Source organism: Enterobacter cloacae complex sp. P47BA, assembly GCF_014930485.1.
Classification (GTDB): Bacteria; Pseudomonadota; Gammaproteobacteria; order Enterobacterales; family Enterobacteriaceae; genus Enterobacter; species Enterobacter bugandensis.
In genome coordinates this window covers 115343-173013 of record NZ_JADBRF010000009.1, presented here as the reverse complement: position 1 = coordinate 173013, position 57671 = coordinate 115343, and the positions used below count along the sequence as shown (strand labels likewise).

Annotated in this window: 46 protein-coding genes and 1 pseudogene (2 of these 47 running past the window's edge); 27 read left to right on the top strand and 20 right to left on the bottom strand. The window is 56.5% G+C overall.

Features of this window, described 5'->3' with window-relative positions:
- From thrA to IM299_RS11485, 4 genes are all read left to right on the top strand, one after another.
- Positions 1-694, top strand: the end of a protein-coding gene (thrA, locus tag IM299_RS11500) for a bifunctional aspartate kinase/homoserine dehydrogenase I (RefSeq protein WP_193357506.1). It extends 1769 nt beyond the left edge of the window; 694 of the gene's 2463 nt are visible here — the last part of the coding sequence; its start codon lies off the left edge, out of view; its stop codon occupies positions 692-694.
- Between the two features lies 1 nt (position 695).
- Positions 696-1625: a homoserine kinase gene (gene thrB, locus IM299_RS11495; protein ID WP_041911275.1), complete on the top strand. Its 930-nt coding sequence runs from the start codon at positions 696-698 to the stop codon at positions 1623-1625.
- 3 nt (positions 1626-1628) lie between these two features.
- A complete protein-coding gene (gene thrC, locus IM299_RS11490; protein ID WP_193357505.1) occupies positions 1629-2915 on the top strand; it encodes a threonine synthase in 1287 nt (428 codons plus the stop codon).
- A gap of 247 nt (positions 2916-3162) precedes the next feature.
- On the top strand, positions 3163-3456 hold the full coding sequence (locus tag IM299_RS11485) for a DUF2502 domain-containing protein (protein WP_193357504.1): 294 nt from the start codon (positions 3163-3165) through the stop codon (positions 3454-3456).
- Between the two features lie 32 nt (positions 3457-3488).
- On the opposite strand, the gene yaaA is transcribed toward IM299_RS11485, so the two are convergent.
- Together yaaA and IM299_RS11475 are read right to left on the bottom strand one after the other, a co-directional pair.
- The gene (yaaA, locus tag IM299_RS11480; RefSeq protein WP_193357503.1) at positions 3489-4262 is read right to left on the bottom strand and encodes a peroxide stress protein YaaA; all 774 of its coding nucleotides are present in this window, start codon (positions 4260-4262) and stop codon (positions 3489-3491) included.
- Positions 4263-4328: 66 nt separating this feature from the next.
- Positions 4329-5759, bottom strand: a complete 1431-nt coding sequence (locus IM299_RS11475; protein ID WP_182035112.1) for a sodium:alanine symporter family protein — start codon at positions 5757-5759, stop codon at positions 4329-4331.
- Between the two features lie 262 nt (positions 5760-6021).
- On the opposite strand from IM299_RS11475, the gene tal reads away from it, so the two are divergent.
- The 3 genes from tal to IM299_RS11460 all read left to right on the top strand — a co-directional run bounded on the left by tal (position 6022) and on the right by IM299_RS11460 (position 9118).
- On the top strand, positions 6022-6975 hold the full coding sequence (tal, locus tag IM299_RS11470) for a transaldolase (RefSeq protein WP_003856481.1): 954 nt from the start codon (positions 6022-6024) through the stop codon (positions 6973-6975).
- Positions 6976-7085: 110 nt separating this feature from the next.
- Positions 7086-7673: a molybdopterin adenylyltransferase gene (mog, locus tag IM299_RS11465; RefSeq protein ID WP_028015462.1), complete on the top strand. Its 588-nt coding sequence runs from the start codon at positions 7086-7088 to the stop codon at positions 7671-7673.
- Positions 7674-7795: 122 nt separating this feature from the next.
- Positions 7796-9118 (top strand): MFS transporter, encoded by a 1323-nt coding sequence (locus IM299_RS11460; RefSeq protein ID WP_028015463.1) that lies wholly within the window; start codon positions 7796-7798, stop codon positions 9116-9118.
- On the opposite strand, the gene satP is transcribed toward IM299_RS11460, so the two are convergent.
- Positions 9095-9661: an acetate uptake transporter gene (gene satP / locus IM299_RS11455; RefSeq protein WP_041911269.1), complete on the bottom strand. Its 567-nt coding sequence runs from the start codon at positions 9659-9661 to the stop codon at positions 9095-9097. The genes IM299_RS11460 and satP overlap by 24 nt on opposite strands.
- A 297-nt stretch (positions 9662-9958) precedes the next feature.
- Between satP and dnaK the strand changes: the two genes are divergently transcribed.
- The 4 genes from dnaK (at position 9959) to nhaR (ending at position 15408) form a co-directional block, all read left to right on the top strand.
- Positions 9959-11872 (top strand): molecular chaperone DnaK, encoded by a 1914-nt coding sequence (gene dnaK / locus IM299_RS11450; protein ID WP_028015465.1) that lies wholly within the window; start codon positions 9959-9961, stop codon positions 11870-11872.
- An 87-nt stretch (positions 11873-11959) separates the two neighbouring features.
- Entirely contained in the window at positions 11960-13105 is a 1146-nt protein-coding gene (gene dnaJ, locus IM299_RS11445) for a molecular chaperone DnaJ (RefSeq protein WP_008502040.1), read from the top strand.
- Positions 13106-13274: 169 nt separating this feature from the next.
- Positions 13275-14450, top strand: a complete 1176-nt coding sequence (nhaA, locus tag IM299_RS11440; protein ID WP_041911268.1) for a Na+/H+ antiporter NhaA — start codon at positions 13275-13277, stop codon at positions 14448-14450.
- A gap of 58 nt (positions 14451-14508) precedes the next feature.
- Positions 14509-15408 carry a transcriptional activator NhaR gene (gene nhaR / locus IM299_RS11435; protein WP_028015467.1) on the top strand — a complete coding sequence of 300 codons (900 nt, stop codon included), beginning with the start codon at positions 14509-14511 and terminating at the stop codon, positions 15406-15408.
- 57 nt (positions 15409-15465) lie between these two features.
- Here nhaR and rpsT read toward each other — a convergent pair whose 3' ends face one another.
- Positions 15466-15729, bottom strand: a complete 264-nt coding sequence (gene rpsT / locus IM299_RS11430) for a 30S ribosomal protein S20 (RefSeq protein WP_003856458.1) — start codon at positions 15727-15729, stop codon at positions 15466-15468.
- A gap of 101 nt (positions 15730-15830) precedes the next feature.
- Here rpsT and IM299_RS22915 point away from each other — a divergent pair.
- The 10 genes and pseudogenes from IM299_RS22915 (at position 15831) to IM299_RS11385 (ending at position 28091) form a co-directional block, all read left to right on the top strand.
- A pseudogene (locus IM299_RS22915) lies at positions 15831-16049 on the top strand (DUF2575 domain-containing protein).
- Between the two features lie 7 nt (positions 16050-16056).
- A complete protein-coding gene (ribF, locus tag IM299_RS11425) occupies positions 16057-16983 on the top strand; it encodes a bifunctional riboflavin kinase/FAD synthetase (protein WP_028015468.1) in 927 nt (308 codons plus the stop codon).
- A gap of 45 nt (positions 16984-17028) precedes the next feature.
- Positions 17029-19845 (top strand): isoleucine--tRNA ligase, encoded by a 2817-nt coding sequence (gene ileS / locus IM299_RS11420; RefSeq protein ID WP_045631133.1) that lies wholly within the window; start codon positions 17029-17031, stop codon positions 19843-19845.
- Positions 19845-20345 (top strand): signal peptidase II, encoded by a 501-nt coding sequence (gene lspA, locus IM299_RS11415; protein WP_028015470.1) that lies wholly within the window; start codon positions 19845-19847, stop codon positions 20343-20345. Before ileS ends, lspA begins: the two co-directional genes overlap by 1 nt.
- Positions 20346-20402: 57 nt before the next feature.
- A complete protein-coding gene (gene fkpB / locus IM299_RS11410; RefSeq protein ID WP_003856450.1) occupies positions 20403-20852 on the top strand; it encodes an FKBP-type peptidyl-prolyl cis-trans isomerase in 450 nt (149 codons plus the stop codon).
- A 1-nt stretch (position 20853) separates the two neighbouring features.
- Positions 20854-21804 carry a 4-hydroxy-3-methylbut-2-enyl diphosphate reductase gene (ispH, locus tag IM299_RS11405; RefSeq protein ID WP_028015471.1) on the top strand — a complete coding sequence of 317 codons (951 nt, stop codon included), beginning with the start codon at positions 20854-20856 and terminating at the stop codon, positions 21802-21804.
- 205 nt (positions 21805-22009) lie between these two features.
- A complete protein-coding gene (dapB, locus tag IM299_RS11400) occupies positions 22010-22831 on the top strand; it encodes a 4-hydroxy-tetrahydrodipicolinate reductase (RefSeq protein WP_193357502.1) in 822 nt (273 codons plus the stop codon).
- 454 nt (positions 22832-23285) lie between these two features.
- Positions 23286-24434 (top strand): glutamine-hydrolyzing carbamoyl-phosphate synthase small subunit, encoded by a 1149-nt coding sequence (carA, locus tag IM299_RS11395; RefSeq protein ID WP_063154830.1) that lies wholly within the window; start codon positions 23286-23288, stop codon positions 24432-24434.
- An 18-nt stretch (positions 24435-24452) separates the two neighbouring features.
- Positions 24453-27677, top strand: coding sequence for a carbamoyl-phosphate synthase large subunit (carB, locus tag IM299_RS11390; RefSeq protein WP_193357501.1), 3225 nt, complete (start codon positions 24453-24455; stop codon positions 27675-27677).
- 180 nt (positions 27678-27857) lie between these two features.
- Entirely contained in the window at positions 27858-28091 is a 234-nt protein-coding gene (locus tag IM299_RS11385) for a YgdI/YgdR family lipoprotein (RefSeq protein WP_021240552.1), read from the top strand.
- Positions 28092-28138: 47 nt separating this feature from the next.
- On the opposite strand, the gene IM299_RS11380 is transcribed toward IM299_RS11385, so the two are convergent.
- Positions 28139-31054, bottom strand: a complete 2916-nt coding sequence (locus IM299_RS11380) for an autotransporter outer membrane beta-barrel domain-containing protein (protein ID WP_193357500.1) — start codon at positions 31052-31054, stop codon at positions 28139-28141.
- Positions 31055-31427: 373 nt separating this feature from the next.
- On the opposite strand from IM299_RS11380, the gene kefF reads away from it, so the two are divergent.
- The 3 genes from kefF (at position 31428) to folA (ending at position 34410) form a co-directional block, all read left to right on the top strand.
- On the top strand, positions 31428-31958 hold the full coding sequence (gene kefF, locus IM299_RS11375; RefSeq protein WP_045631138.1) for a glutathione-regulated potassium-efflux system oxidoreductase KefF: 531 nt from the start codon (positions 31428-31430) through the stop codon (positions 31956-31958).
- Positions 31951-33816, top strand: coding sequence for a glutathione-regulated potassium-efflux system protein KefC (kefC, locus tag IM299_RS11370; protein ID WP_048957864.1), 1866 nt, complete (start codon positions 31951-31953; stop codon positions 33814-33816). Before kefF ends, kefC begins: the two co-directional genes overlap by 8 nt.
- Before the next feature lie 114 nt (positions 33817-33930).
- Entirely contained in the window at positions 33931-34410 is a 480-nt protein-coding gene (folA, locus tag IM299_RS11365) for a type 3 dihydrofolate reductase (protein WP_006173915.1), read from the top strand.
- Between the two features lie 35 nt (positions 34411-34445).
- On the opposite strand, the gene apaH is transcribed toward folA, so the two are convergent.
- Genes apaH through lptD form a run of 6 tightly spaced genes read right to left on the bottom strand, consistent with a single transcriptional unit; the run spans position 34446 to position 41175 of the window.
- Positions 34446-35294: a bis(5'-nucleosyl)-tetraphosphatase (symmetrical) ApaH gene (apaH, locus tag IM299_RS11360; protein WP_028015478.1), complete on the bottom strand. Its 849-nt coding sequence runs from the start codon at positions 35292-35294 to the stop codon at positions 34446-34448.
- Between the two features lie 4 nt (positions 35295-35298).
- A complete protein-coding gene (apaG, locus tag IM299_RS11355) occupies positions 35299-35676 on the bottom strand; it encodes a Co2+/Mg2+ efflux protein ApaG (RefSeq protein ID WP_014882505.1) in 378 nt (125 codons plus the stop codon).
- A gap of 3 nt (positions 35677-35679) precedes the next feature.
- A complete protein-coding gene (gene rsmA, locus IM299_RS11350; RefSeq protein ID WP_028015479.1) occupies positions 35680-36501 on the bottom strand; it encodes a 16S rRNA (adenine(1518)-N(6)/adenine(1519)-N(6))-dimethyltransferase RsmA in 822 nt (273 codons plus the stop codon).
- Positions 36498-37484 carry a 4-hydroxythreonine-4-phosphate dehydrogenase PdxA gene (gene pdxA, locus IM299_RS11345; RefSeq protein ID WP_063154827.1) on the bottom strand — a complete coding sequence of 329 codons (987 nt, stop codon included), beginning with the start codon at positions 37482-37484 and terminating at the stop codon, positions 36498-36500. Before pdxA ends, rsmA begins: the two co-directional genes overlap by 4 nt.
- Positions 37484-38770, bottom strand: coding sequence for a peptidylprolyl isomerase SurA (gene surA / locus IM299_RS11340; RefSeq protein WP_028015481.1), 1287 nt, complete (start codon positions 38768-38770; stop codon positions 37484-37486). The genes pdxA and surA overlap by 1 nt, the downstream gene beginning before the upstream one ends.
- 53 nt (positions 38771-38823) lie before the next feature.
- Positions 38824-41175 carry an LPS assembly protein LptD gene (gene lptD, locus IM299_RS11335; protein WP_047363433.1) on the bottom strand — a complete coding sequence of 784 codons (2352 nt, stop codon included), beginning with the start codon at positions 41173-41175 and terminating at the stop codon, positions 38824-38826.
- A 239-nt stretch (positions 41176-41414) separates the two neighbouring features.
- Between lptD and djlA the strand changes: the two genes are divergently transcribed.
- Positions 41415-42230 (top strand): co-chaperone DjlA, encoded by an 816-nt coding sequence (djlA, locus tag IM299_RS11330; RefSeq protein WP_028015483.1) that lies wholly within the window; start codon positions 41415-41417, stop codon positions 42228-42230.
- A 30-nt stretch (positions 42231-42260) separates the two neighbouring features.
- Here the strand turns inward: djlA and rluA are convergent, their stop codons facing one another.
- The 6 genes from rluA to araB all read right to left on the bottom strand — a co-directional run bounded on the left by rluA (position 42261) and on the right by araB (position 52365).
- Complete coding sequence (gene rluA / locus IM299_RS11325) at positions 42261-42920, bottom strand: bifunctional tRNA pseudouridine(32) synthase/23S rRNA pseudouridine(746) synthase RluA (protein ID WP_028015484.1); 660 nt, start codon at positions 42918-42920, stop codon at positions 42261-42263.
- A 12-nt stretch (positions 42921-42932) separates the two neighbouring features.
- On the bottom strand, positions 42933-45839 hold the full coding sequence (gene rapA, locus IM299_RS11320; protein WP_193357499.1) for an RNA polymerase-associated protein RapA: 2907 nt from the start codon (positions 45837-45839) through the stop codon (positions 42933-42935).
- A 128-nt stretch (positions 45840-45967) separates the two neighbouring features.
- Positions 45968-48325: a DNA polymerase II gene (polB, locus tag IM299_RS11315; RefSeq protein ID WP_193357498.1), complete on the bottom strand. Its 2358-nt coding sequence runs from the start codon at positions 48323-48325 to the stop codon at positions 45968-45970.
- Between the two features lie 74 nt (positions 48326-48399).
- Positions 48400-49095, bottom strand: coding sequence for an L-ribulose-5-phosphate 4-epimerase (araD, locus tag IM299_RS11310; protein WP_028015487.1), 696 nt, complete (start codon positions 49093-49095; stop codon positions 48400-48402).
- Between the two features lie 47 nt (positions 49096-49142).
- Positions 49143-50645 (bottom strand): L-arabinose isomerase, encoded by a 1503-nt coding sequence (araA, locus tag IM299_RS11305; RefSeq protein WP_041911255.1) that lies wholly within the window; start codon positions 50643-50645, stop codon positions 49143-49145.
- Positions 50646-50655: 10 nt separating this feature from the next.
- Positions 50656-52365: a ribulokinase gene (gene araB, locus IM299_RS11300; RefSeq protein WP_193357497.1), complete on the bottom strand. Its 1710-nt coding sequence runs from the start codon at positions 52363-52365 to the stop codon at positions 50656-50658.
- Between the two features lie 335 nt (positions 52366-52700).
- Here araB and araC point away from each other — a divergent pair, with 335 nt between their 5' ends.
- Together araC and IM299_RS11290 are read left to right on the top strand one after the other, a co-directional pair.
- On the top strand, positions 52701-53546 hold the full coding sequence (gene araC, locus IM299_RS11295; protein WP_028015490.1) for an arabinose operon transcriptional regulator AraC: 846 nt from the start codon (positions 52701-52703) through the stop codon (positions 53544-53546).
- Positions 53547-53664: 118 nt separating this feature from the next.
- Positions 53665-54432, top strand: coding sequence for a DedA family protein (locus IM299_RS11290; protein WP_060573309.1), 768 nt, complete (start codon positions 53665-53667; stop codon positions 54430-54432).
- A 43-nt stretch (positions 54433-54475) separates the two neighbouring features.
- Here the strand turns inward: IM299_RS11290 and thiQ are convergent, their stop codons facing one another.
- The 3 genes in view from thiQ to thiB are tightly spaced (each overlapping or abutting the next) and all read right to left on the bottom strand, a layout consistent with a single transcriptional unit that may run on beyond the window.
- The gene (thiQ, locus tag IM299_RS11285; protein ID WP_048957872.1) at positions 54476-55177 is read right to left on the bottom strand and encodes a thiamine ABC transporter ATP-binding protein ThiQ; all 702 of its coding nucleotides are present in this window, start codon (positions 55175-55177) and stop codon (positions 54476-54478) included.
- Positions 55161-56771 carry a thiamine/thiamine pyrophosphate ABC transporter permease ThiP gene (gene thiP, locus IM299_RS11280; RefSeq protein WP_193357496.1) on the bottom strand — a complete coding sequence of 537 codons (1611 nt, stop codon included), beginning with the start codon at positions 56769-56771 and terminating at the stop codon, positions 55161-55163. The genes thiQ and thiP overlap by 17 nt, the downstream gene beginning before the upstream one ends.
- On the bottom strand, positions 56747-57671 hold the 3' portion of the coding sequence (thiB, locus tag IM299_RS11275) for a thiamine ABC transporter substrate binding subunit (protein ID WP_048960671.1). Its footprint extends 59 nt past the window's final position; only the last 925 of its 984 coding nucleotides appear in the window; its start codon lies beyond the right edge, outside the window; its stop codon occupies positions 56747-56749. Before thiB ends, thiP begins: the two co-directional genes overlap by 25 nt.

Genomic DNA, 57671 nt, shown 5'->3' with positions numbered 1-57671 from the left:
CCAGCTGCGACTGGCGGCGAGCAAGTCGCGCCGCAAGTTCCTGTACGACACCAACGTGGGGGCGGGCCTGCCGGTTATCGAGAACCTGCAGAACCTGCTTAACGCGGGCGACGAACTGCAGCGTTTCTCCGGCATTCTCTCCGGCTCTCTGTCGTTTATCTTCGGCAAGCTGGACGAAGGGATGAGCCTCTCGGAAGCCACCCGCGCCGCGCGCGAGCTGGGCTATACCGAGCCGGACCCGCGTGACGATCTCTCCGGTATGGACGTGGCGCGTAAGCTGCTGATCCTCGCGCGCGAAACGGGCCGTGAGCTTGAGCTTTCCGATATCGTGATTGAACCCGTGTTGCCAGCCGAGTTTGACAGCAGCGGTGACGTCAGCGCCTTTATGGCCAGGTTGCCGCAGCTTGACGACGCGTTTGCCGCCCGCGTGGCGAGAGCCCGTGATGAAGGTAAGGTATTGCGCTATGTTGGCAACATTGAAGAAGATGGCGTGTGCCGGGTGAAGATTGCCGAAGTGGATGGCAACGACCCGCTGTACAAAGTTAAAAACGGCGAAAACGCCCTCGCGTTTTACAGCCACTATTATCAGCCACTGCCGCTGGTGCTTCGCGGCTATGGCGCAGGGAATGATGTGACGGCGGCGGGCGTGTTTGCCGACCTGCTGCGTACCCTGTCATGGAAGTTAGGAGTTTAAGATGGTTAAAGTATATGCCCCGGCTTCCAGCGCCAATATGAGCGTCGGATTTGACGTGCTGGGTGCGGCGGTGACGCCGGTGGACGGTTCGCTGCTGGGCGATACGGTAACGGTTGAGGCGGCAGAAAGCTTCAGCCTGAATAACGTCGGCCGTTTCGCCAGTAAGCTGCCGCCTGAACCACGCGAGAATATCGTTTATCAGTGCTGGGAGCGCTTCTGTCAGGAGATCGGCAAAAACGTGCCGGTTGCCATGACGCTGGAAAAAAGCATGCCGATTGGCTCGGGCCTGGGCTCCAGCGCCTGCTCGGTTGTCGCCGCGCTGGTGGCGATGAACGAGCACTGCGGCAAGCCGCTGAATAATAGCCGTCTGCTGGCGCTGATGGGCGAGCTGGAAGGGCGCATCTCCGGCAGTATTCATTACGATAACGTGGCGCCGTGCTTCCTCGGCGGCATGCAGCTGATGATTGAAGAAAATGGCATCATCAGCCAGCAGGTGCCAGGGTTTGATGAATGGCTGTGGGTGCTGGCCTATCCGGGCATCAAGGTCTCTACCGCGGAAGCGCGTGCCATCCTGCCTGCGCAGTATCGTCGCCAGGACTGTATCGCCCACGGGCGTCATCTGGCGGGCTTTATTCACGCCTGCTACACCCGCCAGCCGCAGCTGGCGGCGAAGCTGATGAAAGACGTCATTGCCGAGCCGTACCGTACGAAGCTGCTTCCTGGCTTTAACGAGGCGCGACAGGCTTCAATGGATATCGGCGCGCAGGCGTGCGGCATCTCCGGCTCCGGCCCGACGCTGTTCGCCCTGTGCGATAAGCCAGACACCGCGCAGCGCGTGGCGGACTGGCTCTCTAAACACTACCTGCAAAATCAGGAAGGCTTTGTTCATATTTGCCGTCTGGACACGGCTGGCGCACGAGTACTGGGATAACGAATGAAACTCTACAACCTTAAAGATCATAACGAGCAGGTCAGCTTCGCGCAGGCGGTGACTCAGGGGCTGGGCAAAAATCAGGGGCTGTTTTTCCCGCACGACCTGCCGGAATTTCAGCTGACCGAAATCGATGAGCTGCTGAAGCTGGACTTTGTCACCCGCAGCACCAAAATTCTGTCTGCGTTTATTGGCGATGAAATCCCGCAGGAGCTGCTGGAAGAGCGCGTGCGTGCGGCGTTTGCTTTCCCGGCTCCGGTTAAGCAGGTGGAGCCTGACGTCGGTTGTCTGGAGCTGTTCCACGGCCCGACCCTGGCGTTTAAAGACTTCGGCGGCCGCTTTATGGCGCAGATGCTGACCCACATCAGCGGCGACAAGCCGGTGACCATCCTGACCGCGACCTCCGGTGATACCGGTGCGGCGGTGGCACACGCGTTCTACGGCCTGAAAAACGTCCGCGTGGTGATCCTCTATCCGAAAGGCAAGATCAGCCCGTTGCAGGAAAAACTGTTCTGCACCCTCGGCGGCAACATTGAAACCGTGGCGATCGACGGCGATTTCGATGCCTGCCAGGCGCTGGTCAAGCAGGCGTTCGATGATGAAGAGCTGAAGGCCGCGCTGGGGCTGAACTCGGCGAACTCCATCAACATCAGCCGCCTGCTGGCGCAGATCTGCTACTACTTCGAAGCGGTGGCTCAGCTGCCGCAGGAAGCGCGCAATCAGCTGGTAGTTTCGGTACCAAGCGGCAACTTCGGCGACCTGACGGCGGGGCTGCTGGCGAAATCTCTCGGTCTGCCGGTGAAACGCTTTATCGCTGCCACCAACGCCAACGATACCGTGCCGCGCTTCCTGAAAGACGGCAAATGGGCGCCTAACGCCACGCAGGCGACGCTCTCCAATGCCATGGACGTGTCGCAGCCGAACAACTGGCCGCGCGTGGAAGAGCTGTTCCGCCGCAAGGTGTGGCGTCTGGGTGACCTGGGCTACGCTGCGGTGGCGGACGAAACCACCAAAGCCACCATGCGCGAGCTGAAAGCGGTGGGCTACACCTCTGAGCCGCACGCGGCAATTGCTTACCGCGCGCTGCGCGACCAGCTTAACCCGGGTGAATATGGCCTGTTCCTGGGCACCGCGCATCCGGCGAAGTTCAAAGAGAGCGTGGAAGATATTCTGGGCGAAACGCTGCCGCTGCCAAAAGAGCTGGCCGAGCGCGCCGACCTGCCGCTGCTGTCTCATGAGCTGCCGGCGGATTTCGCGGCACTGCGGAATCTGATGATGACGCGCGCGTGATTTTGTTGCCCGGTGGCGCTACGCCTTACCGGGCCTACAACGACGAGATGACCGTAGGCCGGGTAAGCGCAGCGCCACCCGGCTTTTTTATGAAGAAATTAAGGAGAAAAATTGCAGGAAAAAAGCAGAAATTCCCAATAAATGCGGTCACTTAGCGTTTAGGATTGCAGAGAATAACATCCACCGTTCCCCTCGCGTACTCTCCTTACATCGGCCCACGTTGGGCAAGAAGAATAAGGAGTCACCTGTGTCTACACTAAAACCTGCACTCATTGCGCTTTCTCTGGTGCTGGTCGCCCCCATGGCGGTACAGGCATCTGAAATTACTCTCGTACCTGCGGTAAAACTGCAGATTGGCGATCGGGACAATAGCGGGCATTACTGGGATGGCGGCCGCTGGCGCGACCACGACTGGTGGAAGACGCATTATGACTGGCGCGATAACCACTGGCGTCCGCATGACGAGCATCGCGATCGTGATGACCGACACGACCATCATCACGACGACCACCGTCCGGGCCCGGACTGGAAGCACCATTAACGCAAAACCCCGCCAGATGGCGGGGTTTAGTTTTACTGCTCGTGGCGCTTAAATACCAGCTCACCTTTCCCTGACGACGCCTCGTCAAAGAAATAGCCGTCGGTGTTGAATCCCGTTAACTGCTCCGGCTTCGTCAAGCGGTTCTGAATGATGTAGCGGCTCATCAGGCCACGCGCTTTTTTCGCATAGAAGCTGATGACCTTGAACTTGCCGTTCTTCTCATCAAGGAAGATCGGCTTAACGATCTCCGCGTTCAGCTTTTTCGGCTTCACCGACTTGTAGTACTCATCGGATGCCAGGTTAACCACCACGTTATCACCCTGAGCATGCAGCGCCGCGTTCAGCTTGTCGGTGATGATGTCGCCCCAGAAATGGTAAAGGTCTTTGCCTTTGGCGTTTTCCAGGCGAATCCCCATCTCCAGACGATATGGCTGCATCAGATCCAGCGGGCGCAGTACGCCATACAGGCCCGACAGCATGCGCAAATGCTGCTGGGCAAAATCAAAGTCGGCTTCGCTAAAATCTTCCGCCTGCAGGCCGGTGTAAACATCGCCCTTAAACGCCAGGATCGCCTGGCGCGCGTTGGCGGGGGTGAAATCCGGGTGCCACTCGTGGAACCGGGTCGCGTTCAGGTCTGCCAGCTTGTCGCTGATGCTCATCAGCGAGGCGATTTGCGGCGCAGAGAGCTTGCGCGCTTCGCGGATCAGCTGTTGCGAATAGTCCAGCAGTTCTGGCTGGGTATAACGCTCGGTGGCGAGCGGGCTCTGGTAGTCGAGCGTTTTTGCAGGTGAAATCAGAATCAGCATATCCAGTCCTTGCAGGAAATTTAGAGCGACTTTAACAAAAAATCGCCCTGAATTGATCGATAGCTGTTATCGCCGGGGCAAATCATCCCAGGTGCCGGGGGCAAGCTGTGACTGAATTTCGGGATAGCGTGCGGCATCAAATACCGGGGGAACGCCCAGCTTGCGCTGGCGAAGATAATCCCTGGCAATAAGGTTCACAACGGGCGAGAGCAGCAGGATCGCCGTCAGGTTAGTGATTGCCATTAGCGCCATAATGACATCCGCCAGCTGCCAGACCAGCGGCATATTCAGAAGGGAGCCCGCGATCACCATCAGTACTACGCCCAGGCGAAGCAGGAGGATGGCAGGACGAGAGTCGTATTTCAGGAAGATAAGGTTATTTTCGGCGTACAGGTAATTCACCACAATCGAACTGAAGGCGAACAGCATCAGAATGAGCGAGACAAATCCCGAACCCCAGCCGCCGGTCAGGTTCACCAGCGCCTGCTGGAGAAGCTGTATTCCGTCGATATCCGAGTCATGCGCCACAGGACCGGCCAGCAGGAGGATCATGGCGCTGGCGGAACAGATAATAACGGTATCCATAAACACGCCTATCATCTGCACGATACCCTGCGCTGCCGGGTGCGGCGGCCAGGAAGAGGCGGCCGCGGCGGCGTTGGGAGTGGAGCCCATCCCGGCTTCATTGGAGAACATGCCTCGCTGAAAACCTGCCATCAGCGCCTGGCTCAGGGTGTAACCCAGCGCGCCTGACGCCACCTCACGCCAGCCAAAGGCGCTTTTAAAGATGGTCGCAATCACGCCCGGAACCTGGTCGGCATGCAGCGCAGCGACGACCAGGCTTGCGGCAACCCAGAGCAGCGCCATGATGGGAACCAGCCACTGCATTATGCGGGCAACGCCTTTCAGGCCGGCAGAAATGGTGAGCAAAACAAAGAGGGCTAAACCGATGCCGGTGATCCACTCCGGGCAGGAGAAGGTATAGCGCAGGGCATGGGCGACGGAGTTTGACTGCACGGTATTAAAAATAAGACCGTACGCGAGCAGTAAAAAAAGCGAGAACAGAACGCCCATCCAGCGCATTCCTAAGCCACGCGCCATATACCAGGCCGGACCGCCGCGAAACTGCCCGTTTCTGTCTTTCTCTTTGTAGAGCTGCGCGAGCGAACTTTCGGCAAAAGAGGTAGCCATTCCGAGAAGCGCCGTTACCCACATCCAGAACACAGCGCCTGGCCCACCGGCGCTGATGGCCAGCGCAACGCCCGCCAGGTTTCCGCTACCGAGGCGGGCAGCCAGGCTGGTACACAGCGCCTGGAACGACGTTAATCCGCCCGGCTGGGGCGTGACGCTGTTTTTCAGACTTCTGCCAAACTTGCGAATATAGCGAAACTGGATAAACCCACTGCGTAGCGTAAACCAGATACCTGCTCCCAGAAGCAGGTAGATCATTATCGAACCCCAGAGGACTTCGTTAATAAAGAAAAGGAAATCAGGCATTAACGTCCCTCTTGTTGATGCCAACGTGAATATGTAAGCGCTACCACTGATTGGGCATGCTGTTGCTTAGCAGCCTGTTAATATTTTGAGTTTATCATACTCTGCCTAAGCGCACTGTCTGCGGTTGCGCTACCCCTCCGTCGTGTTATCATCAGGGCAGACCGGTTACATCCCCCTAACAAGTAAACCTGTCATTTTTCCGCTGCAGGCATGCTGTCGGTAGCGTGAATTATCCAGGGCACGTTAAAAGAGAAACACTATCATGACGGATAAATTGACCTCCCTTCGTCAGTTCACCACTGTCGTAGCTGACACCGGAGATATCGCGGCAATGAAGCTGTACCAGCCGCAGGATGCCACAACTAACCCTTCTCTGATCCTTAACGCCGCACAGATCCCTGAGTATCGCAAACTGATTGACGAGGCTGTGACCTGGGCGAAAGCACAGAGCAATGACCGTGCGCAGCAGGTTGTGGATGCTACCGATAAACTGGCAGTGAACATCGGTCTGGAAATCCTGAAGCTGGTTCCGGGCCGTATCTCTACCGAAGTGGATGCACGTCTCTCCTACGACACCGAAGCGTCAATCGCGAAAGCAAAACGCCTGATCAAACTGTACAACGATGCGGGCATCAGCAACGACCGTATCCTGATCAAACTGGCGTCGACCTGGCAGGGCATTCGCGCTGCCGAGCAGCTGGAAAAAGAAGGCATCAACTGTAACCTGACCCTGCTGTTCTCCTTCGCGCAGGCGCGTGCATGTGCGGAAGCAGGCGTGTACCTGATTTCTCCGTTCGTGGGCCGTATTCTGGACTGGTACAAAGCCAACACCGACAAGAAAGAGTACGCGGCGTCTGAAGATCCAGGCGTGATTTCCGTGACTGAAATCTACGAATACTACAAACAGCATGGCTATGAGACCGTGGTTATGGGTGCAAGCTTCCGTAACGTGGGCGAAATCATTGAGCTGGCTGGCTGTGACCGTCTGACCATCGCCCCTGCGCTGCTGAAAGAGCTGGCAGAAAGCGAAGGTGCTATCGAGCGTAAGCTGTCTTACACCGGCGAAGTGAAGGCGCGCCCGGAGCGCATCACCGAATCCGAGTTCCTGTGGCAGCACAACCAGGATCCAATGGCTGTAGACAAACTGGCGGACGGTATCCGTAAGTTTGCTATCGACCAGGAAAAACTGGAAAAAATGATCGGCGACCTGCTGTAATCATTCTGCGTGACCGGGCTCCCGGTCACGCGTCTTCTTCTGTCCTCTGTCTGAATTTTCCCTCTGCGTGTATCATTCCCATTAATCAGTACTTTTTGAATGGAATGGATATGAATACCTTACGCATCGGCTTAGTGTCGATTTCTGACCGCGCCTCCAGCGGCGTTTACCAGGATAAAGGCATCCCTGCTCTGGAAGAGTGGCTGGCAAGCGCGCTGACCACCCCGTTTGAGATCCAGACTCGCCTTATCCCCGACGAACAGCCGATCATTGAGCAGACCCTGTGTGAGCTGGTGGATGAGATGAGCTGTCATCTTGTGCTAACCACGGGTGGAACCGGCCCCGCGCGTCGTGACGTGACGCCGGACGCGACGCTGGCTATCGCCGACCGAGAAATGCCGGGCTTCGGCGAACAGATGCGCCAGATCAGTCTACACTTTGTCCCGACGGCAATCCTTTCCCGCCAGGTGGGGGTGATCCGCAAACAGGCGCTGATACTGAACCTGCCGGGGCAGCCAAAGTCGATCAAAGAGACGCTTGAAGGATTAAAAGCCGAGGACGGTCGCGTCATCGTGCACGGCATATTTGCAAGTGTACCGTATTGTATACAGCTGCTTGACGGGCCGTACGTGGAAACTGACGACAAAGTGGTAGCAGCATTTCGTCCTAAAAGCGCACGCCGCGAGACAATCTCCTGAAATTTACTAAAATGTGACATTAGCGCCAGCTGCAGTAGCGTGTAAATGGATTTACGATATAGTAATTTTTTCTTTACGATTGCTGTAAAAAATAATCCACAACACATGCACAATGGTTCGCTATGTCACATAACACCCGACCTCTGAATCGACAGGACTACAAAACGCTTACGCTCGCCGCCTTAGGTGGCGCGCTGGAGTTTTACGACTTCATCATCTTTGTCTTCTTCGCCGCCGTGGTGGGGGCGCTCTTCTTCCCGGCGGATATTCCGGAATGGCTGCGTCAGGTGCAAACCTTCGGCATCTTTGCTGCCGGGTATCTGGCACGTCCGCTGGGCGGCATCGTCATGGCCCACTTTGGCGATCTTGTCGGGCGTAAGAAGATGTTTACCCTGAGCATCCTGCTGATGGCGGTGCCGACGCTGGCGATCGGCCTGCTGCCCACCTATGCCTCCATGGGCATTCTCGCCCCGCTATTGCTGCTGCTGATGCGCATTCTTCAGGGCGCGGCCATCGGCGGGGAAGTGCCGGGGGCCTGGGTGTTTGTGGCGGAGCACGTTCCTGCCCGCCGCATCGGGATCGCCTGCGGAACGTTAACGGCGGGGCTGACCGTCGGGATCCTGTTGGGGTCGGTGGTAGCGACGATAGTCAACACCAGCATGACGCAGCAGGCCGTGCACGACTGGGGCTGGCGTATTCCGTTCCTGCTGGGCGGGGCGTTCGGCCTGGTGGCAATGTACCTGCGCCGCTGGCTGCAGGAGACGCCGATTTTCCTCGAAATGCAGCAGCGTAAAGCGCTGGCGCAGGAGTTGCCGGTCAAAGCCGTTGTGGTGCGTCATAAAAAAGCGGTGGTGGTGTCGATGCTGCTCACCTGGCTGCTGTCGGCGGGCATCGTGGTGGTGATTTTGATGTCGCCGGTGTGGCTGCAGAAACAGTACGGTTTCGCCCCTGCAGTGACCTTACAGGCAAACAGTATTGCGACAATCATGCTCTGCTTTGGCTGTCTGGCCGCCGGGCTGGCGGCGGATCGTTTCGGTGCCAGCCTGACCTTTATTGTCGGCAGCCTGCTGCTGGCCGCGTCGAGCTGGGCGTTTTACCATCTTGCGGGCAGCCATCCTGAACAGCTGTTCCTGCTGTACGGCGTGGTCGGACTGTGCGTGGGCGTCGTGGGGGCTGTGCCTTACGTCATGGTGCGCGCCTTCCCGCCGGAGGTTCGCTTCACCGGGATATCGTTCTCTTATAACGTCGCGTATGCCATTTTCGGCGGGCTGACGCCGATAGTGGTCACGGTGATGATGGGGGTGTCGCCGATGGCGCCTGCCTGGTATGTACTCGCGCTCTCGCTGATGGGGCTGGGATTAGGGGTTTGGCTTCGTCAGGCGGGGGAATATCGTGCCCGCGAGGCGGGCACGACAGAGGGATCAGTGTTTTTCACCAATAGGTAAAATGGTGCGGTCAAACTGTTCGTTCAGCACTTCACCCATTGCCAGGTAGATAGCGCTTGCGCCGCACACCAGGCCAATCCAGCCTGCTACGTGAACGATGCCTTCGTTATCCGCCAGGTGGCCAATTGCCAGCAGGGCGAACAGTACGGTCAGGCTCAGGAAGACGAACTGCAGCGCGCGGTTGCCTTTCAGGGTGCCGAAGAACATGAACAGGGTAAAGACGCCCCACAGGCCCAGATAGACGCCCAGGAAGTGGGCGTTTGCCGCGTCTGCCAGGCCCATTTTAGGCATCAGCAGGATGGCGACCAGGGTCAGCCAGAACGAGCCGTAAGAGGTGAAGGCGGTTAAGCCGAAGGTGTTGCCTTTCTTATATTCCAGCAGGCCCGCGAAGATTTGCGCGATACCGCCGTAAAAAATGCCCATCGCCAGGATTACGCCGTCCATCGGGAACATCCCGATGTTGTGCAGGTTCAGCAGAATGGTGGTCATGCCAAAACCCATCAGGCCCAGCGGAGCCGGATTAGCCAACTTAGTGTTGCCCATAAGTCCTCAAAAAAAATCATCATTAAAATGGTGAAATGGTTAAACCCGCGTCAATACTCCCTGACGGGGCGCGGCATCATAATGGGCGGCATCGACGCCGTCTATGATCTCATCAGGGTGAAATTAAAATTTTTTTTATGCTTGCCCCTTGATGGATGCCGTCGCGACCCCATCTTGTAGTCAACCGCAGTGTGTGGACCTGAAAAAAATCAAATCTGGGCAGTTGAAAAAGCACGTTCTGCCCTTATTACAGGTACACAACCACATGTTGACTGAATTTTTAGTGGAGACGTTTAGATGGGTAAAATTATTGGTATCGACCTGGGTACTACCAACTCTTGTGTAGCGATTATGGACGGCACTACTGCACGCGTGCTGGAGAACGCCGAGGGCGATCGCACCACGCCTTCTATCATTGCTTATACCCAGGATGGTGAAACTCTGGTTGGTCAGCCGGCTAAACGTCAGGCAGTGACAAACCCGCAAAACACCCTGTTTGCGATCAAACGCCTGATTGGCCGCCGCTTCCAGGACGAAGAAGTTCAGCGTGACGTTTCTATCATGCCTTACAAAATCATCGCAGCAGATAACGGCGATGCGTGGCTTGATGTGAAAGGCACCAAAACGGCACCACCGCAGATCTCTGCTGAAGTGCTGAAAAAAATGAAGAAAACCGCTGAAGATTACCTGGGTGAGCCGGTAACTGAAGCTGTTATCACCGTTCCTGCTTACTTCAACGATGCTCAGCGTCAGGCAACCAAAGATGCTGGCCGTATCGCAGGTCTGGAAGTAAAACGTATCATCAACGAACCAACCGCGGCTGCACTGGCTTACGGTCTGGATAAAGAAGTCGGCAACCGTACTATCGCGGTTTACGACCTGGGTGGTGGTACCTTCGATATCTCTATTATCGAAATCGACGAAGTTGACGGCGAAAAAACCTTCGAAGTTCTGGCAACCAACGGTGATACCCACCTGGGTGGTGAAGACTTCGATACCCGTCTGATCAACTACCTCGTTGACGAGTTCAAGAAAGATCAGGGCATTGACCTGCGTAACGACCCGCTGGCGATGCAGCGCCTGAAAGAAGCCGCTGAGAAAGCGAAGATCGAACTGTCTTCTGCTCAGCAGACCGATGTGAACCTGCCGTACATCACCGCAGACGCGACCGGTCCTAAACACATGAACATCAAAGTGACCCGTGCGAAACTGGAAAGCCTGGTAGAAGACCTGGTGAACCGTTCTATCGAGCCGCTGAAAGTTGCACTGCAGGATGCTGGCCTGTCTGTATCTGACATCCAGGACGTTATCCTGGTGGGTGGTCAGACCCGTATGCCAATGGTTCAGAAGAAAGTGGCTGAATTCTTTGGTAAAGAGCCACGTAAAGACGTGAACCCGGACGAAGCGGTAGCTATCGGTGCGGCGGTTCAGGGTGGTGTATTGACTGGTGAAGTGAAAGACGTACTGCTGCTGGACGTTACCCCGCTGTCTCTGGGTATCGAAACCATGGGCGGTGTGATGACTGCGCTCATCAACAAAAACACCACCATCCCAACCAAGCACAGCCAGGTGTTCTCTACCGCTGAAGACAACCAGTCTGCGGTAACCATCCATGTGCTGCAGGGTGAGCGTAAGCGTGCGTCTGATAACAAGTCCCTGGGTCAGTTTAACCTGGACGGCATCAACCCGGCACCGCGCGGCATGCCGCAAATCGAAGTTACCTTCGACATCGATGCTGACGGTATCCTGCACGTGTCTGCGAAAGACAAAAACAGCGGTAAAGAGCAGAAGATCACCATCAAGGCATCTTCTGGCCTGAATGAAGCGGAAATCGAAAAAATGGTTCGCGATGCCGAAGCTAACGCGGAATCCGACCGTAAGTTCGAAGAGCTGGTTCAGACCCGTAACCAGGGTGACCATCTGCTGCACAGCACCCGTAAGCAGGTTGAAGAAGCGGGCGATAAACTGCCAGCGGAAGACAAAACTGCTATCGAAGCTGCACTGACCGCGCTGGAAACGTCTCTGAAAGGCGAAGACAAAGCGGATATCGAAGCGAAGATGCAGGAGCTGGCACAGGCTTCCCAGAAGCTGATGGAAATCGCTCAGCAGCAGCACGCACAGCAGCAGGCAGGCGCTGACGCTTCTGCGAACAACGCGAAAGACGACGACGTTGTCGACGCTGAGTTCGAAGAAGTTAAAGACAAAAAATAATCGCCCTGATGCAGGGTAATTAATCGGCACGGGCGTAGGAGAACTCTCCACGCCCGTGCTCGCATGTTAAGGGGCTTAAAAAAACCAATGGCAAAGCAAGACTATTACGAGATTTTAGGCGTTCCGAAAACTGCGGAAGAGCGTGAAATCAAAAAGGCGTATAAGCGCCTGGCCATGAAATTCCACCCGGACCGTAACCAGGGTGACAAAGAGGCTGAAGCAAAATTTAAAGAGATCAAAGAAGCCTACGAAGTCCTGACTGATGCACAAAAACGTGCGGCCTATGACCAGTACGGCCACGCGGCCTTTGAACAGGGCGGCATGGGCGGCGGTGGATTCGGTGGCGGCGGCTTTGGCGGCGGTGCGGATTTCAGCGACATCTTTGGCGACGTGTTCGGCGATATCTTCGGCGGCGGTCGTGGTCGTCAGCGCGCAGCGCGCGGCGCAGACCTGCGCTACAACATGGATCTCACTCTTGAAGAGGCCGTTCGTGGCGTCACGAAAGAGATCCGTATCCCGACGCTGGAAGAGTGTGACGTTTGCCACGGCAGTGGCGCGAAAGCGGGTACCCAGCCACAGACCTGTCCAACCTGTCATGGCTCCGGCCAGGTACAGATGCGTCAGGGCTTCTTCGCGGTACAGCAGGCCTGTCCGCACTGTCACGGACGCGGTACGCTGATTAAAGATCCGTGCACCAAGTGTCACGGCCATGGTCGCGTTGAGAAAACCAAAACCCTGTCCGTTAAGATCCCGGCTGGCGTTGATACGGGCGACCGCATCCGTCTGGCGGGTGAGGGCGAAGCAGGCGAGCACGGCGCGCCGGCAGGCGATCTGTACGTTCAGGTTCAGGTGAAGCAGCACGCCATCTTCGAGCGTGAAGGCAATAACCTGTACTGTGAAGTGCCGATCAACTTTGCGATGGCGGCTCTCGGCGGTGAAATCGAAGTGCCGACGCTGGACGGTCGCGTCAATCTGAAAATCCCTGGTGAAACCCAGACCGGCAAGCTGTTCCGCATGCGCGGCAAAGGCGTGAAATCCGTTCGCGGTGGTGCGCAGGGCGACCTGCTGTGCCGCGTCGTCGTGGAAACGCCGGTTGGCCTGAACGACAAGCAGAAACAGCTGTTGAAAGAGCTTCAGGAGAGCTTTGGCGGCCCAACGGGTGAGAAAAACAGCCCGCGCTCCAAAAGCTTCTTTGATGGCGTCAAAAAATTCTTCGATGATTTGACCCGCTAATTCGTTAGCTGTGTCTAACTTCAAAAAGCCCGGAAGCGATTCCGGGCTTTTTTTTGCAGTTATAGATCGGTAAAACTGAGTCTATACGCAATATTAATCTGTTTTTGCCGAGTTATTTGGCTTGGTATTATGGTTTTATCGAGGTATCGTTGTAAAAGAGAGAATATAAATGAAATTACTACACCGTTTCTTTAGCAGTGAGGCGTCCGGTGGTGTGATCCTGATTATTGCCGCGGCCGCCGCGATGGTGCTGGCTAACCTGGGCATGACCCGCGATCTCTATCACGCATTTCTGGAAACGCCCGTCGAGCTGAAGGTCGGAGCGCTGGAAATTAACAAGAACATGCTGCTGTGGATCAACGATGCGCTAATGGCGGTGTTCTTCCTGCTCGTTGGTCTTGAGGTTAAGCGCGAGCTGGTGCTAGGTTCGCTAGCCAGCCGCCAGCGCGCGGCGTTCCCGGTTATTGCCGCGCTCGGTGGGATGGTCGTTCCAGCGCTGCTCTTTCTCGCATTTACCTGGCAGGATCCTGTCGCGCGTGACGGCTGGGCGATCCCGGCCGCAACGGATATCGCCTTTGCGCTCGGTGTCTTAGCTCTGCTCGGCAGCCGCGTGCCGGTTGCGCTGAAAATCTTCCTGATGGCGCTGGCGATCATTGATGACCTGGGCGCCATTGTGATTATCGCGCTGTTCTACACCAGCGATCTGTCGATCCTGTCCCTGAGCGTGGCCGCCGGGGCGATTGCGGTGTTGGCGGTGCTGAACATCTTCAACGTTCGCCGCATCGGTATCTATATCCTGGTGGGGATGGTGCTGTGGACGGCGGTGCTGAAATCCGGCGTGCACGCCACGCTGGCCGGCGTGATTGTGGGCTTCTTCGTGCCGCTTAAGCCGCAGGACGGTAAGTCACCCGCTAAACAGCTGGAACACGTGCTGCACCCGTGGGTCGCCTTTATGATCCTGCCGCTGTTTGCGTTTGCCAACGCGGGCGTTTCCCTGCAGGGGGTCACGCTGGACGGGCTGACGTCTGTCCTGCCGCTGGGGATTATTGCCGGGCTGTTTATCGGTAAGCCGCTGGGGATCAGCCTCTTCTGCTGGCTGGCGCTGAAGATGAAGCTGGCATCGTTGCCGAACGGTACAACCTTTAGTCAGATCATGGCCGTCGGCATACTGTGCGGTATTGGATTCACCATGTCGATCTTTATCTCGACGCTGGCGTTTGGTGCAAACGCGCCAGAGCTCATCGTCTGGGCGAAACTCGGCATTCTCATTGGGTCATTACTGGCGGCAGTGATTGGGTATACTTTGTTGAAGGTGAAGTTGTCCGGACAGGCCGTCCAGGCATAACGGAACACCGGGAGAAGGTCACTCTTCTCCCGATACACACTCAGGGAGCGAAGACGCGATGCCTCATTTGAATTACAACCATCTTTACTACTTCTGGCACGTTTACAAACAGGGCTCGGTCGTGGGGGCTGCAGAGGCGCTTTACCTGACGCCGCAAACCATCACCGGGCAAATCAAAGCCCTTGAAGAACGGCTGCAGGGTAAGCTCTTCAAGCGCAAGGGCCGTGGGATTGAGCCCAGCGAACTGGGTGAACTGGTTTTCCGCTATGCGGACAAAATGTTTACCCTGAGCCAGGAGATGCTGGATATCGTCAACTACCGCAAAGAGTCGAACCTGCTCTTTGACGTGGGGGTGGCGGATGCACTGTCCAAACGGCTGGTAAGCGGCGTGCTGGATGCCGCCGTGGTAGAGGATGAACAAATCCATCTGCGCTGCTTTGAATCCACCCACGAGATGCTGCTGGAGCAGCTGAGCCAGCACAAGCTGGACATGATTATCTCGGATTGCCCCATCGACTCCACGCAGCAGGAGGGGCTGTTCTCGGTGAAAATTGGCGAATGCGGCGTCAGCTTCTGGTGCATCAATCCACCGCCGGAGAAACCTTTCCCGGCCTGTCTGGAAGAGCGTCGCCTGCTGGTGCCGGGCAGGCGTTCCATGCTCGGACGCAAGCTGCTGAACTGGTTTAATTCGCAGGGGCTGAACGTGGAGATCCTCGGTGAGTTCGACGATGCGGCGCTGATGAAAGCCTTTGGCGAAGCGCATAATGCGATCTTCGTGGCGCCAACGCTCTACGCGCACGATCTCTATTCAGACGATAAGATTACGGAGATTGGCAGAGTAGATAACGTGATGGAGGAGTACCACGCCATTTTCGCCGAAAGGATGATTCAACACCCGGCGGTGCAACGAATCTGCAACCGTGACTACTCGGCGCTGTTTACGCCACCGGCATTCTGAATACATAAAAAAACCCGCGTTAAGCGGGTTCTTTAAACAAGCAACAACAAGTAGCGATTAAGCCAGTTTGTTGATCTGCGCGGTCAGGTTTGCTTTATGACGCGCTGCTTTGTTTTTGTGGATCAGACCTTTAGCAGCCTGACGATCCACGATTGGTTGCATTTCGTTAAATGCGTTCTGCGCTGCAGCTTTGTCGCCAGCTTCGATTGCTGCGTATACTTTCTTGATGAAAGTACGCATCATAGAGCGACGGCTTGCGTTGTGCTTACGAGCCTTTTCAGACTGAACGGCACGTTTCTTAGCTGATTTGATATTAGCCAAGTCCAACTCCCAAATATGTTCTATGTGGACAATTCAAAGGCCGAGGAATATGCCCTCTTTGCCTTCTTTTGTCAATGGATTTGTGCAAATAAGCGCCGTTAATTAGCGACGCTACGTTACGTAGTGATGGCGCAGGATTCTACCAGCTTGTCTTTCGTGAATACAGCCTTTCGGCGTAAAAATCGCAGTTCACGGGCAGATTTTTTCGCTGTGAAAGGTCAGCCTGATGAAATCATTACGGCTTTCTGTTTTGCGCGAACAATCGCCGGTTAACCTTAACCGCTGTACAAGGTATACTTTGGCGATTTTCACTGTTTTGAGCCAGACATGAAGCTGATACGCGGCATACATAATCTCAGCAGAGCGCCACACGGGTGCGTGCTGACCATTGGTAATTTCGACGGCGTGCATCGTGGTCATCAGGCGCTGTTGCAGGGATTGCGTAAAGAAGGGGAGGCCCGTGGCCTGCCCGTTGTGGTGATGATTTTCGAGCCACAGCCGCTGGAGCTGTTCGCGGGCGATAAATCTCCCGCTCGCCTCACTCGCCTGCGCGAAAAGTTGCGCTACCTGGCGGAGTCCGGCGTGGACTACGTATTGTGTGTGCGTTTCGATCGCCGCTTTGCCGCACTGACAGCACAAAATTTTGTCAGCGACCTGCTGGTTAAGCGTCTTGGCGTTCAGTTTCTCGCCGTGGGGGATGATTTCCGCTTTGGCGCTGGTCGTCAGGGCGATTTCTTGCTATTACAGAAGGCTGGTCTGGAGTACGGTTTTGACGTCACCAGCGCGATGACCTTCTGTGAAGGCGGCGTGCGCGTCAGCAGCACGGCGGTGCGGCAGGCGCTGGCTAATGATGAACTGGAGACGGCAGAAAATTTGCTGGGCCATCCGTTCACCATCTCTGGCCGCGTGGTTCATGGCGATGCGCTGGGCCGCACGATTGGTTTCCCGACGGCGAATATACCGCTGCGTCGTCAGGTTTCCCCGGTTAAAGGGGTCTATGCGGTGGAAGTGGCAGGACTGGGCGATAAGTCGTTTTACGGCGTTGCCAACATTGGCACGCGTCCTACCGTTGCCGGTGTGCGTCAACAGCTAGAAGTGCACCTGCTGGACGTTGTAATGGACCTTTATGGTCGCCATATAGATGTAATACTGCGTAAAAAAATACGCAACGAGCAGCGATTTGCTTCGCTGGATGAACTTAAGGCGCAAATCGCGCGAGATGAATTAACGGCCCGCGAGTTTTTTGGGCTTTAGAACCGGCTTAACTGCCTACGTGATAAATACGGAACCGAGAATCTGATGAGTGACTATAAATCAACCCTGAATTTGCCGGAAACAGGGTTCCCGATGCGCGGCGATCTCGCCAAACGTGAACCGGGAATGCTGGCGCGTTGGACCGATGATGACCTGTACGGCATCATTCGTGCAGCCAAAAAAGGCAAAAAAACCTTCATTCTGCATGATGGCCCTCCATATGCGAATGGCAGCATTCATATTGGTCACTCAGTAAACAAGATTCTGAAAGATATTATCGTGAAGTCCAAAGGACTCGCGGGATTTGACTCGCCTTACGTGCCGGGCTGGGACTGCCACGGTCTGCCGATCGAGCTGAAAGTGGAGCAAGAGTTTGGCAAGCCAGGTGAGAAGTTCACCGCTGCAGAGTTCCGCGCGAAGTGCCGCGAATACGCGGCCACCCAGGTTGAAGGCCAGCGCGCTGACTTTATCCGTCTGGGCGTGCTGGGCGACTGGTCGCACCCGTACCTGACCATGGACTTCAAAACCGAAGCCAACATCATCCGTGCGCTGGGCAAAATCATCGGTAACGGCCACCTGCATAAAGGCGCAAAGCCTGTGCACTGGTGCGTGGACTGCCGTTCTGCGCTGGCAGAAGCGGAAGTGGAATATTACGACAAAACTTCACCTTCAATCGACGTGGCCTTCGAAGCGGTCGATCAGGATGCCATTAAAGGTAAATTCGGTCTGCCTGGCGTTAGCGGCCCGATCTCTCTGGTGATCTGGACCACTACCCCGTGGACGCTGCCAGCCAACCGTGCAATCTCTCTCTCCGGCGAGTTCGAATATGCGCTGGTGCAGATTGATGGCCGCGCGGTAATCCTGGCGAAAGATCTGGTTGAAAGCGTGCTGAAACGCGCGAATATCACCGACTACACCGTGCTGGGCACCGTAAAAGGCGACGCGCTGGAGCTGATGCGCTTTAAACACCCGTTCCTGGACTTCGACGTTCCGGCGATCCTGGGCGACCACGTCACGCTGGACGCGGGTACCGGTGCGGTACATACCGCCGGTGGCCACGGTCCTGACGACTACAACATCAGCCTGAAATACGGCCTGGAAATTGCCAACCCGGTAGGCCCGGACGGTTCTTACCTGCCTGGCACCTACCCGGCGCTGGATGGTATCAACGTCTTCAAAGCCAACGACATCATCGTTGACATGCTGCGCACCAGCGGCGCGCTGCTGCACGTTGAGAAAATGCAGCACAGCTATCCGTGCTGCTGGCGCCACAAGACGCCGATCATCTTCCGTGCGACCCCGCAGTGGTTCGTCAGCATGGATCAAAAAGGCCTGCGCGAGCAGTCTCTGAAAGAGATCAAAGGCGTGCAGTGGATCCCGGACTGGGGCCAGGCGCGTATCGAATCCATGGTGGCTAACCGTCCTGACTGGTGTATCTCTCGTCAGCGTACCTGGGGCGTGCCGATGTCGCTGTTCGTGCATAAAGAGACGCATGAGCTGCACCCGAACACCCTGGAACTGATGGAAGAAGTGGCGAAGCGCGTCGAAGTTGACGGCATTCAGGCGTGGTGGGATCTCGACGCCCGCGACATCCTGGGCGCGGACGCGGACAACTATGAGAAAGTGCCAGACACCCTGGACGTGTGGTTCGACTCCGGGTCGACTCACGCCTCCGTAGTTGACGTGCGTCCGGAGTTTGCCGGTCACGCCGCCGACATGTATCTGGAAGGTTCCGACCAACACCGCGGCTGGTTCATGTCATCCCTGATGATCTCCACCGCGATGAAAGGTAAAGCGCCTTACCGTCAGGTACTGACCCACGGCTTCACCGTGGATGGTCAGGGCCGTAAGATGTCCAAGTCCATCGGCAACACCGTTTCGCCGCAGGACGTGATGAACAAGCTGGGCGCGGACATCCTGCGTCTGTGGGTGGCGTCGACCGACTACACCGGCGAAATGGCGGTGTCTGACGAGATCCTGAAGCGTGCTGCCGACAGCTATCGTCGTATCCGTAACACCGCGCGCTTCCTGCTGGCGAACCTGAACGGGTTCGATCCAGTGAAAGACATGGTGAAACCGGAAGAGATGGTCGTGCTGGACCGCTGGGCGGTAGGCTGCGCGAAAGCGGCGCAGGAAGATATCCTGAAAGCCTATGAGTCTTACGACTTCCACGAAGTGGTGCAGCGCCTAATGCGCTTCTGCTCCATCGAGATGGGCTCGTTCTACCTCGACATCATCAAAGATCGCCAGTACACCGCGAAAGCGGACAGCGTGGCGCGCCGTAGCTGCCAGTCCGCGCTGTTCCACATCGCAGAAGCGCTGGTACGCTGGATGGCGCCGATCATGTCCTTCACCGCGGATGAAATCTGGGGCTATCTGCCGGGCGACCGTGAGAAGTATGTCTTCACCGGCGAGTGGTATGAAGGTCTGTTCGATCTCTCCAGCACCGAAGCAATGAACGATGCCTTCTGGGACGAGCTGCTGAAAGTGCGTGGCGAAGTGAACAAGGTTATCGAGCAGGCGCGTGCGGATAAAAAAGTCGGTGGCTCTCTGGAAGCGGCAGTGACCCTGTACGCCGAACCGGAGCTGGCGGCGAAGCTGACCGCGCTGGGCGATGAATTACGATTTGTCCTGTTGACCTCCGGTGCAAAAGTTGCGGATTATGCCGAGGCTTCTGCTGATGCTCAGCAGAGCGAGTTGCTCAAAGGCCTGAAAGTCGCACTGAGCAAAGCCGAAGGTGAGAAGTGCCCGCGCTGCTGGCATTACACTACCGATATCGGCCAGGTGGCGGAACACGCAGACATCTGCGGACGCTGTGTAAGCAACGTCGCCGGTGACGGCGAAAAACGTAAGTTTGCCTGATGAGTAAAACTCTCTGTTCAACAGGACTGCGCTGGCTGTGGCTGGTTGTGGTGGTGCTGATTATCGATTTGGGCAGCAAGTTCCTGATCCTCCAGAATTTCGCTCTGGGGGAGACGGTTTCGCTGTTCCCGTCGCTTAACCTGCACTATGCGCGCAACTACGGCGCGGCGTTTAGCTTCCTTGCCGACAGCGGTGGCTGGCAGCGCTGGTTCTTCGCGGGTATCGCTCTCGGTATCTGCGTGGTACTGGCTGTGCTGATGTACCGCTCGAAGGCCACGCAAAAGCTGAATAACATCGCCTACGCGCTGATCATTGGCGGCGCGCTGGGCAACCTGTTTGACCGCCTGTGGCACGGCTTTGTGGTCGATATGATCGACTTCTACGTCGGCGACTGGCACTTCGCGACCTTTAACCTGGCCGACACCGCCATTTGCATCGGTGCGGCGTTAATCGTGCTGGAAGGCTTCTTGCCTAAACCCGCAGCGAAAGAGCAGGCGTAATTGTCAATGCCGGGTGATGCGCTGCGCCACCCGGCACAACATTAAAGAGCAATGTGTATGTCTAAATCCGTACAGAGCAACAGCGCGGTTCTGGTTCACTTCACGCTGAAGCTGGATGACGGCTCCACGGCTGAATCCACCCGCAATAACGGCAAACCTGCCCTGTTTCGTCTCGGCGATACCTCCCTGTCTGAAGGTCTTGAGCAGCAGCTCCTGGGCCTGAAAGAGGGTGAGAAAAAAGCGTTCTCGCTGGAGCCGGATGCCGCGTTTGGCGTGCCAAGCCCGGACCTGATTCAGTATTTCTCGCGCCGCGAGTTTATGGACGCGGGCGAACCGGAAATCGGGGCGATTATGCTCTTTACCGCTATGGACGGCAGCGAAATGCCTGGCGTGATCCGCGAGATTAACGGCGACTCTATCACCGTTGACTTCAACCATCCGCTTGCCGGGCGTACCGTTCATTTTGATGTTGAAGTGCTGGAGATCGATCCGGCACTGGAGGCCTGAAATGCAGATCCTGTTGGCTAACCCGCGCGGCTTCTGCGCCGGTGTAGACCGCGCTATCAGCATTGTTGAAAACGCGCTGGAGATTTACGGCGCGCCGATTTACGTGCGTCACGAAGTGGTACATAACCGCTACGTGGTCGACAGCCTGCGCGAGCGCGGTGCTATTTTCATCGAGCAGATCAGCGAAGTGCCGGACGGTGCGATCCTGATCTTCTCTGCGCACGGCGTCTCTCAGGCGGTCCGTAACGAAGCGAAAAGCCGCGATCTGACCGTATTCGATGCCACCTGCCCATTAGTGACAAAAGTGCATATGGAAGTGGCGCGCGCCAGCCGCCGTGGTGAAGAGTCGATTCTGATTGGCCACGCCGGTCACCCGGAAGTTGAAGGCACCATGGGCCAGTACAGCAACCCGGAAGGGGGAATGTACCTGGTGGAGTCGCCGGAAGATGTCCTGACGCTGAACGTGAAAAACGAAGCGCGTCTGTCGTTTATGACCCAGACCACGCTCTCCGTAGACGACACCTCAGACGTGATTGACGCCCTGCGCCAGCGCTTCCCGAAAATCGTCGGGCCGCGTAAGGATGATATCTGCTACGCCACCACTAACCGTCAGGAAGCGGTGCGCGCGCTGGCTGAACAGGCGGACGTGGTGCTGGTTGTCGGCTCTAAAAACTCCTCTAACTCCAACCGTCTGGCCGAACTGGCGCAGCGTATGGGGAAAGCGGCGTTTTTAATCGACGACGCGACGGACATCCAGGAAGCGTGGGTGAAAAATGCGGCCTGCGTTGGCGTTACCGCAGGCGCTTCCGCGCCGGATATCCTCGTGCAAAACGTCATTGCTCGTCTGCAGGAGCTGGGCGGGGGCGAAGCGGTGCCGCTGGAAGGACGCGAAGAGAATATCGTCTTCGAAGTGCCGAAAGAGCTGCGTATCGACGCCCGCGAAGTGGAATAATTTCTTTTCTGATGAAAGGCCAGCACCTCCTGTGCTGGCCTTTTTTTTGCTCCGGACTTTATCGTGACGACAAAATCATGTCTTTTACTGATATCTGAGTCGGTTTCACGTTAAATTCTAATTATTGGTGTTTTCAGTTGGCAGCCTTTACGAAGGCTGGTTAATCTGAAAACGGTTTACATCATTTTAACGTAAGAGAATAACTATGCATGATGCACAGATCCGTGTCGCCATTGCGGGCGCGGGTGGACGTATGGGTCGCCAGCTGATTCAGGCGGCAATACAAATGGATGGCGTGGCACTCGGCGCGGCGCTGGAGCGTGAAGGTTCATCCCTGCTGGGATCCGATGCGGGTGAACTGGCCGGCGCGGGCAAGACAGGTGTTACCGTTCAGAGCTGCCTTGATGCGGTGAAAGATGACTTTGACGTGTTCATCGACTTTACCCGTCCCGAAGGCACCCTGACTCACCTGGCGTTTTGCCGCCAGCACGGTAAAGGGATGGTGATTGGCACTACCGGCTTCGATGATGCGGGTAAACAGGCCATTCAGGATGCAGCCACCGACATTGCGATTGTCTTTGCCGCGAACTTTAGCGTAGGCGTTAACGTCATGCTGAAGCTGCTGGAAAAAGCGGCGAAGGTGATGGGCGACTACACCGACATTGAGATTATTGAAGCGCACCACCGCCATAAGGTTGATGCTCCATCAGGCACGGCGCTGGCGATGGGCGAAGCGATTGCTTATGCAATGGATAAAGATTTAAAAGACATCGCGGTCTATTCCCGTGAAGGGCATACCGGAGAACGCGTGCCGGGCACCATTGGTTTCGCAACCGTCCGGGCAGGCGATATCGTCGGCGAACACACGGCGATGTTCGCCGATATTGGTGAACGTGTAGAGATTACGCACAAAGCGTCAAGCCGCATGACGTTCGCCAATGGCGCAGTACGCTCCGCATTGTGGCTGAAATCGAAAGAAAAGGGTCTTTTTGATATGCGAGATGTGTTGGAACTCAACAATTTGTAAGCTTTATTACCCATCGTGATGTGGTTATTGCAGTCGTAATGTATTGATTGCATAGGGCAATAATTTATTGCCCTCTTATTTTATTTGTTTTAGATGGATTTTGATTGTTAATGGTCATAAATCTGAGTCTTATGCCATTATTATGTGAATTGAATGTAAATTTTGACCATTCGGTCCACTTTTTGTCGCTCGCATCTCTTAAATTCCATAAAACCTACCGCGCAAGCGTTTTCCAGGATGATTTACCTGATCTTTTTGCCCATTAAATCCCATTCAAGCCGCCAGTCCTGTAAAAGAATAAACAAAATATCCGTTTTAAGTTGACTTTTACCCACCAAATCTCCAGAATGCCGCCGTTTGCCAAAAATCCGCTGGCAACACATTTGCATTGATCTATGACATAGTCATGAATTAATATGCAAATAAAGTGAGTGAATATTCTCTGGAGGGTGTTTTGATTAAGTCAGCGCTATTGGTTCTGGAAGACGGAACCCAGTTTATCGGTCGGGCCATAGGGGCAACGGGTTCGGCGGTTGGGGAAGTCGTTTTCAATACTTCAATGACCGGTTATCAAGAAATCCTCACTGATCCTTCTTATTCTCGCCAAATCGTTACTCTTACTTATCCTCATATCGGCAATGTCGGCACCAATGCGGCTGACGAAGAATCCTCTCAGGTACATGCGCAAGGCCTGGTCATTCGCGACCTGCCGCTGATTGCCAGCAACTTCCGCAACACTGAAGACCTCTCTTCTTATCTGAAGCGCCATAACATCGTGGCGATTGCCGATATCGATACCCGTAAGCTGACGCGTCTGCTGCGCGAGAAGGGTGCACAGAACGGCTGCATCATCGCGGGTGATAACCTCGATGCGGCCCTGGCGCTGGAAAAAGCGAAAGCCTTCCCGGGCCTGAACGGCATGGACCTGGCGAAAGAAGTGACTACCGCCGAAGCCTACAGCTGGACGCAGGGGAGCTGGACGCTGGAAGGCGACCTGCCGGAAGCGAAAAAAGAGAGCGAACTGCCGTTCCACGTGGTGGCCTATGATTTTGGTGCCAAGCGCAACATCCTGCGCATGCTGGTTGACCGCGGCTGCCGCCTGACGGTGGTACCGGCGAAAACCTCCGCTGAAGACGTGCTGAAGATGAACCCGGACGGCATCTTCCTCTCTAACGGCCCAGGCGACCCGGCACCGTGCGATTACGCTATCGACGCCATCAAGTCCTTCCTGGAAACCGACATCCCGGTATTCGGCATCTGCCTCGGCCATCAGCTGCTGGCGCTGGCGAGCGGTGCGAACACCGTCAAGATGAAGTTTGGCCACCACGGTGGTAACCACCCGGTGAAAGACATTGATAACAATACGGTGATGATTACCGCGCAGAACCACGGTTTCGCCGTCGATGAAGCCTCTATGCCGGCTAACCTGCGCGTGACGCACAAATCACTGTTCGATGGCACCCTGCAGGGTATCCACCGTACCGATAAGCCAGCGTTCAGCTTCCAGGGCCACCCGGAAGCCAGCCCGGGCCCGCACGACGCCGCGCCGCTGTTCGATCACTTCATCGAACTTATCGAGCAATACCGTAAGACCGCTAAATAATCAGGAGCCGAGAAGACCATGCCAAAACGTACAGACATAAAAAGCATCCTGATCCTTGGCGCTGGCCCGATCGTCATCGGCCAGGCCTGCGAATTCGACTACTCCGGCGCGCAGGCGTGTAAAGCGCTGCGCGAAGAGGGTTACCGCGTCATCCTGGTTAACTCTAACCCGGCGACCATCATGACCGACCCGGAAATGGCGGATGCCACCTACATCGAGCCGATTCACTGGGAAGTGGTGCGTAAAATCATCGAAAAAGAGCGCCCGGACGCGGTGCTGCCAACCATGGGCGGCCAGACGGCGCTGAACTGCGCGCTGGAGCTGGAGCGTCAGGGCGTGCTGGCTGAATTTGGCGTCACCATGATTGGTGCGACCGCCGATGCGATTGATAAAGCAGAAGACCGTCGCCGCTTTGACGTGGCGATGAAGAAAATCGGCCTCGACACCGCGCGCTCCGGTATTGCGCATAACATGGAAGAGGCGCTGGCCGTTGCGGCTGAAGTGGGCTATCCGTGCATCATCCGTCCATCGTTCACCATGGGCGGCACCGGTGGCGGTATCGCCTACAACCGCGAAGAGTTCGAAGAGATTTGCGAGCGCGGTCTGGATCTCTCCCCAACCAAAGAGCTGCTGATTGATGAATCGCTGATTGGCTGGAAAGAGTACGAGATGGAAGTGGTGCGTGATAAAAACGACAACTGCATCATCGTCTGCTCCATCGAAAACTTCGATGCGATGGGTATCCACACCGGCGACTCCATCACCGTTGCGCCAGCCCAGACGCTGACCGACAAAGAGTATCAAATCATGCGTAACGCCTCGATGGCGGTACTGCGTGAAATCGGCGTGGAAACCGGCGGCTCTAACGTGCAGTTCTCCGTTAACCCGAAAACCGGCCGTCTGATTGTTATCGAAATGAACCCGCGCGTGTCCCGCTCCTCCGCGCTGGCCTCCAAAGCCACCGGCTTCCCGATTGCGAAAGTGGCGGCGAAGCTGGCAGTGGGTTACACCCTCGACGAGCTGATGAACGACATCACCGGTGGCCGCACGCCTGCGTCCTTCGAGCCGTCCATCGACTACGTTGTGACTAAAATTCCTCGCTTTAACTTCGAGAAATTCGCGGGCGCAAACGACCGTCTGACGACCCAGATGAAATCTGTGGGTGAAGTGATGGCGATTGGCCGCACGCAGCAGGAATCCCTGCAAAAAGCGCTGCGCGGTCTGGAAGTGGGCGCCACCGGCTTTGACCCGAAAGTGAGCCTGGACGACCCGGAAGCGCTGACCAAAATCCGCCGCGAGCTGAAAGACGCGGGCGCAGAGCGTATCTGGTACATCGCCGATGCCTTCCGCGCGGGCCTGTCCGTCGACGGCGTATTTAACCTGACCAACATCGACCGCTGGTTCCTGGTGCAGATTGAAGAGCTGGTGCGTCTGGAAGAGAAAGTGGCAGAGCTGGGCATCAACGGTCTGGACGCAGACTTCCTGCGCATGCTGAAGCGTAAAGGCTTCGCCGATGCGCGTCTGGCTAAACTGGCGGGCGTGCGCGAAGCGGAAATCCGCAAGCTGCGCGACCAGTATGACCTGCACCCGGTTTACAAGCGCGTGGACACCTGTGCAGCAGAGTTCTCGACCGATACCGCGTACATGTACTCCACCTATGAAGACGAGTGCGAAGCGAATCCGTCAGTTGACCGCGACAAGATTATGGTGCTGGGCGGCGGTCCAAACCGTATCGGCCAGGGCATTGAGTTCGACTACTGCTGCGTGCACGCCTCGCTGGCGCTGCGCGAAGACGGGTACGAGACCATCATGGTCAACTGTAACCCGGAAACCGTTTCTACCGACTACGACACCTCTGACCGTCTCTACTTCGAGCCGGTTACCCTGGAAGACGTGCTGGAAATCGTGCGCATCGAGAAGCCAAAAGGCGTTATCGTGCAGTACGGCGGTCAGACCCCGCTGAAGCTGGCGCGCGCGCTGGAAGCCGCAGGCGTGCCGGTTATCGGCACCAGCCCGGACGCGATTGACCGCGCGGAAGACCGTGAGCGTTTCCAGCAGGTGGTTGACCGTCTCAAGCTGAAACAGCCGGCGAACGCCACCGTGACCGCCATTGAAATGGCCGTTGAGAAGGCGAAGGAGATTGGTTACCCGCTGGTGGTGCGTCCTTCCTACGTACTGGGCGGCCGCGCGATGGAAATTGTCTACGACGAAGCCGACCTGCGTCGCTACTTCCAGACGGCGGTGAGCGTTTCCAACGATGCGCCAGTGCTGCTTGACCGCTTCCTCGACGACGCGGTTGAGGTGGACGTGGATGCCATCTGCGATGGCGAAATGGTGCTGATTGGCGGCATCATGGAGCACATCGAGCAGGCTGGCGTGCACTCCGGCGACTCCGCCTGTTCTCTGCCGGCCTACACGCTGAGCCAGGAAATTCAGGACGTGATGCGCCAGCAGGTGCAGAAGCTGGCCTTTGAGCTGCAGGTTCGCGGCCTGATGAACGTCCAGTTCGCGGTGAAAGACAACGAAGTTTATCTGATTGAAGTCAACCCGCGTGCGGCGCGTACCGTACCGTTCGTCTCTAAAGCGACCGGTATTCCGCTGGCGAAAGTGGCGGCGCGCGTGATGGCTGGCCAGACGCTGGCTCAGCAGGGCGTGACAAAAGAGATCATCCCGCCGTATTACTCGGTGAAAGAGGTGGTGCTGCCGTTCAACAAATTCCCGGGCGTTGACCCGCTGTTAGGGCCAGAAATGCGCTCAACCGGGGAAGTGATGGGCGTGGGCCGCACCTTCGCAGAAGCGTTTGCCAAGGCGCAGCTGGGCAGCAGCTCTACCATGAGAAAATCGGGCCGTGCGCTGCTCTCCGTTCGCGAAGGCGATAAAGAGCGCGTGGTTGACCTGGCCGCCAAGCTGCTGAAACAGGGCTTCGAGCTGGACGCAACCCATGGTACGGCGATTGTGCTGGGTGAAGCCGGTATTAACCCGCGTCTGGTGAACAAGGTGCATGAAGGTCGTCCGCACATTCAGGATCGCATCAAGAATGGCGAGTACACCTACATCATCAACACCACCGCAGGTCGCCAGGCGATTGAAGACTCCAAGCTGATTCGCCGCAGCGCGCTGCAATACAAAGTGCACTACGACACCACCCTGAACGGCGGTTTCGCAACAGCCATGGCGCTGAACGCGGATGCCACCGAGAAGGTGATTTCGGTTCAGGAAATGCACGCGCAGATTAGCAAGTAATCTGCGCAGGCCCGGCGGCGGTAGCGCCGCCGGGCAAATGGCGGGTGGCGCTTCGCTTACCCGCCCTCCTTTTTTCTTTATCCATCTTCAGAACCTTCTGGTTTTTCATCCGCATTCAGTGAGTTAGCCTAAAATTATTAGGTCGATAACGAAATTCAACTGAGAGCAGGGGAAAACACCATGCAAAATAAATTACTGATCGCCACCCTTCTTGCCGCCACTGCAACGTTTACCGTCGCGGGCTGTTCCTCTAACCAGGCAGTGAAAACCACCGATGGCAAAACCATTGTCACCGACGGAAAACCACAGGTCGATGATGATACCGGTCTGGTGTCGTATAAAAATGCGGAAACGGGTCAGACCGAGCAGATCAACCGCGATCAGGTTAAATCAATGGGCGAACTGGATAACTAATAAAAAAGCCGTGGCGTTTGCCACGGCTTTTAGTCTTTCAGGAACGATTACCAGCGGTGGTTCAGCAGGATATGACCGCCATAAGCAGCATAGCTGTTTTCACCCCACTCGCCGCTGGCGCGCAGGGAGAGCGTGGTGGTGTCGTTCAGGTTACCGGTGACGCCTAGCTCTAACTGACCACGATCTTCCGGCGTATCGTTGCTGACGGTCTCGCCGTTAAACGCCAGATCGTTTTGACCCGCACCTTTCAGCCAGTTCACGGCAACGTACGGCTGCCAGGCTTTAACATCTTTCTGCTGGAAGTAGCTTGATTTGACGCCCAGACGACCAAACAGACCGTTGTTGTCCAGCGTGGTAATCCGCACGCCGTCGCGATCGGTATGGTTTTCCTGATCCAGATAGCTGTAGATAACCTGCGCCTGCGGTTCGATTTTCCAGGTGCGCTCATTTTCTGAATCAATCACCCATGCATGGCCCACTTCGACGGATGCCGCGAAGCCCTCACTGTCGTAGTCTTCATCATTACGGTTGCTGGTCACTTTATTGTTGTACCAGCTGTAGGCGGCCCAGGTATCAACGTAGCTGCCCAGGCGCAGCTTCTGATCTTCCTGCCAGGTTGCATACAGGCCGACGTTAAAGCCGTCCACTTTGCCCTGCGCATCACGCACGTTGTGTTTTGCATCAGAGTGAGTTTTCGCCTGACCGGCCCCGAACATGCCGCCCGCACGCAGAATACCGTTGTCCATAGGCTTGCTCATAAAGTCGCTGCCTACCTGAAGCACGGTGGTGGTGGTGTCATAGCTGACTTTGTCGCCGCCTGCATTGTTTTCATGGTAGCGACCTTTGACGTACATCCAGGTGTTGAGGTCTTCTTCATTACGGAAGGTGATCTGATCGCGATCGTCACGCTTGTGCAGGAACATGCTCTGCGCGGCAAGGTAGTTGCCTAAGTAAGCGCCAACCTCCGGAGCCATGACTTCAGGACCGCTGTTGCTGTCGGTGTTACCGCCGTTGTCGGTGTTACCGCCGTTGTCGGTGTTATCACCGTTGTCGGTGTTATCGCCGTTGTCGGTGTTACCGCCGTTGTCAGTGTTACCGCCGTTGTCGGTGTTGCCGCCGTTGTCGGTGTTATCACCGTTGTCGGTGTTATCGCCATCATCGGTATTATCAGACGGTTCATCGGAAGGCGTGGCCTTTGATTCCAGATACCAGTTTCCGTCACTGTGCTGATAGAGATTATATTCCCACGCACCGGCAACCACCGGTTTGGCAAGGGTCAACTGGGCTTCGGAGCTGCCGCCGACACTGACAATTTCCATCCCGTTAATGGTTTGCGCGCCTGCGCCGCCAATGTTGGTAATGCTGACGCCGGACTGACCGAAGCTGCTACCCGTAATGGTGAGGTGGTCAGTGGGTGAGTTATCTTCACCCAGGGTGCTGTTCATCACAATCTGGCTACCGTAAGAGCCGGTGTAGTCGCCATCAATCGTAAAATTGTTGCCAACGCTATTATCAGCCGCACTGAGTAACAGTGTGCCGCCGTTAGTCACGTTGCCGTTGATGGTATCGACGCCGGAAGCGCTGAGCGTGGCGTTACCCTGAACTGCATTCCATGCCGCCAGCGTACCGCCGCTAAGAATCGCGATGTTGTTGTTCACTTCGCCTGCGGTGGCAAAGGTCGCGCCGTTTTCAACGGTAACGGTGGCGTTACTGCCCTTAACGCCGAGCGTTGCCCCGGAAGATACCAGCGTAGTACCGCAGTGCAGTACCGTATCCCCGGTATAGCTATTTTTGCCCGTCAGGGTCAGCGTATTGGAATCCACTTTTTCGACGTTACCGCTACCGGTCATGTTGGTGGCGAAAGTGAAATCGCTTCCCTGATTAAAAATAACGGTACCGTTGTTGGTGAGCCCACCGCTGAGGGTCGCGGTTTTTTCGCCATCGCCCAGTTGCAGCGAGGCATTTTTGGCCACCCGTGTATTACCGGTATTCGAAACCGCGCCTGACAGGGTTAACGCGCCCGTGTCTATCAGCAAAGAATCGCCAGAGCCAATAATGTCGAGATCGCCCGACAGCGCCCAATTTTCGCCCATCATTTTTATACTGGCAAAACCGTCGCCTTCGTTCAGACCGACAAAGTTACTGTCTTCCGTACCGGTGCCGATCAGGGTGAGAGTGTTTCCCGTGGAATTGGTGGAAATAACGTCACCGATAAGAGTGGAACCCGTATCAAGCACCAGCGTGTTATTTTTATTGCTGGCAAACATAACAGCGGCTGTATCACCACTAATCGTTCCGCTATTTGTGATATCTACTTTTGCAGTATCTTTTACATTAATGCCAATCTGGGTTCCCTGCACGGTACCACTGTTAAATATCTTTGTATTGCCAGTACCTAGTGTGATAGCGTCACCGCTTGTACCGATAATTGTACCACTGTTATTAATACCAATGCCGGTCTGAGAGTTCAGACCTGTTTTTCCTTTTATCATTCCAGTGCTGGAGTTAGTAATATTTACTGCGGAGGAGTTTTCACTGATAAAAATGCCATTTTCCGCACCTATGATATTTCCATTATTCTTGAATTCACCGAGTAATGACTGAATATTTACAGCATTCGCGGTGGTGGAAGAAATGTTTGCACCGATGTCGTTATTAATAACAACACTTTGCGCACCAGTATTTATATTCAGGCCAGTTTCCCTACCGGAAATATTCCCTTCGTTTGTGACATTGTTGACAGTAAACCCAGTGACTGACACTGCCGCTTCACTATCTGCGGAAGATATCGTCACGTCTTTATTAATAACATATTCAGCATCGGATGAGAAATCTTGAGGAACAGAAGTTGATTGGTCAATCGTTGCAGAAAACGCAACCACAGGAGTGCATATCAACAAGGCAGGAAATATCTTTCCCAGCGTTTTGGTTGTATTATTTAATTTGAAGAATTTGTTGCTCATGTACACATCCATTTGAGAGAGAAGGAACATCAGATAACGTGCGAAAATGTATATTGGCCGTCTTAAAGACGTAAGCTCAAAACAAAAAGCATAAAATTATTATTTTTTCAATGGGTTATGTACAGGTTGATTTGTTAAATAATGATTTAAGTCTCTCTAAAAATATCTACTAATAATATGAGTAGGCATAACTATTTTGTGGGGTGAATTTATCGCGCGCATGGTTCTTCTTGTTTTGCGCCACTGTTGCAGCTAAAGCGGGGGCGGTTGTCAATGCTTGCATTTTACTTTGAAGCGTAAGACAGCCCCTTTAAGTCGGGAGAGGAACTGTCTACACTCATTGCTACAAGAAAAGTAAAAGACAGGCATATTCATGGTTCTGATAATTTATGCGCACCCTTATCCGCAGCACTCGCATGCGAATAAGCGGATGCTTGAGCAGGCAAGGACGCTCGAAAACGTCGAGATACGTTCCCTCTATCAACTCTATCCCGATTTCAACATCGATATTGCCGCCGAACAGGAGGCGCTTTCTCGTGCCGATCTGATCGTCTGGCAGCATCCGATGCAGTGGTACAGCACGCCTCCGCTGCTGAAATTGTGGATCGATAAAGTTCTCTCCCACGGTTGGGCATACGGACACAACGGCAAGGCGCTTCAGGGAAAAAGCCTGATGTGGGCTGTTACCACCGGCGGAGGGCAAAGCCACTTTGAGATCGGCGATTTCCCCGGATTTGATGTGCTGGCGCAGCCGCTCCAGGCTACAGCACTTTACTGTGGCCTGAACTGGCTCCCGCCTTTTGCGATGCACTGCACCTTTGTCTGCGACGACGAAACGCTGCAGGCGCAGGCTCGCCATTATAAACAACGCTTACTTGAATGGCAGGAGGCGCACCATGGATAGCCATACGCTGATACAGGCGCTGATATACCTCGGCGCGGCGGCGCTGATTGTACCCGTGGCGGTTCGCCTGGGGCTGGGCTCTGTTCTCGGCTACCTGATTGCGGGCTGCGTCATTGGGCCGTGGGGCTTTCGACTGGTGACGGATGCAGAGGCAATCCTCCATTTCGCTGAAATTGGCGTTGTGCTGATGCTCTTTGTGATTGGTCTGGAGCTCGATCCGCAGCGCCTGTGGAAGCTTCGCGCCTCGGTGTTTGGTGGCGGCGCGCTGCAGATGGTGGCCTGCGGCCTGCTGCTCGGTGGGTTCTGCATCCTGTTGGGCATGGACTGGAAAGTGGCGGAGCTTATCGGCATGACGCTGGCGCTCTCCTCGACGGCCATCGCCATGCAGGCAATGAACGAGCGAAATCTGACGGTCTCCCAGATGGGACGCAGCGCGTTCTCGGTGCTGCTGTTCCAGGATATCGCCGCTATTCCGCTGGTGGCGATGATCCCGCTGCTGGCGGCAAGCGGCTCGTCCACGACGCTGGGGGCGTTTGCGCTGTCGGCATTAAAAGTTGTGGGGGCGCTGGCGCTGGTGGTCCTGCTTGGCCGCTACGTGACCCGCCCGTTACTGCGGTTTGTTGCCCGTTCAGGCCTGCGCGAAGTGTTCAGCGCCGTGGCGCTGTTTCTGGTGTTTGGCTTTGGTTTGCTGCTGGAGGAAGCCGGGCTGTCGATGGCGATGGGGGCGTTCCTCGCAGGCGTTCTGCTGGCGAGCTCTGAATATCGTCACGCGCTGGAAAGCGATATCGAGCCGTTCAAAGGGCTGCTGCTGGGGCTGTTTTTCATCGGCGTGGGGATGTCTGTCGACTTCGGCACGCTGGTCACGCACCCGCTGCGGATCGTCATCCTGCTCGTCGGTTTCCTGATCATTAAAATGGCGATGCTGTGGCTGATTGCGCGTCCATTGAAGGTGCCGAACAAGCAGCGCCGCTGGTTTGCCGTACTGCTGGGTCAGGGGAGCGAATTTGCATTCGTGGTCTTTGGTGCCGCGCAGATGGCAAACGTGCTCGATCCCGAGTGGGCGAAAGCGCTGACGCTGGCGGTCGCGCTGTCGATGGCGGCAACGCCTGTTCTACTGGTGGTGCTGACGCGTCTGGAAAAATCAGGCAGCGAGCAGGAGCGCGAAGCCGACGAGATCGATGAGGAGCAGCCGCGCGTCATCATCGCCGGATTTGGTCGCTACGGGCAGATCGTCGGGCGTTTACTGCTGTCAAGCGGGGTGAAAATGGTGATTCTCGATCACGATCCTGACCATGTCGATACCCTGCGTAAATTTGATATGAAGGTGTTTTACGGCGATGCGACTCGCGTCGATCTGCTGGAATCCGCCGGGGCGGCAAAAGCCGAGGTATTGATTAACGCCATTGACGATCCTGAGACCAGCATGCAGATGGTGGAGCTGGTAAAAGAGCATTTTCCGGGGCTGACCATTATCTCCCGCGCGCGCGATGTGGATCATTACATCCGGCTGCGTCAGGCGGGCGTAGAGGCGCCGGAACGTGAAACGTTCGAAGGCGCGCTGAAATCTGGCCGCCTGGCGCTGGAGAATCTGGGGCTCGGCGCGTATGAAGCCCGCGAACGTGCGGACCTGTTCCGGCGCTTTAACACCGGGATGGTGGAAGAGATGGCGGCGATGGCGGGAAGTTCGGCCACGGAGCGTGCGGCGGTGTTTAAACGCACCAGCGCAATGCTTACAGAAATCATTAACGAGGACCGCAATCACCTGTCGCTGATCCAACGTCATGGCTGGCAGGGCACGGAAGAGGGCAAGCATACCGGCGATCCGGCTGACGAGCCCGAGAGTAAACCTTCCGCGTGAAGTGGAGTTGCCAGCAATAATAAAAAATTTCTGTATCTTTACTCTGCCGCCAGTCGACGAAAGATTAAGCTTTCCGTATAGTGGCGGCAATTTTTTGCATCCGGGAAATTTTCAATGATCAGTCTGATTGCAGCGCTGGCGGTGGACCGCGTTATCGGTATGGAAAATGCCATGCCGTGGAACCTGCCTGCCGATCTCGCATGGTTTAAACGTACTACGTTAAACAAGCCGGTAGTGATGGGCCGCCTGACCTGGGAGTCGATTGGTCGTCCATTGCCGGGCCGTAAGAATATCGTTATCAGTAGCCAGCCGGGCACTGACGATCGCGTCGAATGGGTTAAGTCCGTTGATGAAGCGATTGCCGCCTGCGGTGACGCCGAAGAGATCATGGTGATCGGCGGCGGCCGCGTGTATGAGCAGTTCCTGCCAAAAGCGCAGAAGCTGTATCTGACGCACATTGATGCGGAAGTGGAAGGGGACACCCATTTCCCGGATTACGATCCGGACGAGTGGGAATCGGTATTCAGCGAGTTCCACGACGCGGATGCACAGAACTCCCACAGCTACTGCTTCGAGATTCTGGAACGTCGTTAAGTGATGTCCCTCTCCCGCCCGGGAGAGGGAATGATTCAGGAGGCAACGGCCTCACTTTCCCCTAAGTCCAGCTGTCGGTTGGACGGCTGAACAAAGTAAGTTTTATCTTCCCAGCGTAAGCAGGTCAACTCTCCGCCCCAGCAGCATCCGGTATCCAGACCGTAGATCCCGTCCGGCGTGCCTTTTCCTTCCAGCGCAGCCCAGTGGCCAAAGACGACGTTGTACTCGCTTGTCACGGGTCCAGGAATGGCAAACCACGGTTTGAGCGGGGCAGGCGCGCTTTCCGGCGTCTCTTTGGAATACATGTCCAGCTGCCCGTTCGGGAAGCAGAAACGCATGCGCGTAAAAGCGTTGGTAATAAAGCGCAGGCGGGCCAGACCGCTGAGATCCTCGCTCCAGTGATTCGGCATATCGCCGTACATGGCATCAAGGAAGAAGGGGTACGAGTCGCTCGCCAGCACCGCCTCAACGTCACGCGCGCAGGTTTTAGCCGTCTCAAGATCCCATTGCGGGGTGATCCCGGCATGAGCCATGACCAGCTTTTTCTCCTCATCGACCTGTAGTAAAGGCTGGCGGCGCAGCCAGTTAATCAGTTCGTCCGCGTCTGGCGCATCCAGCAGGGGAGAGAGGCGATCTTTAGGTTTGTTGCGGCTGATCCCGGCAAATACGGCCAACAGGTGAAGATCGTGATTGCCCAGCACCATGCGCACGCTGTCGCCCAGAGATTTGACGAAACGTAAAACCTCAAGCGAGCCCGGGCCACGCGCGACTAAATCGCCCGTCAGCCAGAGCGTGTCCTGTCCTGGCGTAAAGTCGACCTGTTTTAACAATGCGATCAGTTCATCGTAGCAACCGTGAACGTCGCCAATCAGATATGTAGACATTATATTAATGAATGAGTGTGGTTACGGCGAGACGGAACACAGGAATAGCAACGCGGAACACATTGCCATCGACGTCGACCATTTCGTAATGGCCTTGCATGGTACCCAGCGGCGTTTCAATTACCGCGCCGCTGGTGTACTGATACTCTTCGCCAGGGGCGATGTGGGGTTGTTCACCGACCACACCTTCACCCTGAACTTCAATTTCGCGGCCATTGCCGTTGGTGATAAGCCAGTAGCGCCCGCGCAGCTGCACGGGCATCCGCCCCAGATTGCGAATGGTCACGGTGTAAGCAAAGACAAAACGCTCTTCATCCGGCGAGGATTGCGATTCAACATAGACGCTTTGTACATGGACACATACGCGGGGCGAATCAATCATGGCTTAACTCTCCTTCGGCGGCGCATTTTCGCTGATGTAATTAGCCAGCTTGCAGTACTGCTCTACGGAAATGTTTTCCGCACGCATTGCCGGGTCGATCCCCAGCTCTGCTAACACCTCAACGGTAAACGAATTGCTCAGACTGTTACGGATCGTTTTACGGCGCTGGTTAAAGGCTTCCGTGGTGATGCGGCTCAGTACACGCAGATCTTTAACCGGATACGGTTTCGTTTTGTGCGGCACAAGGCGCACAACCGCAGAATCTACTTTCGGTGGCGGCGTGAACGCTGATGGCGGTACTTCGAGTACCGGGATCACGTTGCAGTAATATTGTGCCATCACGCTTAAACGACCATACGCTTTACTGTTCGGCCCTGCAACCAGACGGTTAACAACCTCTTTTTGCAACATGAAGTGCATGTCGGCAATGGCATCAGTATAGCTAAAGAGGTGGAACATTAGCGGCGTGGAGATGTTATACGGCAGGTTGCCGAACACGCGCAGCGGCTGACCCATTTTTTCCGACAGTTCGCCAAAGTTCATGGTCATGGCATCCTGCTGATAGATGGTCAGCTTTGGTCCGAGGAACGGGTGCGTTTGCAGGCGTGCGGCCAGGTCGCGATCCAGTTCGATAACGGTCAGCTCGTCGAGGCGTTCGCCTACCGGCTCGGTCAGTGCGGCAAGGCCCGGGCCGATTTCGACCATAGCCTGACCCTTCTGCGGATTAATAGCAGACACGATGCTGTCGATCACGAACTGATCGTTGAGAAAGTTTTGCCCGAAGCGTTTACGGGCTAAGTGGCCCTGATGGACTCGATTAGTCATTGAGTATTAACAATCATTTTGATGGCGAGATTAAGCGCCGTAATAAAACTGCCGACATCCGCTTTCCCCTGGCCTGCCAGATCCAGCGCAGTGCCGTGGTCAACGGACGTTCGAATAAAGGGTAAACCGAGGGTGATATTCACCCCGCGGCCAAAGCCCTGGTATTTTAGCACGGGCAGACCCTGATCGTGGTACATCGCGAGGACGGCGTCGGCATTATCCAGGTATTTTGGCTGGAAAAGGGTGTCCGCAGGCAGCGGCCCGCTGAGATTCATCCCTTTGGCGCGCATTTCTTCAAGCACCGGAATAATGGTGTCGATCTCTTCGGTGCCCATGTGACCCCCTTCACCCGCGTGCGGATTCAGGCCGCAGACCAGCACATGCGGCCGCTTGATGCCGAACTTCGTTTGCAGGTCGTGATGCAGGATCCCGATGATCTCCCGCAGCAGTTCCGGGGTGATGGCATCAGGAATGGCCTTGATCGGTAGATGGGTGGTCACGAGAGCAACGCGCATCGCTTCCGTCGCCAGCATCATCACCACTTTCGGGCTGTGCGAGCGCTCTTCGAAGAACTCCGTATGCCCGGTAAAAGGGATGCCCGCTTCGTTGATGACGCCCTTATGCACGGGGCCGGTAATCAGAGCGGCAAATTCGCCCTTCAGGCAACCGTCGCAGGCGCGGGCAAGGGTTTCCACGACGTAGTGGCCATTTTCCGTGCTGAGCTGGCCTGGAACAACGGGAGTACGAAGGGGAACAGAAAGAAGAGTGAGCGTACCGGCCTGCTGTGGTGCGGGCTGTTGGCCTTCAACGTAGGGGATGAGCGTTAAGGGCAGACCGAGCAGATTCGCCCGGTCTTGTAACAGTGTTGCATCCGCGCAGACAACCAGTTCTACTGGCCAGCTGCGCTGGGCGAGCTGGACAACGAGGTCAGGCCCAATCCCGGCGGGTTCGCCGGGAGTGATAACAACACGATGCTGTTTCATTAGTTGCTCAGGACTTTCACGTAAGCACTGGCGCGCTGTTCCTGCATCCAGGTTGCCGCTTCTTCGGAGAACTTACGGTTAAACAGCATACGGTAGGCTCTGTCTTTCTGCGCCGCATCCGTTTTGTCCACGTTGCGGGTGTCCATCAGCTCGATCAGATGCCAGCCAAATGAAGAGTGAACCGGGGCACTGATCTGGCCTTTATTCAGCTTCATCAGCGCATCGCGGAAGGCAGGATCGTAAATGTCCGCAGCCGCCCAGCCCAGATCGCCGCCCTGGTTCGCAGAGCCAGGATCCTGAGAGAACTCTTTCGCTGCATTGGCAAACGACGTTTTACCGCTCTTAATATCTGCGGCAATTTGCTCCAGCTTCGCACGCGCCTGATCGTCAGTCATGATCGGTGACGGCTTCAGCAGAATGTGGCGAGCGTGAACTTCAGTCACGGAGATATTCTGGCTCTGACCGCGCAGATCGTTCACTTTCAGAATGTGGAAGCCCACCCCTGAACGGATTGGACCGACGATATCGCCTTTCTTCGCCGTGCTCAGCGCCTGAGCAAAGATAGATGGCAGCTCCTGGATACGTCCCCAGCCCATCTGGCCGCCTTTCAGGGCCTGTTGGTCAGCAGAGTAGGTGATAGCCAGCTTGCCAAAGTCGCCGCCGTTACGCGCCTGATCGACAATTGAACGTGCCTGACTTTCTGCTTCAGCAGCCTGATCTGACGTTGGGTTCTCTGGCAGTGGGATCAGAATGTGGCTCAGGTTCAGCTCTGTGCTCGCATCGTTCTGGTTGCCCACCTGTTTTGCCAGCGCATCCACTTCCTGAGGCAGGATGGTAACGCGGCGACGGACTTCATTATTACGCACTTCCGAGATCAGCATCTCTTTACGGATCTGGTTACGGTAGGTAGCGTAGCTGATGCCGTCATAGGCCAGACGGCTGCGCATCTGGTCCGGCGACATGTTGTTCTGCTTTGCAATGTTAGCGATAGCCTGATCGAGCTGCTCGTCGGTCACCTTCACGCCCATTTTCTGACCCATCTGCAGGATAATCTGATCCATGATCAGACGCTCCAGGATCTGGTGGCGCAGCGTGGCGTCATCCGGAAGTTGCTGACCCGCTTCGCCCGAATTGAGCTTCACGGATTTCATCAGACCATCAACGTCACTTTCGAGCACGACGCCGTTGTTAACGACAGCGGCGACCTTATCAACAACCTGGGGGGCCGCGAAGCTGGTATTCGCAACCATAGCGACACCAAGCAGCAGCGTTTTCCAGTTCTTCATACTTTTTCCATTTCAATTAACCGCAAAGCGGATTACGTTGTAAATCAAGCACATTACAAAGAACTACTGTACGGCAGAATGTTCGAACGCAGCATCTGATGCGTGCCCAGGCCGTAGTTGGAGCTCAGGCCGCGCAGTTCGACATTAAAGCCAATCACGTTATCGTATTTGCTCTGATTGTTTACAGTGTTCCAGCCGTTAAGCTTACGCTCGTAACCGACGCGCAGCGCGTAACAGCAGGAGTTATATTGCAGACCAACCATCTGGTCCGCTGGCTTATTCGCGTTGGTGTCAAAGTAGTAAGCGCCTACGATTGACCAGCGGTCGGCGATAGGCCAGCTTGCTGCACCACCAACCTGCGAGATGCCGTCTTTATACTGTTCTGCGCCTGCATAAGAAGGCAATGTTGCCTGAATATATTCCGGGCTTGCATAACGATACGTCAACTGTACCATGCGGTCTTCATCGCGACGGTACTCAATAGCGGCACTGCTTGTGGCGATATTATCGAGGCGAGTGTCATATTGCACACCACCACGCAGGCCCCAACGGTCAGTCATGCGCCAGTACGTGTCTCCCGCCCAAACCAGCGAGCCCGTTTTGTTGTCCTTCTCCCAGTTAATGTTGTCATCACCGGTACGTGACTCGGTGAAATAGTAGATTTGACCAACAGAAACGTTAAAACGTTCAACGGCGGCATCATCATAAACGCGTGTTGTGACGCCGGTCGTTAACTGGTTAGCGGAGGCGATACGGTCCAGACCGCCGTAAGTACGGTCACGGAACAGGCCGCTGTAGTCAGACTGCAGCAAAGACGAGTCGTAGTTTTGAATATTGCTCTGATCGCGGTACGGCACGTACAAATACTGCATACGCGGTTCAAGCGTCTGGGTATAACCATCCGCCAGCAGGCCCATATCACGCTCGAAGATCAGCTTCCCGTCCATTTTGAACTGCGGGAGCGTTCGGTTAACCGACTCTTCCAGATGCGCATTGTTCGTGGTGTTGTAATTATCAACATTTTTTTGCTGATAGTGCGTCGCCATCAGCTTGGCTTCGGTATTCAGGCTTGCCCAGTCGTTAGACCACGGCAGATTGATCGTCGGCTCCAGGTGAACACGCGTAGCTTCCGGCATGTCCGAATCTGTGTTCACGAAATGTACCGCCTGAGCGTAAACCCGGGTGTCGAATGGACCTACGTTATTCTGATACCAGTTAACGTCCAGCTGCGGCTCTGCACCATAGGTAGGCGTGGACTGGTCAGAGAATACCTGGAACTGCTTGGTTGAGACGGTTGCATCAAAGTTCTGCACCGCATAGCCTACGCTGAACTTCTGCGTGGCATAGCCATCCGTGCTCGAACCGTATTTAGACGAGAAGTCGTTAAAATAAGATGAGTCGCTGACTTTGGTATAGTCAACGTTAAAGCGCCACACCTGATCCATCACTCCGGCATGCTGCCAGTAGAATAGCCAGCGGTGTTTATCGCCTTCTGTAGGGTGCTCATCCTGGAAGACCTTATCCGACGGCAGATAATCCAGCTCCATCAGGCCAGCACCGGCCTGAGTCAGATAGCGGAACTCGTTTTCCCACATGATGTTGCCGCGCTTGTGAATATAGTGCGGCGTGATCGTGGCGTCCATGTTGGGCGCGATGTTCCAGTAATACGGCAGGTAGAACTCAAAGTAGTTCGAGGTGCTGTATTTAGCATTCGGGATCAGGAAGCCCGAGCGACGCTTGTCACCCACGGGAAGCTGGAGATAAGGGCTGTAGAATACCGGCACCGGACCCAGCTTAAAGCGTGCGTTCCAGATCTCTGCGACCTGCTCTTCACGGTCATGGATAACTTCGCTCCCGACCACGCTCCAGGTATTTGAACCCGGCAGACATGATGTAAAGGAGCCATTCTCCAGAATCGTATAGCGGTTTTCACCGCGCTGTTTCATCAGGTCCGCTTTACCGCGTCCCTGGCGACCCACCATCTGGTAATCACCTTCCCAGACGTTAGTATCTTTGGTATTCAGGTTTGACCAGGCTTTCGGACCTTTCAGGATGACCTGATTGTCGTCATAGTGCACATTACCCAGCGCATCCACCGTTCGTACCGGCTCGACCGCGCCTTCCGGCTGCTTCTGGTGCAACTGCACTTCATCAGCCTGCAGGCGGCTATTGCCCTGGTTAATATCCACATTGCCCGTAAACGTGGCATTGTCAGGATAAGTACCTTTGGAGCTATCGGCAGTAATGGTTACCGGCAAGCTATTTGTATCGCCCTCCACCAGTGGGCGATTATAACTTGGGACGCCAAGCATACACTGCGAGGCGAGATCGGCCGCCAGCCCCTGTTGACTGTACAGGGCGGAGCCAATCATTGTGGCCAGGAGGGTGGGGATACGTTTTTTCATACGTTATATTTTATTGTTCCGTCATCAGTGGCTACGGCTTACAAACGCTCAGAGACTATCTTACTCATCAGCGCAGTACCAGCGTTAATCCTGCCCGTTTGCGCGCCAGAGTGTTAGGCTCGCTATCGAATGACGAGTATGATAAAGCAAATTATAGGCGATGTCCTTCAATTGACCGTGGCTTGAACACTGTGATGATGACGTTGCGTCGGCAGGGAATATGACTATCCGGGGAGTATATGCAGTATTGGGGTAAAATAATCGGCGTTGCGTTCGCCATCATCATGGGTGCCGGGTTCTGGGGAATTGTGCTTGGGCTTATCATTGGCCATATGTTTGATAAGGCACGCAGCCGCAAAATGGCCTGGTTTGCCAATCAGCGCGAGCGCCAGTCGCTCTTTTTCTCCACCACCTTTGAGGTCATGGGGCACTTAACCAAATCCAAAGGACGCGTGACCGAAGCGGATATTCAGATTGCCAGCGTTTTTATGGATCGCATGAACCTGCATGGTGAGTCCCGCCTGGCGGCGCAGAATGCGTTTCGCATCGGTAAATCGGATAACTATCCGCTGCGTGAAAAGATGCGCCAGTTCCGCAGCATCTGCTTCGGACGTTTTGATTTAATTCGGATGTTTCTGGAAATCCAAATCCAGGCGGCGTTTGCCGACGGCTCGCTTCACCCCAATGAACGCGATGTCCTGTACGTTATTGCGGAAGAACTGGGTATCTCCCGTATGCAGTTTGATCAGTTCCTGCGCATGATGCAGGGCGGCGCCCAGTTTGGCGGCGGCTATCACCAGCAGTCTTCCGGCGGTGCATGGCAGCAGGCGCAGCGTGGCCCGACGCTGGAAGATGCCTGCAACGTGCTTGGCGTGAAGCCCACGGACGATCAAACCACGATTAAACGTGCCTACCGTAAGCTGATGAGCGAGCATCATCCTGACAAGCTGGTGGCGAAAGGTTTACCGCCGGAAATGATGGAGATGGCGAAGCAAAAAGCGCAGGAAATCCAGAAGGCGTACGAGCTCATTAAAGAGAAGAAAGGTTTCAAATAAGAAAAAGCCCGACAATGTCGGGCTTTTTTTTCAGAAGTCCACCGGGGCTTTAAACGTCATCGCGTTACCGAAAGTAGGGTGGGTGATGGTGAGCGTCTGCGCATGGAGCTGCAGGCGTGGCGCTAACGCCAGGGCCTCTGGCGGGGCGTAGAAGCGGTCACCCAGAATCGGGTGACCCAGCGCAAGCATATGCACGCGCAGCTGGTGTGAACGTCCGGTAATCGGCTTAAGCAGGACGCGCGCGGTGTTATCCGGCGCGTACTCCAGCACTTCATATTCGGTTTGCGCGGCCTTGCCGGTTTCATAACACACCTTCTGCTTTGGCCTGTTCGGCCAGTCGCAAATCAGCGGTAAATCCACCAGCCCTTCCGCCTGCGCCGGGTGGCCCCAGACGCGGGCAACATACTGCTTCTTCGGCTCGCGCTCGCGGAACTGACGCTTCAGCTCGCGCTCCGCTGCTTTATTCAGCGCCACCACAATCACGCCGCTGGTGGCCATGTCCAGGCGATGGACGGACTCGGCCTGCGGATAATCGCGCTGAATGCGCGTCATCACGCTGTCCTTGTGCTCATCCAGACGGCCCGGCACGGACAACAGGCCGCTCGGCTTGTTGACCACCATAATGTGTTCATCCTGATACAGAATGACCAGCCAGGGATCCTGCGGCGGATTATACGGCTCCATCACCATCTTGCGCTCCGTTTACTGATGCGTCACAACGATAAGACGCAGGGCGTCCAGACGCCAGCCTGCCTGATTCAGGCTTTCCAGCACCTGCTGACGGTTGCTTTCAATTGCCGCCAGTTCGTCGTCGCGGATGTTCGGGTTGACCGATTTTAACGCTTCCAGACGGGACAGCTCGGCAGACAGTTTCTCGTCGGCTTCATTGCGCGCGGCGTCAATCAGGTCTCGGGCCGCTTTTTCGATCTGGATTTCGCCCTGCTGGAGAATGGCGTGCACGTCCTGCTGGACCGCGTTCACCAGCTTGCTGCCGGTATGGCGGTTCACCGCGCTCAGCTGGCGGTTGAAGCTTTCGAACTCCACCTGTCCTGCCAGGTTCGTACCGTTTTTATCCAGCAGCAAACGCACCGGCGTTGGCGGCAGGAAGCGGTTGAGCTGCAGCTGTTTCGGCGCTTGCGCTTCCACAACATAGATCAGCTCCAGCAGCAGCGTGCCTACGGGCAGCGCCTTGTTTTTCAACAGGGAGATGGTGCTGCTGCCGGTATCTCCGGAGAGGATCAGATCCAGCCCGTTGCGGATCAGCGGGTGTTCCCAGGTGATGAACTGAGCATCTTCGCGGGATAGCGCCACGTCACGCTCGAAGGTGATGGTACAGCCATCTTCCGGCAGGCCTGGGAAATCGGGCACAAGCATGTGGTCTGACGGGGTTAACACGATCAGGTTCTCGCCACGATCGTCCTGGTTAATCCCGACAATGTCGAACAGGTTCATGGAGAAGCCGATCAGGCTGGTGTCGTCATCTTGTTCTTCAATGCTCTCGGCAAGCGCCTGCGCTTTTTCGCCACCGTTGGAGTGGATCTCCAGCAGGCGGTCGCGCCCCTTTTCAAGCTGCGCCTTCAGCGCTTCATGTTTCTCGCGGCAGGATTTAATCAGATCGTCAAAACCGTCGGTATTTTCCGGCGCGGCCAGGTAACCGATCAGATCGCCATGCACCTGGTCATAAATGGTGCGGCCCGTTGGGCAGGTATGCTCAAACGCATCCAGACCTTCGTGGAACCAGCGCACCAGTACCGACTGAGCGGTTTTTTCCAGGTACGGCACGTGGATCTGAATATCATGCGCCTGGCCGATACGATCCAGACGGCCGATACGCTGCTCCAGCAGATCCGGGTTGAACGGCAGATCGAACATCACCAGATTGCTGGCGAACTGGAAGTTACGCCCTTCAGAACCGATTTCGGAGCACAGCATCACCTGCGCGCCGCTGTCCTCTTCACTGAACCACGCCGCCGCGCGGTCGCGCTCGACGATGGACATGCCTTCGTGGAACACGGCGGCACGAATGCCTTCGCGCTCGCGCAGAACCTGTTCCAGCTGCAGCGCGGTGGCGGCTTTGGCGCAGATCACCAGCACTTTCTGGGAGCGGTGCGCGGTCAGGTAGCCCATCAGCCACTCCACGCGCGGGTCAAAGTTCCACCAGGTGCCGGTATCACCTTCAAATTCCTGATAAATCTGCTCCGGGTAGAGCATGTCACGCGCGCGCTCTTCCTGAGTTTTGCGCGCGCCCATAATGCCGGAGACTTTAATCGCCGTCTGATACTGCGTCGGCAGCGGGAGCTTGATGGTGTGCAGTTCGCGTTTCGGGAACCCTTTCACGCCGTTACGGGTGTTGCGGAACAGCACGCGGCTGGTGCCGTGACGGTCCATCAGCATGTCGATCAGCTCTTTACGCGCGGATCCCGCATTCTCGCTGTCGCTGTTCGCAGCCTGCAGAAGCGGCTCGATATCCTGCTCGCCAATCAGATCGCTCAGGGTGTTGAGTTCATCGTTTGAGAGACGTTTACCCGCCAGCAGCAGCGCGACGGCATCCGCAACCGGACGGTAGTTGTTCTGCTCTTCCACGAACTGAGCGAAGTCGTGGAAACGGTTTGGATCGAGCAGGCGCAGACGGGCGAAGTGACTTTCCAGACCGAGCTGCTCCGGCGTTGCGGTCAGCAGCAGGACGCCGGGCACGCGCTCGGCAAGCTGTTCAATCGCCATATATTCGCGGCTTGGGGCATCTTCGCTCCACACCAGGTGGTGTGCTTCGTCGACGACCATCAGGTCCCATTCGGCATCGCACAGATGCTCAAGGCGCTGCTTGCTGCGGCGCACGAAATCCAGCGAGCAGATTACCAGCTGTTCGGTTTCAAACGGGTTGTCCGCGTCGTGCTGCGCTTCGGCATAGCGCTCGTCGTCGAACAGGGAGAAGCGCAGGTTAAAGCGGCGCAGCATCTCCACCAGCCACTGGTGCTGGAGGGTTTCCGGCACGACAATCAGCACGCGCTCGGCAGCGCCAGAGAGCAATTGCTGGTGCAGGATCATGCCCGCTTCGATGGTTTTACCCAGGCCCACTTCGTCAGCAAGCAGCACGCGGGGCGCATGGCGACGGCCCACGTCATGGGCGATATTCAGCTGGTGGGGGATCAGGCTGGTGCGCTGACCGCGCAGGCCACTCCACGGCATGCGGTACTGTTCGCTCTGGAACTTACGCGCGCGGTAGCGCAGGGAGAAGCGATCCATACGGTCGATTTGCCCGGCAAACAGGCGGTCCTGCGGCTTGCTGAACACCAGTTTGCTGTCGAGCAGTACTTCACGCAGGATGACGTTCGTCTCTTCGGTATCAAGACGCGTTCCGATGTAGGCGAGCAGTCCATTCTCTTCTTTTACGTCTTCAACCTTTAGCTGCCAGCCTTCGTGGCTGGTCACGGTGTCGCCCGGATTGAACATTACGCGGGTCACAGGGGAGTCATTGCGGGCGTACAGGCGGTTTTCACCGGTAGCAGGGAAGAGGAGGGTAACCATGCGCGCATCGACGGCAACGACGGTTCCTAATCCAAGTTCGCTTTCTGTATCGCTGATCCAGCGTTGACCAAGTGTAAAAGGCATAGTTGTTCGGCTCTAATCTTTAATTGCAGGCAATAGTTCGACCCCCGTCAAAAAAGACGGTCATCGAAAAATGGGTCCGGGAATGGAAAGGGCGCTATGGTACTGGATGGCAGCCATTTCGTCACGCGTCAAAATAGGCCAAGTTGCCCTGTCACAAGTGTAGCAAAATCGTCGTCGATGAACGGTAAAATTCCCTCCGCAACCGGCTGAAGCTGGCGGGTCAGGTAGTGATCGTAATCGAGAGGCGACTGCTGGTAATCAACGGGCTCCGGCCCGTTCGTTGTCCAGACGTATTTTATCGTCCCCCGGTTCTGATACTGCGGCGCGCGTCCCCGGCGTACATTCTCTTCGTCCGCCAGGCGCGCGGCGCGCACGTGGGGCGGGACGTTGCGCTGGTACTCCGCCAGCGGGCGGCGCAGGCGCTTGCGATATACCAGCTGGTCATCCAGCTCGCCGGCCATCAGGCTGGCGATGGTTTCGCGGATGTAGTCCTGATAGGGCTCGTTGCGGAAGATCCGCAGATAGAGCGTCTGCTGGAACTGCTGTGCCAGCGGCGTCCAGTCAGTGCGCACCGTCTCCAGGCCTTTAAAGACCATTCTCTGCTTTTCACCCTCCTGGATCAGCCCGGCGTAGCGCTTCTTGCTGCCCTGGTCGGTTCCGCGGATGGTGGGCATTAAAAAACGGGCAAAATGGGTTTCAAATTCCAGTTCTAATGCGCTGGTTAACCGCTCTTTTTGCAAATGTTCCTGCCACCAGTCGTTTACGAAGGCCACCAGTTCTTTGCCGATTCGTGAGGCGTCGTCTTCTGAATGTGCGCCCTTAAGCCACACAAAGGTTGAATCCGTGTCGCCGTAGATAACGTCATAGCCCCGGGATTCAATCAGCGCTTTGGTCTGACGCATGATGTCGTGTCCGCGCATGGTGATGGACGACGCCAGACGCGGATCGAAGAAGCGGCAGGCGCTGGTACCCAGCACGCCGTAGAAAGCGTTCATAATAATTTTCAGGGCCTGCGAGAGCGGCTTGTTGCCATGACGTTTCGCCTCGTCGCGGCCGTGCCAGATGTTCCCCACAATCTCCGGCAGACAGTGTTTTTCGCGCGAGAAGCGTGCCCCGAGAAAACCTTCGGTGCTGTGCGCGTCGTCTGGCTGCGCCATCCCCTCCACCAGCCCCACCGGGTCAATAAGGAAAGTGCGGATAATTGACGGGTAGAGGCTTTTGTAGTCCAGCACCAGAACCGAGTCATACAGCCCGGGCCGTGAGTCCATCACGTAGCCGCCAGGGCTGGCCTGCGGCGGCACGTCCCCGAGGTTGGGCGCAACATAGCCCGCACGGTGCATTCGTGGGAAATAGAGGTGGCTAAAGGCGGCTACCGAGCCGCCGTGCCTGTCAGCCGCGAGGCCATTTACCGTCGCGCGCTCCAGCAGGAACGGCATGAGCTCGGTTTTGTGGAATATCTGCGTCACCAGCTCGCAGTCTTTCAGGTTATAGGTGGCGAGCGCCGGTTTGTCTTCGTTGAAGCGCCGGTCAATCTCGTCCATGCGGTCCCACGGATTGTCGATGGATTTGCCTTCACCGAGCAATTCCTGCGCTACCGCTTCCAGAGAGAAGGAGGAGAAATTCCAGAACGCGGATTTCAGCGCCTCGATGCCGTCGATAATCAGGCGGCCGTTGGCCTGCGCAAAGAACACGCCGTTCTTAAAGCCGTGCTCGCGCCACTCCAGCTCCGTATTTCCGCGCCCGAGCATCAGTGGGATGCGATACCGCTCTGCGTGTTTTTGCAGCACGCGCAGGTCAAACTGCACCACGTTCCAGCCGATCAGCACGTCCGGGTCGTGCTCGGCAAACCACTGGTTAAGCTTCTCCAGCAGCTGCGGTCGGCTGTTGACGTACTCAAGCTGAAAATCGAGCGCGGACGCATCGCCGTTCGGCGGCCCGAGCATATAGACAACCCGCTGCCCGCAGCCTTCCAGGCCGATGCAGTACAGCTCGCCGTGACGGGTGGTTTCGATATCCAGGGAAACCCACTTTAGCGGGGGGCGATAATGCGGATTAGGCTTCAGGCGAGCGTTGATAAGGGTGCCGTTTTGCTCAGCACCGTCAACCCAGACGGGGGCGGTAATAAACCGCTCCATCAGAAAGCGTTCCGGCGGACGAATGTCCGCTTCGTAGAGCGTCACGCCCGCTTCTCGCAGCAGTTTTTCGTAGCGCATCAGCTGGCGATGGGCGCGGCAGTAAAGGCCATACACCGGCTGACGATGGAAATCTTTTAGCTCAAGAGGAGTGAGGCGCCAGCCGTTCTCATCGCGGAGCAGTTGTTTTACCTTCTCGACGTAATGTTCAGGGATAAACGCCACGGATTCCTGAGGAGGAAGCGTAACGTGCAGCGGGCCGTTATCTGTCGCCAGCCAGAACGCAACCTCGGTGCCCTGAGGGGTATCCCGCCAGTGTCGGGTCAGTAAAAAGCCTTCTTGCGCCTGTGCCACGCCGCCATCCCATAAAACAAAACCAGGCCTGATTATAGCCTGGTTGAATGTTTTATGCTGGGGATATATACAGTTTATTGTCCGTAATAGGCCTTCGCGCCGTGCTTGCGCAGGTAGTGTTTATCCAGCAGGGTTTGCTGCATATCCGGCAACTGCGGTGCCAGCTGGCGGCAGAAGATCCCCATGTAGGCGATTTCCTCCAGCACTATTGCGTTATGCACTGCGTCTTGCGCGTTTTTACCCCAGGCAAACGGGCCGTGGGAATGCACCAGTACGCCGGGCATTTGCGCCGCGTCGATCCCCTGTTTTTCAAAGGTTTCGACGATCACGTTCCCGGTTTCCCATTCGTACTCACCGTTAATCTCCGCATCGGTCATCAGACGCGTGCAGGGAATGGTGCCGTAAAAGTAGTCCGCGTGGGTGGTGCCGGTGGCCGGAATAGACTGGCCCGCCTGCGCCCAGATGGTCGCGTGACGCGAATGGGTATGCACGATGCCGCCGATAGTCGGGAAGGACTGATACAGCAGACGGTGGGTGGGCGTATCGGACGACGGTTTTTTGTTACCTTCCACCACTTCACCCGTTTCGATGCTGACCACGACCATATCCTCTGCGGTCATCACCGTGTAATCCACGCCCGAAGGCTTGATCACGAATACCCCTTTTTCCCGGTCAACGGCGCTGACGTTGCCCCAGGTCAGGGTCACCAGGTTATGTTTTGGCAGCGCCAGGTTGGCTTCAAGTACCTGACGTTTGAGATCTTCTAACATCGTTGTCTCCCTGCCCGGCGAGCGCAGCGCCACCGGGCATTACGTACTTAGCGTTTTGAACCGTAATAGACTTCGTTCCAGCGCAGCGCGTCTTTAAAGGCTGGCAGACGGGTGTCGTTATCAATCACGGTCAGCTCGATATCGTGCAGCTCGGCAAACTGGCGCATATCGTTCAGGTCCAGCGCGTGGCTGAAGACGGTGTGGTGCGCGCCACCCGCCAGGATCCACGCCTCTGACGCGGTTGGCAGGTCCGGCTGCGCTTTCCACAAGGCATTGGCAACCGGCAGCTTCGGCAGAGAGTGCGGGGTTTCAACCGCATCGACGCAGTTCACCAGCAGGCGGAAACGGTCGCCGAGGTCGATCAGGCTGGCGTTGATGGCCGGACCGGTACGGGTGTTGAAGATCAGACGGGCCGGATCCGCTTTGCCGCCGATGCCGAGGTACTGCACGTCAAGGATCGGTTTCTCTTCAACCGCGATGGAGGGACACACTTCCAGCATGTGCGAACCGAGCACCAGATCGTTGCCGTTCTCGAAGTGGTAGGTGTAGTCCTCCATAAAGGAGGTGCCGCCCTGCAGACCGGTCGACATCACCTTCATGATGCGAAGCAGAGCGGCAGTTTTCCAGTCGCCTTCACCCGCAAAGCCGTAGCCCTGCTGCATCAGACGTTGTACGGCCAGACCCGGCAGCTGTTTCAGCCCGTGGAGGTCTTCGAAAGTGGTAGTAAAAGCATGGAAGCCGCCCTGTTCCAGAAAACGCTTCATGCCCAGCTCAATGCGTGCGGCATCCAGCACGTTCTGGCGCTTGTCGCCGTTGATTTGCGCCGCAGGCGTCAGGCGGTAGCTGCTTTCGTACTCGTCCACCAGCGCGCTCACGTCGCCGTCGCTGATTTCATTCACCACCTGCACCAGGTCGCCCACCGCCCAGGTATTCACGGAGAAGCCGAACTTGATCTGCGCCGCGACTTTATCGCCGTCGGTCACCGCCACTTCACGCATGTTGTCGCCGAAACGCACCACTTTCAGGTGGCGGGTATCCTGCTTAGAGACCGCCTGACGCATCCAGGAGCCGATACGCTGTTGCGCCTTGCCGTCCTGCCAGTGGCCGGTGACCACAGCGTGCTGCTGGCGCATGCGCGCGCCGATGAAGCCGAACTCGCGGCCGCCGTGCGCGGTCTGGTTCAGGTTCATGAAGTCCATGTCGATGCTGTCCCACGGCAGGGAGGCATTGAACTGCGTGTGAAATTGCAGCAGCGGTTTGTTGAGGATAGCCAGGCCGTTGATCCACATTTTGGCCGGTGAGAAGGTGTGCAGCCACACCACCAGGCCAGCGCATTTGTCATCGTAATTGGCGTCACGGCAGATATTGGTGATTTCGTCCGGGGTGGTACCCAGCGGCTTAAGCACCAGTTTGCACGGCAGTTTGGCTTCCGCGTTCAGCGCATTCACAACGTGCTCCGCGTGTTTTGTCACCTGCTGCAACGCTTCCGGTCCGTACAAATGCTGGCTGCCAATCACAAACCACACTTCATAATTATTAAAAATGGTCATTATCGTGTCCTTAATGTGTCAGGGTTGCCGAGGTGTCCGCGGTGCTTTTGGCCGGGGCGGCGACAGGGAGATAGTGAAGTTCGGCGCTTTTTGCCCATTGCTGGTAGCGCTGATAAAGCTGTTCAAAGCGTTGTGCCTGCTGGATACGCGGCTGGAGCGTGTTTTCGACGGCGCTTGCCATGTGCTGCTGCGCGGTCGGGATATCCGCATGAACGCCTGCGGCCACGGCAGCGAAAATCGCGGCGCCCAGCGCGCAGCACTGATCGGAGGCCACAATCTGCAGCGGACGGTTCAGCACGTCGCAGCAGGCCTGCATAATCACCGGGTTTTTACGGGCGATACCGCCCAGCGCCATCACGTTGTTCACGTCGATGCCCTGTTCGGTGAAGCACTCCATAATGGCGCGCGCGCCGAACGCGGTGGCGGCAATCAGACCGCCGAACAGCGCCGGGGCATCGGTCGCCAGGTTGAGATCGGTAATCACCCCTTTCAGGCGCTGGTTGGCAAACGGCGTGCGGCGACCGTTAAACCAGTCCAGCACCACCGGCAGGTGGTCGAGGGTCGGATTTTTTGCCCAGGCTTCGGTGAGCTGCGGCAGGAGCTGTTTTTTGCTCGCGGTAATCTGCGTTTTCAGCTCAGGATGCGCGGCAGCCAGCTGATCCAGCGGCCAGCCCAGCACCCGGCCAAACCAGGCGTAGATATCGCCAAACGCGGACTGCCCCGCTTCGAGGCCGATAAAATCTGGCACCACGCTGCCGTCAACCTGGCCGCAGATCCCTTTCACCGCGCGGTCGCCGACGCTGGCTTTATCTGCCGTCAGGATGTCGCAGGTGGAGGTGCCGATCACTTTCACCAGCGTGTTAGGCTGCGCACCCGCGCCCACGGCGCCCATGTGGCAGTCGAACGCGCCGCCGGAAATGGTCACGCTTTGTGGCAGGCCGAGACGCGTCGCCCACTCTTCGCAGAGCGTGCCGACCGGAATATCGGCGGTGAAGGTGTCGGTAAAGAGCGGGTATTTCAGGTTTTTGTTGATAATCGGGTCAAGTTCATCGAAGAACGCTGCCGGAGGAAGACCGCCCCAGCCTTCATGCCACAGGGATTTATGCCCGGCGCTGCAGCGGCCGCGGCGGATATCCTGCGGGCGAGTGGTGCCGGAGAGCAGGGCGGGAACCCAGTCGCACAGCTCAATCCATGATGCCGCGGCCTGGGCGACCGAAGCGTCCGCGCGGGTAACGTGCAGGATTTTGGCCCAGAACCATTCGCTGGAGTAGATGCCGCCGATGTAGCGCGAGTAGTCGGTTTTGCCCGGCAGGTGGCATAAGCGGGTGATGGCTTCCGCCTCTTCCACGGCGGTATGGTCTTTCCAAAGCACGAACATGGCGTTCGGGTTGTCGGCAAACTCCGGGCGCAGCGCCAGCACGCGGCCTTCAGCGTCCACCGGGGCTGGCGTTGAACCGGTGCTGTCGACGCCAATCCCCACGACGTCGGCCCGCTGGGCGTCAGTCAGTTCAGCCAGCACGGTTTTGATCGCCGCTTCCATCGATTCAATGTAATCGCGCGGGTGGTGACGGAACTGGTTGTTTGGCGCGTCGCAGTAGCGCCCCTCTTGCCAGCGCGGATACCACTCAACGCTGGTTGCTATCTCCTGGCCAGTCGTACAGTCCACTGCCAGCGCGCGAACCGAGTCGCTGCCAAAATCGAGGCCAATTGCAATTGCCATGGTGTTGCTCCATCCGAAACAGGTATGGAAGAACATTAGAGACTGGGGATAAAAATCGTCAGGCAGGATCCGCTAATCTTATGGACTAAATTGCTGTTACGACGGAAAGTGTGACGCCGTGCAAATATTCAATGTGGACATTTCTGCCGCACTTATAGACACTTTTGTTACTGCTTCTCTGCCCGTGCCGGCAGAAAAATCAGGAGAAAAGGCTGAAACATGGCGGACGTAAAAGAGGCGTGATGCTTTTTGGATCTTTTCGCAGGCCATTTTTATACTGCTTTTAACGATATGGACAAATGGTTTCCTTCAGGACCCTTGGGAGAACTGAATCTATGGCCGAACCGCAAAACGATCCCCTGCTGCCGGGATACTCATTTAACGCCCATCTGGTGGCGGGGCTGACGCCAATTGAGGCCGAGGGGTATCTCGATTTTTACGTCGACCGACCGCTCGGCATGAAAGGGTATATTCTGAACCTGACCGTACGCGGGGAAGGGGTGATAAAAAACGGCGATCGGCAGTTTGTTTGCCGCCCGGGCGATATGCTGCTGTTCCCGCCGGGGGAGATCCACCACTACGGGCGTCACCCGGACGCCAAAGAGTGGTATCACCAGTGGGTCTATTTCCGCCCGCGCGCCTACTGGCAGGAGTGGCTCTCATGGCCGGCTATTTTCGCGCAAACCGGTTTTTATCGTCCGGATGAGGCGCATCTGGCGCAGTTTCGTGAACTGTTCGCACAAATTATTGAGGCGGGGCAGGCGGGCGGGCGCTATGCCGAACTGCTGGCGATCAACCTGCTTGAGCAGGTGCTGCTGCGCCGCATGGAGGCGATCAACGAGTCGCTTAACCCGCCGCTGGATAACCGCGTCCGCGACGCCTGCCAGTACATCAGCGACCATCTGGCCGACAGCCAGTTTGATATCGCCAGCGTTGCCCAGCACGTCTGTCTTTCGCCGTCCCGCCTGTCACACCTGTTCCGCCAGCAGCTTGGCGTGAGCGTGCTGAGCTGGCGTGAGGATCAGCGCATCAGCCAGGCAAAGCTGTTGCTCAGCACCACCCGGATGCCTATCGCGACCGTCGGACGCAACGTGGGCTTTGAAGATCAGCTCTATTTCTCTCGCGTGTTTAAGAAGTGCACCGGCGCCAGTCCCAGTGAATTCCGCGCGGGATGTGAATAAACGGTAAACATTCAGGTGAACTTCAGGAGCATCCTGTAAACTATTCAGACAATTGATGCCTTGACGCGGTGCGGGGCGCTAAGCAGAATCGCTGATTCGTTTTCTGACCGGAATAGTTATGCAGGCATTGCTGGAACACTTTATTACCCAGTCCGTTATGTACTCGCTCATCGCTGTGGCGCTGGTGGCGTTTCTGGAATCGCTGGCGCTGGTTGGGCTGATCCTGCCCGGCACCGTGATGATGGCGGGGCTTGGGGCGCTTATCGGCAGCGGTGAGGTCAATTTCTGGCAGGCGTGGCTGGCCGGGATTATCGGCTGCCTGCTGGGGGATTGGATCTCCTTCTGGCTGGGCTGGCGCTTTAAGAAGCCGCTGCACCGCTGGTCGTTCATGAAAAAGAACAAAGCGCTGCTGGATAAAACCGAACATGCGCTGCATCAGCACAGCATGTTCACCATTCTGGTAGGCCGCTTTGTCGGGCCAACGCGTCCGCTGGTGCCGATGGTGGCGGGGATGCTGGATCTGCCCGTCGCAAAATTCGTGGTGCCGAACATTATCGGCTGCGTATTCTGGCCGCCGTTTTACTTCCTGCCGGGGATCCTCGCGGGTGCGGCCATTGATATCCCTGACGGTATGCAAAGCGGTGAGTTCAAGTGGCTGCTGCTGGGAACGGCGGTGCTGCTGTGGCTGGCGGTCTGGCTCTGCTGGCGGCTATGGCGCAGCGCGAAAGCCAGCGTCGATCGCCTGACGCACTATCTCCCGCGCACGCGCCTGCTCTGGCTGGCCCCGCTGACGCTGGGCGTGGCGGTGGTAGCGCTGGTCGCGCTGATTCGTCATCCGCTGATGCCGGTGTACGGCGAGATCCTGTTGAAGGTAGTGAGCCGTTAAGGTGTTTTCCCTCTCCCCGTGGGAGAGGGCCAGGGTGAGGGCGTCAGACCGCACGAATGCCTAACAATGAAGACGCCCCCGCGTTACCACTCAGAAGTTCTTCTGTTTCTCCATCCCACAAAATCCGTCCCTCCGCGATCACTACCGATCGCGGCGCAATGCGTGCGGCATCTTCAATGCTGTGCGAAACCATCAGCATCGTGATCTGCTGGCGCTGGCAAACCTCTTCCACCAGCGAGAGCATCTCCTGGCGCAGGGCCGGGTCGAGTGCCGAGAAGGGTTCATCGAGCAGCAGCAGCGGCTGTTCGCGCACCAGACAACGTGCCAGCGCCACGCGCTGACGCTGGCCGCCGGAAAGCTCACCGGGCAGTCTGGAAATCAACGCGGACAGGCCCATTTGTTCGGCAATTGCCTCCAGCTTCTGACGCTGCGCAGCATTGAGTTTTAACCCCGGATCGATTCCCAGCGCGATGTTCTGCCACACCGTAAGGTGATTAAACAGATTGTTTTCCTGAAACAGCATCGACACCGGGCGCTTAGCCGGCGGAGCGTAGGTATACTCGCCATTATCAATGACTATCGACCCGCTGACAGGCTGCAAAAAACCGGCAATCAAATTGAGCAGGGTACTTTTACCGGCCCCGCTTGGGCCAAGCACCGCAATTCGCTCTCCCTGACGAACGGAGAGGGTAAAACGCATTGGCAGGTGCTGGTAAAGCCAGGTTACATCAGTCAGTTTTAACATCACGCCCCGGAAGTTTTTCGATAACGGTAAATAAGGTAAAGCACAGCAGTAATAGGAGCAGCGCCGTGACGGCGCCGTCCTGGCTGCGATAGGAGCCAATTTGCTGATAAAGCCAGAACGGCAGCGTGCGGAAATCCTCGTTGCCAAAGAGGGCCACCACGCCAAAATCCCCAATCGACAGCACGCAGGCGAAGGCCATCGCCTGGGCGAGCGGCCGCTTCAGGGCGCGTAGTTCGACCACTTTCAGCCGCCGCCAGCCCATAATGCCAAGGGACTGGCACAGGGCGCTGTACCGGCTGTTAACATCCCGCATCGGGTTTTCCAGCACCTTCAGCGCGTACGGTATGGCCATTAAGGCGTTGGTAAAAATGACGATGCCGTCGGCGCTTTCCGGCAGGCCGATGGTGCTGTTAAACAGTAAAAAGAAGCCGGTCGCCAGCACAATGCCCGGCATCGCCAGGATCAGCATGCCCGTCAGTTCCAGCGCGTGTCCGGCTTTACGGGCATGTCGCGCGTACAGCTCGCGGCTGCTCCAGAGCAGCATCATGGTCAGCGCCACGCAGATTAGCCCGGCTGCCAGCGCGATACGCAATGAGGTCCATGTGGCTTGCCACAGGACCGGCTGTTGAAGTACCGATACCACATTCCTGTTGAGGCCATCGGCGATCACGGCCAGCAGCGGCGGCAGCAGAAGCAGGAGCGCCAGCGCAATCAGCATCACGTCCGAGATGCGGCTGTGCAGGCTGTCCTGCGGATCGCGCCAGCCAGAAAGATTATTGCTTCCTGCGGGGATCGCTTTGCTCAGCCGCTGGCTGAGTAACACCAGCGCCAGGCAGCACACCATCTGTACGATCGCCAGCAACGCGGCGCGGCCCGGATCGTAGTCGTAACTTAATGCCTGATAGATCGCCAGCTCAATGGTGGTGGCCTGCGGGCCGCCGCCGAGAGAAAGCACGGTCGCAAAGCTGGCGAAACAGAGCATAAAGATCAGCGCGGCCACCGGGGCTATCTGGCGTCGCAGCCACGGCCATTCGACAAAGCGGAAGAATGACCATCCGCGCATGCCGAGCTGGGCCGCAATCTGGCGCTGCTCGCCGGGTATGTTCTCCAGCGCCTGCAAAAAGAGGCGCGTCGCCATCGGCATATTGAAGAAAATGTGTGCCAGCAGGATGCCCTTCAGCCCGTAGGGAGAGAAGGTCCATTCCAGGCCTAAAGACGCGAAGAGGGAGGCCAGCCAGCCCTGGCGACCGTATACGCTCAGGATGCCAAAGACGGCCACCAGCACGGGCAGGATCAGCGTCATGGCGCACAGGCGCAGCAGGGCCAGCCTGCCGGGGAAACGTCTGCGATAGAGGGCGCGCGCAAGGAAAATGGCCGGGATGACTGACAGCAGCGCGGAAAGAAACGCCTGCAAGAAGGAGAAACGGATAACGTGCCAGAGATAGCTATCGTGCCAGAGCGCGAGCAGATCGCTCTCTGGCGCGTTAAACCACAGTGCGAGAAACGCTCCCAGACTGACGACCACCATCAGTATGGCGGCAATCAGTCCGGGAACTAACCAGCCGGGGATCAGCGGCTGACGGCGCGTTGCCATTCGCTTATCCATGCGGCACGCTGAGCGGCAACCTGCTGCGGCGTAAATTCCAGCGCGGTCTGCGGTTTGTTCAGCTGCTCAAAGCCTGCCGGCAGCGCCGCGTCGGTGACCGGGTACATCCAGTTGCCCGTCGGAATGGCGTTCTGGAATGCCGGGGAGACCATAAATTTCAGGAACTTCTCGGCCAGTTCCGGCTGTTTGCTGGCGGCGGTACGCGCTGCCACTTCCACCTGCAGGTAGTGACCTTCAGCAAAATTCGCCGCAGCGTAGTTGTCTTTCTTCTCGGCAATAATATGATAGGCCGGAGAGGTGGTGTAGCTCAGCACCAGATCGCTTTCGCCTTTCAGGAACAGGCCATAGGCTTCGCTCCAGCCTTTAGTGACCGTAACGGTTTTCGCAGCCAGCTTCTGCCACGCCTCCGGCGTTTTGTCGCCGTAGACTTTCTGCATCCACAGCAGCAGGCCCAGACCCGGCGTGCTGGTGCGCGGATCTTCGTATATCACGCGCCATTTCTGGTCGCTTTCGACCAGCTCTTTCAGGCTCTTCGGCGGGTTCTTCAGCTTGTTTTTATCGTAGACGAACGCAAAGTAGCCGTAATCGAAGGGAACGAAGGTGTCGTTTTTCCAGCCGCCCGGCACGTTGACGGCATCTGCCGCCACGCCGCTTTTGGCAAACAGTCTGGTTTGCGTGGCGGCTTCCAGCAGGTTGTTATCCAGACCGAGCACCACGTCGGCCTTGCTGTTTTTCCCTTCCATGCGCAGGCGGTTAAGCAGCGACACGCCATCTTCCAGCGCCACGAACTTCAGCTCGCAGTTGCAGTCGGCTTCAAAGGCTTTTTTAACCACCGGGCCGGGGCCCCAGTCGGCGGAGAAGGAGTCGTAGGTATAGACCGTCAGAACA

What these genes read in the sequence shown, in the direction of transcription:
- thrB (WP_041911275.1), top strand. Translation starts at nt 696, where the DNA reads ATGGTTAAAGTATATGCCCCGGCTTCCAGCGCCAATATGAGCGTCGGA.
- thrC (WP_193357505.1), top strand. Translation starts at nt 1,629, where the DNA reads ATGAAACTCTACAACCTTAAAGATCATAACGAGCAGGTCAGCTTCGCG.
- yaaA (WP_193357503.1), bottom strand. Translation starts at nt 4,262, where the DNA reads ATGCTGATTCTGATTTCACCTGCAAAAACGCTCGACTACCAGAGCCCG.
- IM299_RS11475 (WP_182035112.1), bottom strand. Translation starts at nt 5,759, where the DNA reads ATGCCTGATTTCCTTTTCTTTATTAACGAAGTCCTCTGGGGTTCGATA.
- tal (WP_003856481.1), top strand. Translation starts at nt 6,022, where the DNA reads ATGACGGATAAATTGACCTCCCTTCGTCAGTTCACCACTGTCGTAGCT.
- mog (WP_028015462.1), top strand. Translation starts at nt 7,086, where the DNA reads ATGAATACCTTACGCATCGGCTTAGTGTCGATTTCTGACCGCGCCTCC.
- IM299_RS11460 (WP_028015463.1), top strand. Translation starts at nt 7,796, where the DNA reads ATGTCACATAACACCCGACCTCTGAATCGACAGGACTACAAAACGCTT.
- satP (WP_041911269.1), bottom strand. Translation starts at nt 9,661, where the DNA reads ATGGGCAACACTAAGTTGGCTAATCCGGCTCCGCTGGGCCTGATGGGT.
- dnaK (WP_028015465.1), top strand. Translation starts at nt 9,959, where the DNA reads ATGGGTAAAATTATTGGTATCGACCTGGGTACTACCAACTCTTGTGTA.
- dnaJ (WP_008502040.1), top strand. Translation starts at nt 11,960, where the DNA reads ATGGCAAAGCAAGACTATTACGAGATTTTAGGCGTTCCGAAAACTGCG.
- nhaA (WP_041911268.1), top strand. Translation starts at nt 13,275, where the DNA reads ATGAAATTACTACACCGTTTCTTTAGCAGTGAGGCGTCCGGTGGTGTG.
- nhaR (WP_028015467.1), top strand. Translation starts at nt 14,509, where the DNA reads ATGCCTCATTTGAATTACAACCATCTTTACTACTTCTGGCACGTTTAC.
- ribF (WP_028015468.1), top strand. Translation starts at nt 16,057, where the DNA reads ATGAAGCTGATACGCGGCATACATAATCTCAGCAGAGCGCCACACGGG.
- ileS (WP_045631133.1), top strand. Translation starts at nt 17,029, where the DNA reads ATGAGTGACTATAAATCAACCCTGAATTTGCCGGAAACAGGGTTCCCG.
- lspA (WP_028015470.1), top strand. Translation starts at nt 19,845, where the DNA reads ATGAGTAAAACTCTCTGTTCAACAGGACTGCGCTGGCTGTGGCTGGTT.
- fkpB (WP_003856450.1), top strand. Translation starts at nt 20,403, where the DNA reads ATGTCTAAATCCGTACAGAGCAACAGCGCGGTTCTGGTTCACTTCACG.
- ispH (WP_028015471.1), top strand. Translation starts at nt 20,854, where the DNA reads ATGCAGATCCTGTTGGCTAACCCGCGCGGCTTCTGCGCCGGTGTAGAC.
- dapB (WP_193357502.1), top strand. Translation starts at nt 22,010, where the DNA reads ATGCATGATGCACAGATCCGTGTCGCCATTGCGGGCGCGGGTGGACGT.
- carB (WP_193357501.1), top strand. Translation starts at nt 24,453, where the DNA reads ATGCCAAAACGTACAGACATAAAAAGCATCCTGATCCTTGGCGCTGGC.
- IM299_RS11385 (WP_021240552.1), top strand. Translation starts at nt 27,858, where the DNA reads ATGCAAAATAAATTACTGATCGCCACCCTTCTTGCCGCCACTGCAACG.
- IM299_RS11380 (WP_193357500.1), bottom strand. Translation starts at nt 31,054, where the DNA reads ATGAGCAACAAATTCTTCAAATTAAATAATACAACCAAAACGCTGGGA.
- kefF (WP_045631138.1), top strand. Translation starts at nt 31,428, where the DNA reads ATGGTTCTGATAATTTATGCGCACCCTTATCCGCAGCACTCGCATGCG.
- kefC (WP_048957864.1), top strand. Translation starts at nt 31,951, where the DNA reads ATGGATAGCCATACGCTGATACAGGCGCTGATATACCTCGGCGCGGCG.
- folA (WP_006173915.1), top strand. Translation starts at nt 33,931, where the DNA reads ATGATCAGTCTGATTGCAGCGCTGGCGGTGGACCGCGTTATCGGTATG.
- apaH (WP_028015478.1), bottom strand. Translation starts at nt 35,294, where the DNA reads ATGTCTACATATCTGATTGGCGACGTTCACGGTTGCTACGATGAACTG.
- apaG (WP_014882505.1), bottom strand. Translation starts at nt 35,676, where the DNA reads ATGATTGATTCGCCCCGCGTATGTGTCCATGTACAAAGCGTCTATGTT.
- rsmA (WP_028015479.1), bottom strand. Translation starts at nt 36,501, where the DNA reads ATGACTAATCGAGTCCATCAGGGCCACTTAGCCCGTAAACGCTTCGGG.
- pdxA (WP_063154827.1), bottom strand. Translation starts at nt 37,484, where the DNA reads ATGAAACAGCATCGTGTTGTTATCACTCCCGGCGAACCCGCCGGGATT.
- surA (WP_028015481.1), bottom strand. Translation starts at nt 38,770, where the DNA reads ATGAAGAACTGGAAAACGCTGCTGCTTGGTGTCGCTATGGTTGCGAAT.
- lptD (WP_047363433.1), bottom strand. Translation starts at nt 41,175, where the DNA reads ATGAAAAAACGTATCCCCACCCTCCTGGCCACAATGATTGGCTCCGCC.
- djlA (WP_028015483.1), top strand. Translation starts at nt 41,415, where the DNA reads ATGCAGTATTGGGGTAAAATAATCGGCGTTGCGTTCGCCATCATCATG.
- rluA (WP_028015484.1), bottom strand. Translation starts at nt 42,920, where the DNA reads ATGGTGATGGAGCCGTATAATCCGCCGCAGGATCCCTGGCTGGTCATT.
- rapA (WP_193357499.1), bottom strand. Translation starts at nt 45,839, where the DNA reads ATGCCTTTTACACTTGGTCAACGCTGGATCAGCGATACAGAAAGCGAA.
- araD (WP_028015487.1), bottom strand. Translation starts at nt 49,095, where the DNA reads ATGTTAGAAGATCTCAAACGTCAGGTACTTGAAGCCAACCTGGCGCTG.
- araA (WP_041911255.1), bottom strand. Translation starts at nt 50,645, where the DNA reads ATGACCATTTTTAATAATTATGAAGTGTGGTTTGTGATTGGCAGCCAG.
- araB (WP_193357497.1), bottom strand. Translation starts at nt 52,365, where the DNA reads ATGGCAATTGCAATTGGCCTCGATTTTGGCAGCGACTCGGTTCGCGCG.
- araC (WP_028015490.1), top strand. Translation starts at nt 52,701, where the DNA reads ATGGCCGAACCGCAAAACGATCCCCTGCTGCCGGGATACTCATTTAAC.
- IM299_RS11290 (WP_060573309.1), top strand. Translation starts at nt 53,665, where the DNA reads ATGCAGGCATTGCTGGAACACTTTATTACCCAGTCCGTTATGTACTCG.
- thiQ (WP_048957872.1), bottom strand. Translation starts at nt 55,177, where the DNA reads ATGTTAAAACTGACTGATGTAACCTGGCTTTACCAGCACCTGCCAATG.
- thiP (WP_193357496.1), bottom strand. Translation starts at nt 56,771, where the DNA reads ATGGCAACGCGCCGTCAGCCGCTGATCCCCGGCTGGTTAGTTCCCGGA.